Annotated in this window: 53 protein-coding genes, 4 tRNA genes and 1 pseudogene (1 of these 58 cut by a window edge); 35 read left to right on the forward strand and 23 right to left on the reverse strand. The window is 70.0% G+C overall.

What is annotated here, in order from left to right:
* The first annotated feature begins 21 nt into the window (after positions 1-21).
* From ACGFU7_RS20070 to ACGFU7_RS20085, 4 genes are all read left to right on the forward strand, one after another.
* Positions 22-94, forward strand: a tRNA-Glu gene (locus tag ACGFU7_RS20070).
* A 60-nt stretch (positions 95-154) separates the two neighbouring features.
* Positions 155-227 (forward strand) — tRNA-Glu (locus ACGFU7_RS20075).
* Between the two features lie 12 nt (positions 228-239).
* Positions 240-311: transfer RNA gene (locus ACGFU7_RS20080), tRNA-Gln, on the forward strand.
* Positions 312-336: 25 nt separating this feature from the next.
* Positions 337-409 (forward strand) — tRNA-Glu (locus ACGFU7_RS20085).
* 57 nt (positions 410-466) lie between these two features.
* Here ACGFU7_RS20085 and ACGFU7_RS20090 read toward each other — a convergent pair.
* The gene (locus ACGFU7_RS20090) at positions 467-1108 is read right to left on the reverse strand and encodes a MerR family transcriptional regulator (RefSeq protein ID WP_393697352.1); all 642 of its coding nucleotides are present in this window, start codon (positions 1106-1108) and stop codon (positions 467-469) included.
* Positions 1109-1200: 92 nt separating this feature from the next.
* Between ACGFU7_RS20090 and ACGFU7_RS20095 the strand changes: the two genes are divergently transcribed.
* Positions 1201-1698, forward strand: coding sequence for a DUF4188 domain-containing protein (locus ACGFU7_RS20095; RefSeq protein WP_393697353.1), 498 nt, complete (start codon positions 1201-1203; stop codon positions 1696-1698).
* Between the two features lie 55 nt (positions 1699-1753).
* Here the strand turns inward: ACGFU7_RS20095 and ndgR are convergent, their stop codons facing one another.
* The gene (gene ndgR, locus ACGFU7_RS20100) at positions 1754-2470 is read right to left on the reverse strand and encodes an IclR family transcriptional regulator NdgR (protein ID WP_014048551.1); all 717 of its coding nucleotides are present in this window, start codon (positions 2468-2470) and stop codon (positions 1754-1756) included.
* 174 nt (positions 2471-2644) lie between these two features.
* On the opposite strand from ndgR, the gene leuC reads away from it, so the two are divergent.
* The 4 genes from leuC (at position 2645) to ACGFU7_RS20120 (ending at position 5815) form a co-directional block, all read left to right on the forward strand.
* The gene (leuC, locus tag ACGFU7_RS20105) at positions 2645-4069 is read left to right on the forward strand and encodes a 3-isopropylmalate dehydratase large subunit (RefSeq protein WP_393697354.1); all 1425 of its coding nucleotides are present in this window, start codon (positions 2645-2647) and stop codon (positions 4067-4069) included.
* Positions 4070-4074: 5 nt separating this feature from the next.
* The gene (leuD, locus tag ACGFU7_RS20110; protein WP_393697355.1) at positions 4075-4668 is read left to right on the forward strand and encodes a 3-isopropylmalate dehydratase small subunit; all 594 of its coding nucleotides are present in this window, start codon (positions 4075-4077) and stop codon (positions 4666-4668) included.
* Between the two features lie 104 nt (positions 4669-4772).
* The gene (locus tag ACGFU7_RS20115) at positions 4773-5000 is read left to right on the forward strand and encodes a hypothetical protein (protein WP_072487271.1); all 228 of its coding nucleotides are present in this window, start codon (positions 4773-4775) and stop codon (positions 4998-5000) included.
* 143 nt (positions 5001-5143) lie between these two features.
* The gene (locus ACGFU7_RS20120) at positions 5144-5815 is read left to right on the forward strand and encodes an HU family DNA-binding protein (protein ID WP_393697356.1); all 672 of its coding nucleotides are present in this window, start codon (positions 5144-5146) and stop codon (positions 5813-5815) included.
* Positions 5816-5910: 95 nt separating this feature from the next.
* Here the strand turns inward: ACGFU7_RS20120 and ACGFU7_RS20125 are convergent, their stop codons facing one another.
* Both ACGFU7_RS20125 and cofC read right to left on the reverse strand, forming a co-directional pair.
* Complete coding sequence (locus tag ACGFU7_RS20125) at positions 5911-6114, reverse strand: hypothetical protein (protein WP_327370078.1); 204 nt, start codon at positions 6112-6114, stop codon at positions 5911-5913.
* Positions 6115-6124: 10 nt separating this feature from the next.
* Positions 6125-6808, reverse strand: a complete 684-nt coding sequence (gene cofC / locus ACGFU7_RS20130) for a 2-phospho-L-lactate guanylyltransferase (RefSeq protein ID WP_393697357.1) — start codon at positions 6806-6808, stop codon at positions 6125-6127.
* Positions 6809-6957: 149 nt separating this feature from the next.
* On the opposite strand from cofC, the gene ACGFU7_RS20135 reads away from it, so the two are divergent.
* The 3 genes from ACGFU7_RS20135 (at position 6958) to ACGFU7_RS20145 (ending at position 9981) form a co-directional block, all read left to right on the forward strand.
* Positions 6958-7710: a lysophospholipid acyltransferase family protein gene (locus ACGFU7_RS20135; protein ID WP_393697358.1), complete on the forward strand. Its 753-nt coding sequence runs from the start codon at positions 6958-6960 to the stop codon at positions 7708-7710.
* Positions 7707-8717 (forward strand): NAD(P)H-dependent glycerol-3-phosphate dehydrogenase, encoded by a 1011-nt coding sequence (locus ACGFU7_RS20140; RefSeq protein ID WP_393697359.1) that lies wholly within the window; start codon positions 7707-7709, stop codon positions 8715-8717. The genes ACGFU7_RS20135 and ACGFU7_RS20140 overlap by 4 nt, the downstream gene beginning before the upstream one ends.
* Before the next feature lie 106 nt (positions 8718-8823).
* On the forward strand, positions 8824-9981 hold the full coding sequence (locus ACGFU7_RS20145; RefSeq protein ID WP_393697360.1) for a D-alanine--D-alanine ligase family protein: 1158 nt from the start codon (positions 8824-8826) through the stop codon (positions 9979-9981).
* Positions 9982-10030: 49 nt separating this feature from the next.
* Here the strand turns inward: ACGFU7_RS20145 and ACGFU7_RS20150 are convergent, their stop codons facing one another.
* Positions 10031-10519, reverse strand: a complete 489-nt coding sequence (locus ACGFU7_RS20150; RefSeq protein ID WP_393697361.1) for a DUF3515 domain-containing protein — start codon at positions 10517-10519, stop codon at positions 10031-10033.
* A gap of 20 nt (positions 10520-10539) precedes the next feature.
* On the reverse strand, positions 10540-10773 hold the full coding sequence (locus ACGFU7_RS20155; RefSeq protein WP_393697362.1) for an Lrp/AsnC family transcriptional regulator: 234 nt from the start codon (positions 10771-10773) through the stop codon (positions 10540-10542).
* A 323-nt stretch (positions 10774-11096) separates the two neighbouring features.
* Between ACGFU7_RS20155 and ACGFU7_RS20160 the strand changes: the two genes are divergently transcribed.
* On the forward strand, positions 11097-12068 hold the full coding sequence (locus tag ACGFU7_RS20160) for a thiamine-phosphate kinase (RefSeq protein ID WP_393697363.1): 972 nt from the start codon (positions 11097-11099) through the stop codon (positions 12066-12068).
* Positions 12069-12078: 10 nt separating this feature from the next.
* On the forward strand, positions 12079-12885 hold the full coding sequence (thiD, locus tag ACGFU7_RS20165; RefSeq protein ID WP_393697364.1) for a bifunctional hydroxymethylpyrimidine kinase/phosphomethylpyrimidine kinase: 807 nt from the start codon (positions 12079-12081) through the stop codon (positions 12883-12885).
* A gap of 85 nt (positions 12886-12970) precedes the next feature.
* Here thiD and rpmB read toward each other — a convergent pair whose 3' ends face one another.
* Positions 12971-13156: a 50S ribosomal protein L28 gene (gene rpmB, locus ACGFU7_RS20170; RefSeq protein ID WP_030928661.1), complete on the reverse strand. Its 186-nt coding sequence runs from the start codon at positions 13154-13156 to the stop codon at positions 12971-12973.
* Positions 13157-13414: 258 nt separating this feature from the next.
* Between rpmB and ACGFU7_RS20175 the strand changes: the two genes are divergently transcribed.
* Positions 13415-15028: a DAK2 domain-containing protein gene (locus ACGFU7_RS20175; RefSeq protein ID WP_393697453.1), complete on the forward strand. Its 1614-nt coding sequence runs from the start codon at positions 13415-13417 to the stop codon at positions 15026-15028.
* 155 nt (positions 15029-15183) lie between these two features.
* Here the strand turns inward: ACGFU7_RS20175 and ACGFU7_RS20180 are convergent, their stop codons facing one another.
* A complete protein-coding gene (locus ACGFU7_RS20180; protein WP_393697460.1) occupies positions 15184-15933 on the reverse strand; it encodes a hypothetical protein in 750 nt (249 codons plus the stop codon).
* Positions 15934-16380: 447 nt separating this feature from the next.
* Positions 16381-16971: pseudogene (locus ACGFU7_RS20185) on the reverse strand (ATP-binding protein); the annotation flags it as partial.
* Positions 16972-17143: 172 nt separating this feature from the next.
* Between ACGFU7_RS20185 and recG the strand changes: the two are divergent.
* From recG to mutM, 8 genes are all read left to right on the forward strand, one after another.
* Positions 17144-19360, forward strand: coding sequence for an ATP-dependent DNA helicase RecG (recG, locus tag ACGFU7_RS20190; protein ID WP_393697365.1), 2217 nt, complete (start codon positions 17144-17146; stop codon positions 19358-19360).
* Between the two features lie 151 nt (positions 19361-19511).
* Entirely contained in the window at positions 19512-20096 is a 585-nt protein-coding gene (rsmD, locus tag ACGFU7_RS20195) for a 16S rRNA (guanine(966)-N(2))-methyltransferase RsmD (protein ID WP_393697366.1), read from the forward strand.
* A gap of 26 nt (positions 20097-20122) precedes the next feature.
* Entirely contained in the window at positions 20123-20602 is a 480-nt protein-coding gene (gene coaD, locus ACGFU7_RS20200; protein WP_393697454.1) for a pantetheine-phosphate adenylyltransferase, read from the forward strand.
* A 98-nt stretch (positions 20603-20700) separates the two neighbouring features.
* Positions 20701-21774, forward strand: a complete 1074-nt coding sequence (locus tag ACGFU7_RS20205; RefSeq protein WP_393697367.1) for a cell division initiation protein — start codon at positions 20701-20703, stop codon at positions 21772-21774.
* 147 nt (positions 21775-21921) lie between these two features.
* Positions 21922-22587 (forward strand): YceD family protein, encoded by a 666-nt coding sequence (locus tag ACGFU7_RS20210; protein ID WP_393697368.1) that lies wholly within the window; start codon positions 21922-21924, stop codon positions 22585-22587.
* A gap of 2 nt (positions 22588-22589) precedes the next feature.
* Positions 22590-22763: a 50S ribosomal protein L32 gene (gene rpmF / locus ACGFU7_RS20215; protein WP_003965982.1), complete on the forward strand. Its 174-nt coding sequence runs from the start codon at positions 22590-22592 to the stop codon at positions 22761-22763.
* A gap of 19 nt (positions 22764-22782) precedes the next feature.
* Positions 22783-23607, forward strand: a complete 825-nt coding sequence (rnc, locus tag ACGFU7_RS20220; RefSeq protein WP_393697369.1) for a ribonuclease III — start codon at positions 22783-22785, stop codon at positions 23605-23607.
* 81 nt (positions 23608-23688) lie between these two features.
* Positions 23689-24570 (forward strand): bifunctional DNA-formamidopyrimidine glycosylase/DNA-(apurinic or apyrimidinic site) lyase, encoded by an 882-nt coding sequence (gene mutM, locus ACGFU7_RS20225; protein WP_393697370.1) that lies wholly within the window; start codon positions 23689-23691, stop codon positions 24568-24570.
* Here mutM and ACGFU7_RS20230 read toward each other — a convergent pair.
* Positions 24522-24935 (reverse strand): winged helix-turn-helix transcriptional regulator, encoded by a 414-nt coding sequence (locus ACGFU7_RS20230; RefSeq protein WP_393697371.1) that lies wholly within the window; start codon positions 24933-24935, stop codon positions 24522-24524. The two genes, mutM and ACGFU7_RS20230, sit on opposite strands and share 49 nt — an antisense overlap.
* 75 nt (positions 24936-25010) lie before the next feature.
* Complete coding sequence (locus tag ACGFU7_RS20235; protein WP_393697372.1) at positions 25011-25958, reverse strand: CAP domain-containing protein; 948 nt, start codon at positions 25956-25958, stop codon at positions 25011-25013.
* Positions 25959-26103: 145 nt separating this feature from the next.
* On the opposite strand from ACGFU7_RS20235, the gene ACGFU7_RS20240 reads away from it, so the two are divergent.
* The 4 genes from ACGFU7_RS20240 to ACGFU7_RS20255 all read left to right on the forward strand — a co-directional run bounded on the left by ACGFU7_RS20240 (position 26104) and on the right by ACGFU7_RS20255 (position 32642).
* Positions 26104-26385, forward strand: a complete 282-nt coding sequence (locus ACGFU7_RS20240; protein WP_393697373.1) for an acylphosphatase — start codon at positions 26104-26106, stop codon at positions 26383-26385.
* 439 nt (positions 26386-26824) lie between these two features.
* Positions 26825-27037 carry a hypothetical protein gene (locus ACGFU7_RS20245; protein ID WP_018551753.1) on the forward strand — a complete coding sequence of 71 codons (213 nt, stop codon included), beginning with the start codon at positions 26825-26827 and terminating at the stop codon, positions 27035-27037.
* Positions 27038-27363: 326 nt separating this feature from the next.
* Entirely contained in the window at positions 27364-30993 is a 3630-nt protein-coding gene (smc, locus tag ACGFU7_RS20250; protein ID WP_393697374.1) for a chromosome segregation protein SMC, read from the forward strand.
* Between the two features lie 230 nt (positions 30994-31223).
* Positions 31224-32642 (forward strand): sugar porter family MFS transporter, encoded by a 1419-nt coding sequence (locus tag ACGFU7_RS20255; RefSeq protein WP_393697375.1) that lies wholly within the window; start codon positions 31224-31226, stop codon positions 32640-32642.
* 76 nt (positions 32643-32718) lie between these two features.
* Here the strand turns inward: ACGFU7_RS20255 and ACGFU7_RS20260 are convergent, their stop codons facing one another.
* Positions 32719-33684, reverse strand: a complete 966-nt coding sequence (locus ACGFU7_RS20260) for an LLM class flavin-dependent oxidoreductase (RefSeq protein WP_393697376.1) — start codon at positions 33682-33684, stop codon at positions 32719-32721.
* 58 nt (positions 33685-33742) lie between these two features.
* Entirely contained in the window at positions 33743-35143 is a 1401-nt protein-coding gene (locus ACGFU7_RS20265) for a purine-cytosine permease family protein (RefSeq protein ID WP_393697377.1), read from the reverse strand.
* 109 nt (positions 35144-35252) lie between these two features.
* On the opposite strand from ACGFU7_RS20265, the gene ftsY reads away from it, so the two are divergent.
* Complete coding sequence (ftsY, locus tag ACGFU7_RS20270) at positions 35253-36464, forward strand: signal recognition particle-docking protein FtsY (RefSeq protein WP_393697378.1); 1212 nt, start codon at positions 35253-35255, stop codon at positions 36462-36464.
* Positions 36465-36645: 181 nt separating this feature from the next.
* Here ftsY and ACGFU7_RS20275 read toward each other — a convergent pair whose 3' ends face one another.
* Positions 36646-37305, reverse strand: a complete 660-nt coding sequence (locus ACGFU7_RS20275) for a bifunctional DNA primase/polymerase (protein ID WP_393697379.1) — start codon at positions 37303-37305, stop codon at positions 36646-36648.
* A 423-nt stretch (positions 37306-37728) separates the two neighbouring features.
* Between ACGFU7_RS20275 and ACGFU7_RS20280 the strand changes: the two genes are divergently transcribed.
* The 5 genes from ACGFU7_RS20280 to ffh all read left to right on the forward strand — a co-directional run bounded on the left by ACGFU7_RS20280 (position 37729) and on the right by ffh (position 45440).
* Positions 37729-39204 (forward strand): hypothetical protein, encoded by a 1476-nt coding sequence (locus ACGFU7_RS20280; RefSeq protein WP_393697380.1) that lies wholly within the window; start codon positions 37729-37731, stop codon positions 39202-39204.
* Between the two features lie 370 nt (positions 39205-39574).
* Positions 39575-40933: an ammonium transporter gene (locus tag ACGFU7_RS20285; protein WP_393697381.1), complete on the forward strand. Its 1359-nt coding sequence runs from the start codon at positions 39575-39577 to the stop codon at positions 40931-40933.
* Complete coding sequence (locus ACGFU7_RS20290) at positions 40930-41268, forward strand: P-II family nitrogen regulator (protein ID WP_351196615.1); 339 nt, start codon at positions 40930-40932, stop codon at positions 41266-41268. The genes ACGFU7_RS20285 and ACGFU7_RS20290 overlap by 4 nt, the downstream gene beginning before the upstream one ends.
* A gap of 29 nt (positions 41269-41297) precedes the next feature.
* Positions 41298-43757: a [protein-PII] uridylyltransferase gene (locus ACGFU7_RS20295; protein WP_393697382.1), complete on the forward strand. Its 2460-nt coding sequence runs from the start codon at positions 41298-41300 to the stop codon at positions 43755-43757.
* 132 nt (positions 43758-43889) lie between these two features.
* Entirely contained in the window at positions 43890-45440 is a 1551-nt protein-coding gene (gene ffh / locus ACGFU7_RS20300; RefSeq protein ID WP_393697383.1) for a signal recognition particle protein, read from the forward strand.
* Between the two features lie 66 nt (positions 45441-45506).
* On the opposite strand, the gene ACGFU7_RS20305 is transcribed toward ffh, so the two are convergent.
* From ACGFU7_RS20305 to yhfZ, 8 genes are all read right to left on the reverse strand, one after another.
* Positions 45507-46748: a phosphopentomutase gene (locus ACGFU7_RS20305; RefSeq protein ID WP_393697384.1), complete on the reverse strand. Its 1242-nt coding sequence runs from the start codon at positions 46746-46748 to the stop codon at positions 45507-45509.
* A 26-nt stretch (positions 46749-46774) separates the two neighbouring features.
* Complete coding sequence (locus ACGFU7_RS20310) at positions 46775-47938, reverse strand: alanine racemase (RefSeq protein WP_393697385.1); 1164 nt, start codon at positions 47936-47938, stop codon at positions 46775-46777.
* Positions 47939-47940: 2 nt separating this feature from the next.
* Positions 47941-49056, reverse strand: coding sequence for an aminotransferase class V-fold PLP-dependent enzyme (locus ACGFU7_RS20315; RefSeq protein WP_393697386.1), 1116 nt, complete (start codon positions 49054-49056; stop codon positions 47941-47943).
* Positions 49053-50015, reverse strand: a complete 963-nt coding sequence (locus tag ACGFU7_RS20320) for a phosphotriesterase (RefSeq protein WP_393697387.1) — start codon at positions 50013-50015, stop codon at positions 49053-49055. Before ACGFU7_RS20320 ends, ACGFU7_RS20315 begins: the two co-directional genes overlap by 4 nt.
* A 35-nt stretch (positions 50016-50050) precedes the next feature.
* Positions 50051-51385, reverse strand: coding sequence for a YhfT family protein (locus tag ACGFU7_RS20325; RefSeq protein ID WP_393697388.1), 1335 nt, complete (start codon positions 51383-51385; stop codon positions 50051-50053).
* A 44-nt stretch (positions 51386-51429) separates the two neighbouring features.
* Positions 51430-51786, reverse strand: a complete 357-nt coding sequence (locus ACGFU7_RS20330; RefSeq protein ID WP_393697389.1) for a DUF2620 domain-containing protein — start codon at positions 51784-51786, stop codon at positions 51430-51432.
* Between the two features lie 71 nt (positions 51787-51857).
* Positions 51858-52244, reverse strand: coding sequence for a PRD domain-containing protein (locus ACGFU7_RS20335; protein ID WP_393697390.1), 387 nt, complete (start codon positions 52242-52244; stop codon positions 51858-51860).
* A gap of 94 nt (positions 52245-52338) precedes the next feature.
* Positions 52339-53277: a GntR family transcriptional regulator YhfZ gene (yhfZ, locus tag ACGFU7_RS20340; protein WP_393697391.1), complete on the reverse strand. Its 939-nt coding sequence runs from the start codon at positions 53275-53277 to the stop codon at positions 52339-52341.
* A 154-nt stretch (positions 53278-53431) separates the two neighbouring features.
* On the opposite strand from yhfZ, the gene ftsH reads away from it, so the two are divergent.
* A complete protein-coding gene (ftsH, locus tag ACGFU7_RS20345) occupies positions 53432-55345 on the forward strand; it encodes an ATP-dependent zinc metalloprotease FtsH (protein WP_393697392.1) in 1914 nt (637 codons plus the stop codon).
* A 21-nt stretch (positions 55346-55366) separates the two neighbouring features.
* Here ftsH and ACGFU7_RS20350 read toward each other — a convergent pair whose 3' ends face one another.
* Positions 55367-56227 (reverse strand): class I SAM-dependent methyltransferase, encoded by an 861-nt coding sequence (locus ACGFU7_RS20350; RefSeq protein ID WP_393697393.1) that lies wholly within the window; start codon positions 56225-56227, stop codon positions 55367-55369.
* Positions 56228-56466: 239 nt separating this feature from the next.
* Here ACGFU7_RS20350 and proS point away from each other — a divergent pair, with 239 nt between their 5' ends.
* Positions 56467-57372, forward strand: partial view of a proline--tRNA ligase gene (proS, locus tag ACGFU7_RS20355; RefSeq protein WP_393697394.1) — the 5' portion only. Its footprint extends 510 nt past the window's final position; 906 of the gene's 1416 nt are visible here — the first part of the coding sequence; its start codon is at positions 56467-56469; the stop codon falls past the right edge of the window.

Consider the following 57372-nt stretch of genomic DNA (forward strand, 5'->3'; position numbering starts at 1 on the left):
GAAATGCAAGAGTAGTAACAAGCCCCCGTTGTGTAGCGGCCTAGCACGCTGCCCTCTCACGGCAGTAGCGCCGGTTCGAATCCGGTCGGGGGTACAGATCCTTCCCGCGAGATCATCTGGGTCGCACCCACGCTCTCGATGCAGGATCGCTAGGGCCCCCGTTGTGTAGCGGCCTAGCACGCTGCCCTCTCACGGCAGTAGCGCCGGTTCGAATCCGGTCGGGGGTACTTGTAACACCATGGGCTATGGTGTAATTGGCAACACTACGGTTTCTGGTACCGTCATTCTAGGTTCGAGTCCTGGTAGCCCAGCGCAGAAATGCAAGAGTAGTAACAAGCCCCCGTTGTGTAGCGGCCTAGCACGCTGCCCTCTCACGGCAGTAGCGCCGGTTCGAATCCGGTCGGGGGTACAACAGAGCGACAGACAAGGGCCCTTCACCTCGGTGAGGGGCCCTTTCTCTTGTCCCTCAGAGCCCGTACCGCCGGGCCGACTCCTCCTCCTGAGCCATCCTGCGCAGCGACATCAGCAGCGGCTCGTAGAGCACGGCCGACGCGACCGCCGTCTCCACCTGTTCCGCCTCCGTGGGGTACGTCTCCATCATGTCCAGGTCCTGGACGGCGACTTGGTGCATGAGGCGGGCCTGCTCGGCCAGATACTCGACATCACAGGGATAGCCGAGCCGGATGAGGGTGGCCACCGACGACACCAGCGCGCGATGGGCGGGGGACAGGGAGCCGAGTTCCTGCGAGGTCGCCCAGCCGAGCCGGTCCAGGAGCCGTTCGACCTCCTCGCGGGCAGCCGCCGTCTCCGGGGCGTCCTCGTCCGGGTCCGGACCGTGCGGGAGCGACCACAGCGCGGCGCCCAGACGAATCGTCCGGCCCAGGGACTCGTCGTCGACATGGGACAGGACCTCGCGGGCCGTGGCCACGGGGAGGCGGCCGACCTGGATCAGGGCCCGCACCAGACGCAGCCGGCGCAGATGGCTCTCGTCGTACTCGGCCTGCGTCGCGCTGACCCGGTGGCCCGGCCGCAGCAGCCCCTCGCGCAGGTAGTACTTGATCGTCGCGGTCTTGACGCCGCTCTGCTCGCTCAGTTCCGAGAGTCGCATGTTCCGTGCCTTCCCTTGCACCACCTCTTGGGCAGTGCCACTATCCAATCATTGGATAGTGGCACTCTCCAAGAGGAGAAGGGGGTACGGCCATGTTCGCGAAGCCGATTCCGGGGCGGACGACCGCCGCAGCCGAGGGGGAGGTGGTCGTCCTGCTCATCGGGATGCGCATCAACCACTTCCGGGGCGTGCACCATTGGCTGCCCGTGCTGGCGGCAATGCCGCGCATGCTGCGGGAGTTGAGCAAGGACAGGAGCCGCGGTCTGCTCGGCTACACGCTGCTGTCCGGCTCGCCGCGGACGTACTACGTCGTCCAGTACTGGGAGTCGAAGGAGAAGCTGTACGCGTACGCGAGCGCTCCCGACATGTTCCACCGCAAGGCCTGGGCGATGATGAACCGTAAGGAGAAGAAGTCCCGGCAGCATGTGGGGCTGTGGCACGAGACGTACATAGTGCCCGAGGGTGGCTACGAATCGATCTACGCCGATATGCCGGCCTACGGACTGGCCGCGGTGACCGGCGTACTGCCGATCGAGGGGCGGGGCCGCCGGGCAGCGGACCGTCTCGCGCACCGCTCGTCCGCGAAGTGAGGTTCTGAGAGGGGCCGCCACGACGCTGGGGCGGCCGGAGTATTTCTTACGTACGTCAGCCCGTGCGGCGCAGGGCCTCGCTGAGCCTGGCCGCCGAGTCGATGACCGCCTGGGCGTGCATCCGGCCCGGGTGCCGGGTCAGCCGCTCGATCGGTCCGGAGACCGAGACGGCGGCGACCACCCGGTTCGAGGGGCCTCGCACCGGCGCCGAGACCGAGGCCACGCCCGGCTCGCGCTCGCCGATCGACTGGGCCCAGCCCCTGCGCCGTACGCCGGAGAGCGCCGTCGCCGTGAAACGGGCGCCCTGGAGGCCGCGGTGCAGACGCTCCGGCTCCTCCCAGGCCATCAGGATCTGGGCCGACGAGCCGGCCTTCATGGTGAGCGTGGAGCCGACCGGCACGGTGTCCCGCAGACCGGACAGCCGCTCCGCCGCCGCCACGCAGATCCGCATGTCGCCCTGTCGCCGGTAGAGCTGCGCGCTCTCGCCGGTGATGTCGCGGAGGTGGGTGAGCACCGGTCCCGCCGTGGCCAGCAGGCGGTCCTCGCCCGCCGCCGCCGCGAGCTCCGCCAGCCGGGGGCCGAGAATGAAACGGCCCTGCATGTCCCTCGCCACCATCCGGTGGTGTTCCAGTGCCACGGCCAGTCGATGAGCCGTGGGTCGTGCGAGCCCGGTCGCCGCGACCAGCCCGGCGAGGGTGGCCGGACCGGACTCCAGGGCGCTCAATACCAGAGCTGCCTTGTCGAGAACGCCGACGCCGCTAGAGTTGTCCATACGACGATACTCCCGTCTCACTCTGTGAAACGCAAGTTCAATTTTCGGCGGAAGTTGCGAACCTGTAGGGGCGGCCACACAACGGCCCGCAGCCACCGCCCCGCACGGGGGTCCGGACGGCGGCGCACCGAATCTCTAGTTGGGCCGGCGAAGACGCCGGCCGGAGGGAAAGCGATGGGTAGGACACTCGCGGAGAAGGTCTGGGACGACCATGTCGTCCGGCGCGCCGAAGGTGAGCCCGACCTCCTCTTCATCGATCTGCACCTGCTGCACGAGGTGACCAGCCCCCAGGCCTTCGACGGCCTCCGGCAGGCCGGACGCCGGGTGCGGCGCCTCGATCTCACCATCGCCACCGAGGATCACAACACCCCGACCCTCGACATCGACAAGCCGATCGCCGACCCGGTCTCCCGCGCCCAGTTGGAGACCCTGCGCAAGAACTGCGCGGAGTTCGGTGTACGGCTGCACCCGCTGGGCGACGTCGAGCAGGGCGTCGTGCATGTGGTCGGCCCGCAACTGGGCCTGACCCAGCCCGGCACCACGGTCGTCTGCGGCGACTCCCACACCTCCACGCACGGCGCTTTCGGCGCGCTGGCGTTCGGCATCGGCACCAGCCAGGTCGAGCACGTCCTGGCCACCCAGACGCTGCCGCTGGCCCGCCCGAAGACCATGGCGATCACCGTCGAGGGCGAACTGCCCGACAGCGTCACCGCCAAGGACCTGATCCTCGCGATCATCGCCAGGATCGGTACCGGCGGCGGCCAGGGCTACATCCTCGAATACCGCGGTTCCGCCATCGAGAAGCTCTCGATGGAAGCCCGGATGACCATCTGCAACATGTCGATCGAGGCCGGCGCCCGGGCGGGCATGATCGCCCCGGACGAGACCACCTTCGACTACCTGAAGGGCCGCGACCACGCCCCGCAGGGCGAGGACTGGGACGCCGCCGTCGCGTACTGGAAGACGCTGCGCACCGACGACGACGCGGTCTTCGACGCCGAGGTCGTCATCGACGCCGCCGTACTGGCGCCGTTCGTCACCTGGGGCACCAACCCCGGCCAGGGCGCGCCCCTGTCGGCCAACGTCCCCGACCCGGCTTCGTACGAGGACGCCTCGGAGCGCAACGCCGCCGAAAAGGCCCTGGAATACATGGGGTTGACCGCCGGCCAGCCGCTGCGCGAGATCAACGTGGACACCGTCTTCGTAGGCTCCTGCACCAACGGCCGGATCGAGGACCTGCGTAACGCGGCCGCGATCCTGGACGGCCGCAAAGTCGCCGAGGGCGTACGGATGCTGGTCGTCCCGGGCTCCGTCCGGGTCGCTCTGCAGGCCGTCGAGGAGGGCCTGGACAAGGTCTTCACCGCCGCAGGCGCCGAATGGCGGCACGCGGGCTGCTCGATGTGCCTCGGCATGAACCCCGACCAGCTGGCCCCCGGCGAGCGCTCCGCCTCCACCTCGAACCGCAACTTCGAGGGCCGGCAGGGCAAGGGCGGCCGTACGCACCTGGTCTCCCCGCAGGTCGCCGCCGCCACCGCCGTGCTGGGCCACCTGGCCTCGCCGGCCGACCTGTCCGACGCCCGTACGCCCGCCGGAGTCTGAGAATCATGGAAGCTTTCACCACACACACCGGCCGGGCCGTCCCGCTGCGCCGCAGCAACGTCGACACCGACCAGATCATCCCCGCCCACTGGCTGAAGAAGGTCACCCGCGACGGCTTCGAGGACGGACTCTTCGAGGCCTGGCGCAAGGACGAGAACTTCGTCCTCAACCGCCCGGAGCGCAGCGGCGCCACGGTGCTGGTGGCCGGTCCCGACTTCGGCACCGGATCGTCCCGCGAGCACGCCGTGTGGGCGCTGCAGAACTACGGTTTCAAGGCCGTCATCTCCTCCCGGTTCGCCGACATCTTCCGCGGCAACTCGCTGAAGAACGGGCTGTTGACCGTCGTCCTCGACCAGAAGGTCGTCGACGCGCTCTGGGAGCTGACCGAGACCGACCCGACGGCCGAGATCACCGTCGACCTGGAGTCCCGCCAGGTCCGTGCCGAGGGCATCACGGCCGATTTCGAGCTTGACGAGAACGCCCGCTGGCGGCTGCTGAACGGGCTGGACGACATCAGCCTCACCCTTCAGAACGAAGCGGACATCGCGACTTATGAGGCGGCAAGGCCGACCTTCAAACCGCGTACAATTAACGCCTGAGCAGCGCGTTTCCGGGACTGCGCCCCCTGCCATCTGGTAGGGGGCGCAGTCGCTTGTTGAGACCCCGTCGGGCGACAACTCGCCCCAGATGGCACAATCGGTGCATGGAACGCGACAGCCAACTCAAGCTTTACGGCCAAGTCGCCGACCGATTGAAGGAAGCGCACACAAGAGTGCGCGCACTGCAAGTCCCGGAGGGCGTAAGGATGGCGCTGTCCCGGAAGCTGTTGGTCATCACGGCCGCGGCTAAGCACGATCTCCCGGATGCGGCAAGGCGTCTGGACCGGTTGATGAAGGACCTCGATGAGGGCCGATTCCCCGAAGGTGACTGACTCTGCGGAACTGCGCAGCGGTCGACTTCGTTGCGGCACTAGGGTGATTAGCCCGTTTCGTGTTTGATTTGCGGTATATATCTGCCTAACGTGCGAAAACGCTTGAACACTTTCGTTCTGGCAATGTCTCCGAAGGGGAAGACGTGAACAAGGCGCAGCTCGTAGAAGCGATTGCCGACAAGGTCGGCGGCCGTCAGCAGGCCGCGGACGCCGTCGACGCGGTGCTCGACGCGATCGTCCGTGCGGTTGTCGCGGGGGACCGTGTCTCGGTCACCGGCTTCGGCTCGTTCGAAAAGGTCGACCGCCCCGCCCGCTACGCCCGCAACCCGCAGACGGGTGAGCGGGTGCGGGTCAAGAAGACCTCGGTGCCCCGTTTCCGTGCGGGACAAGGCTTCAAGGACCTGGTGAGCGGCTCGAAGAAGCTCCCCAAGGGTGAGGTGGCCGTGAAGAAGGCGCCCAAGGGCAGCCTCTCGGGCGGTGCTTCCACCCGTACGACGACCAAGGCAGCCGCCAAGAAGGCCACCGCGAAGAAGGCCGTGGCGAAGAAGGCCACCGCCAAGAAGGCCGTGACCGCTGCGAAGACCACTGCCGCGAAGAAGACCACCGCGAAGAAGACCACCACCGCGGCGGCCAAGAAGACCACGGCAGCGGCCAAGAAGACCACCGCAGCGGCGGCGAAGAAGACGACGGCCGCCAAGAAGGCCGTCGCCAGCAAGACCGCGCCCGCCAAGAAGGCCACGGCGAAGAAGGCGCCCGCGAAGAAGACCACGGCGCGCAAGACCACGGCGAAGAAGGCCACTGCACGGAAGAAGTGAGACCGAGCAGCGCAGGGCTACTCACACGCGCCGGGCCGGGCTCCCCTCGGGGAGCCCGGCCCGCGGGCTGTCGTGGGAAGGGTGCGCGCAGCCGTTCAGAACGTCTGCAGCGTCACCAGCGTGATCCGCAGATCCGCGCCCTCGCCGGTGCCCTCGATCCGCACCCGCTGCCCCGGACGCAGCAGCCGCAGACCGCCGGCGTCGAAGGCCCTGGCATCGAATTCCACCGGGGTGCCGTCGTCGAGCAGCACACTGCCGGTGCGGGTCTCGGGGTCGTACGTGTACGAGGTCGCCTGCATGAACGGCAGCCTATCGGTCCGCCGACGGGGCTCCCGCGGCCCAGCGCCCCGCCGTGTGCGGGCCGACCCCCAGGGCCAGCGCCGCCCGCAGATCGTCGCCGGTGTCCACGTCCTGGCGGACCGAATCGATGCCGGTCAGGCCGATTTCCACCGCTCCGGAGTCCAGATGCCGGGCCCGGGAAGAACCGCCGAAATCCGGTCGCAATTCCACTCCCGGCGCAGCCGACAGAAATGTTGTACCGATTCCTGCCGCATCAGTGACAAATGCCCGGGGAAATGCGGCGGAAAAATCGAGTACCCGGGCCAATTCTGCGGGGCGCAGCGCGGGCAGATCCGCATTGAGAGCGGCGAGGGCCGCCCCGGGCCGCCGGTCCCGCACGGTCCGCTCACCGTGTGCCAGGGCGGCGTTGAGTCCGCGGTCCGGTTCGTCGGGAACGACGTGTGCTCCGAGGGCCGCGAGAGCCGCCCCGGCCTCCGTATCGTCCGTGACGACCACCACATCCCGTACCGCCCGGCAGGACAGGGCGGCGGCCACGGTGTCCCGGGCGAAGGCGAGGGCGAGCCGTGGGCGCAGCGCGGCGCCCGTCGCGGGCGCGAGCCTGCTCTTGGCCCGCGCCAAGGGCTTCAACGGGACGACCAGGGACCAAGGACCGGCCGGGTCGGTGTTCGTGGCGATCTCCCTCTCGATACGCATCGCCGCTTATTCTCGCCTGCCGGTGCGAGAACCCGGAGGGTCGGTCCCGAAAGCGGGGCGTACGGTGTTCTCGACAGAGCAGGGGCCTGGGGCGAGACTTGACCGTCGGTAGCCAGGCAGCAGTCAGGTCCTTAGAGGAAGGTGTCCGAGTGTCCCGCCGCAGAATCGGCTTCTGGTACCGCCTGGCGGCGGCCATCGCAAAACCGCCGTTGGTGGTTCTGTTCAAGCGTGACTGGCGGGGAATGGAACACATTCCGGCCGACGGCGGATTCATCACTGCGGTCAATCACAACTCGTATCTGGACCCGCTTTCCTACGGTCACTTCCAGTACAACACCGGACGGGTGCCGCGGCTTCTCGCGAAGGCGGGCCTCTTCAAGACCCCCTTTGTCGGAATGATGCTGCGCGGCACCGGACAGATCCCCGTGTACCGCGAAACGACCAATGCGCTGGACGCCTTCAGGGCCGCTGTCGGCGCCATCGAGCGCGGTGAATGCGTCGCCTTCTACCCGGAGGGCACCCTCACCCGCGACCCCGACATGTGGCCGATGGCCGGCAAGACCGGTGCGGCCCGCGTCGCGTTGATGACGAAGGCCCCGGTCATCCCGGTCGCCCAGTGGGGCGCCAACCTGGCCATGCCGCCGTACGCCAAGGAGAACAAGTTCCGGCTGTTCCCCCGCAAGACCCTCCAGGTGCAGGCCGGACCGCCCGTCGACCTCTCCCGGTTCTACGACAAGGATCCGACGCCGGACGTCCTGCGCGAGGCGACCGAGGTCATCATGGCCGCGGTGACCGCGCAGCTGGAGATCGTACGGGGCGAGAAGGCGCCCGCCGAACCGTACGACCACCGCAAGGCGCGTGCAGAACAGCGGCGCAAGGCCGAAGGAAAGGGACCCAAGTGACGCACCCCGCAAAGGCAGCCGTCTTCGGAACCGGCTCATGGGGTACAGCCTTCGGCATGGTTCTCGCCGACGCCGGCTGCGAGGTCACCCTCTGGGGCCGTCGCGCCGAAGTCGCCGAGGCGGTCAACACGACCCGTACCAACCCGGACTATCTGCCGGGAATTGAACTCCCCGCGTCGATCCGGGCCACCACCGACGCCGCCGAGGCGCTGCACGGTGCCGACTTCGCCGTGCTCGTGGTGCCCTCGCAGACGCTGCGCGCCAATCTCGCCGACTGGGCCCCGCACCTCGGCTCCGACACCGTTCTCGTCTCGCTGATGAAGGGCGTCGAACTCGGCACCGCGAAGCGGATGAGTGAGGTCATCGAGGACGTCACCAAGGTCTCCGCGGACCGCGTCGCCGTCATCACCGGCCCCAACCTGGCCAAGGAGATCGCCGAACGCCGCCCCGCCGCAGCCGTTGTCGCCTGCCAGGACGAGTCCGTGGCCCGGCGCCTCCAGACCGCCTGCCACACCTCGTACTTCCGCCCGTACACCAACACCGATGTGGTCGGCTGCGAACTCGGCGGCGCGGTCAAGAACGTCATCGGTCTCGCCGTGGGCATCGCCGACGGCATGGGCCTCGGGGACAACGCCAAGGGCTCGCTCATCACCCGCGGCCTCGCCGAGACGACCCGTCTCGGCCTCGCCATGGGCGCCGACCCGCTGACCTTCTCCGGACTCGCGGGCCTCGGCGACCTGGTGGCGACCTGCTCCTCGCCGCTCTCGCGCAATCACACCTTCGGCACCAACCTCGGCCGCGGAATGACGCTCCAGGAGACGATCGCGGTCACCAAGCAGACCGCCGAGGGCGTCAAGTCCTGTGAATCGGTGCTCGATCTGGCGCGCAGGCACGGCGTCGACATGCCCATCACCGAGACGGTCGTCGGCATCGTCCACGAGGGCAAGCCGCCGATGGTCGCGCTGGGCGAGCTGATGTCGCGCAGCGCGAAGCCCGAGCGACGCTGACGACAGGCCCCTGGGGGCGCGCAGGGTGGTGAACGTTCGCGGTCACCGCTCCAGCGGCCCCGGCCACGCTGACGCGAGTGGTACCAGCAGGTACGCTCAACGCGATATGAGCAGCGAGAACCTCCCCCAGAGCCCGGAGCAGCAGCTCCGCAAGCCGCGCGTGGCCGTCGTGTTCGGCGGCCGCAGCTCCGAACACGGCATCTCGGTCGTCACGGCCGGCGCCGTCCTGAACGCCATCGACCGGACGAAGTACGACGTCCTGCCGATCGGCATCACGACGGACGGCCGCTGGGCGCTCACCGCCGACGAGCCCGCACGCATGGCCATCACGGACCGGAAGATGCCGGACGTGGCCCAGCTGGCCGAGTCCACCGAGGGCGCCGTGGTGCTCTCCGTCGACCCCGGCAGCCGCGAAGTGGTGTACAGCGAGCCCGGCTCGGTCCCCAAGGCACTCGGCGAGGTCGATGTCGTCTTCCCCGTGCTGCACGGCCCGTACGGCGAGGACGGCACCCTTCAGGGGCTCCTGGAGCTCTCCGGTGTGCCGTACGTCGGCGCCGGGGTGCTCGCCTCGGCGGTCGGCCAGGACAAGGAGTACATGAAGCGGGTCTTCACCTCGTTCGGGCTGCCGGTCGGCCCCTACGTCGTGGTACGCCCCCGCGAATGGGACACGGACCCCTCCGCTGCCCGCAAGCGCATCGTGGACTTCGCCGGTGACCACGGCTGGCCGCTCTTCATCAAGCCCGCCCGGGCCGGCTCGTCGATCGGCATCACCAAGGTCGACGACCTCTCCGGTCTCGACGAGGCGATCGAGGAAGCCCGCCGCCACGACCCCAAGTTCCTGGTCGAGTCGCTGCTGCGCGGCCGCGAGATCGAGTGCGGGGTGCTGGAGTTCGAGGACGGACCGCGCGCCAGCGTGCCCGCCGAGATCCCCCCTGTGACCTCGCACGATTTCTACGACTTCGAGGCCAAGTACATCGACTCGGCCTCCGGGATCGTGCCCGCCCCGCTCACCGAGGAGCAGACGGCCGAGGTCCAGCGACTGGCGGTCGACGCCTTCGAAGCCACGTCCTGCGAGGGCCTGGTACGCGCCGACTTCTTCCTCACCGAGGACGGCGGCTTCGTGATCAACGAGATCAATACGCTGCCGGGCTTCACCCCGATCTCCATGTACCCGCGGATGTGGCAGGAGAGCGGCGTGAGCTACCAGGAGCTGGTGGACCGGCTGATCCAGGCCGCGTTGAACCGGCCGACCGGCCTGCGCTGAGAAGAGTCCCGCACCGTAGGGCGTGCGCTCCCGTCGCGGAGCACACGCCCTACGGGCTGCTGGGAACCGTCTTCCTGACGGCCGGGCCGAACGCGGCCAACGGGGTCGCGTCATGCGCGTACGCCGTCGACAGACTCACCTCGACGTACGCCTTGCGGTAGGTCGTCGTAAAGCGCGGACCGGCGTCTTCCGGCTGCTCCAGCAGCCAGTTGACGCCGTCCGCCTCGGTCCCCTTCGCCATGGGATCGTCCATCTTCGCGGGCCGGGGGACACCGCAGCGCAGTACGATCGCTCCGTCCCCCCACTCGGCGGTCAGCTCGGACTTCGTCCCGGTGTCACCGCGGTCGAGTCCGGCAACGGTCTTCGGCAGCTCCTTGTGCAGTGCACGGCAGTAGGCTGCGGCTTCCGGTGACGGTGTGGGAACCGTGATCGACGCCGCGGCGTCCGTTGAGGAGCAGCCCGTCGCGGCCAGCAGCAGTGCGGCAACGGACGGACCGAGAAATACGGGGTGGCAGAGCCGGCGGCGCGATGATGTCACCGGCCCAGCGTAGACGGGGACTACAGATGAACGACCGGGCAGGTCAGGGTTCTGGTGATGCCTTCCACTTGCTGGACCTTGGCGACCACCATGTGGCCGAGTTCATCGACCGTGTCGGCCTGGGCGCGCACGATCACGTCATAGGGGCCGGTTACGTCCTCTGCCTGGATCACTCCCGGAACTTTGGCGATGGTCTCGGCGACGGTCGACGCCTTGCCCACCTCGGTCTGAATAAGGATGTACGCCTGTACCACGGAACCTCCAGGGCGGCCACGAGGATCATGTGGGGGAAAGGGACGCCACGGTATCGCGTTGCCGCGGGCCGCGGGGAGACCTACGGGGTGGTTGACGTCCACAGCGTGGCGTACACAAGACACAAGTTGACGTATCTCTTGACAGTACCGACAGCAGTGACGGCCCGCGACCGCAAGTGCAGCGGTGCGAAAGGGGGACAGACATGCCGATGAGAACCGGTGCAGACTGCTCCCTGCGGCGGCGGCCGGTCCACGATCCGGACCCCCGGCCGCTGAAGCAGCCCGGACGATCGTCCGGCGCGATAGATGAGAGGTGAGACTCGGTGAAGGGAACCGTGGGCGAGTTGGGGGAGTTCGGGCTCATCAGGGAGCTCACTTCCCGGCTCACCACCACTCCGGCGGTACGGCTCGGCCCCGGCGACGACGCCGCGGTCGTGTCCGCTCCCGACCGCAGGGTCGTGGCCAGTACGGACATCCTGTTGGAGGGACGGCACTTCCGTCGCGACTGGTCGACGGCGTACGACGTCGGCCGCAAGGCCGCCGCCCAGAACCTCGCCGACATCGCCGCCATGGGCGCCGTGCCCACCGCGCTGCTGCTCGGCCTGGTCGTCCCCGCCGAACTCCCGGTCACCTGGGCCGGTGAGCTGATGGACGGCATCCGTGACGAGTGCCAGGTCGCCGGTGCGGCTGTGGTCGGCGGCGATGTGGTGCGCGGTGAGACGATCACCGTCTCGATCACCGCACTCGGCGATCTGCGCAACCACGAACCGGTCCTGCGGTCCGGCGCCCAGCCCGGCGATGTCGTCGCCGTCACCGGCTGGCTCGGCTGGTCCGCCGCCGGATACGCCGTGCTCTCCCGCGGCTTCCGCTCGCCCCGCGCCTTCGTCGAGGCTCACCGGCGCCCCGAACCGCCGTACCACGCAGGCCCCGCGGCCGCAGGGCTCGGCGCCACCGCGATGACGGACGTGAGCGACGGACTCGTCGCCGACCTCGGGCACATCGCCGAGGCCAGCAAGGTCCGGATCGATCTGCGCTCCGGACTCATCGACATCCCCTCGCAGATGTCCGACATCGGTCAGGCCGTCGGCGTGGACCCGCTGCAGTGGGTGCTGACCGGGGGAGAGGACCACGCGATCGTCGCCACCTTCCCGCCGGACGTGAAGCTGCCCGCCCGCTGGAAAGTGATCGGCGAGGTCCTCAACCCCTCGGCGCTGCCGCAGGTGACGGTCGACGGGGCGCCCTGGACCAGCAAGGGCGGCTGGGACCATTTCGGGGACATCGAGGATGCCCAGTAGATTTCGGCCCATGCCCATATCTGCTGCTGTACCCGCCCGTGTGCTCACCGTCGCCGGATCCGATTCCGGCGGCGGTGCGGGCATTCAGGCCGATCTGAAGACGATGCTGGCGCTCGGTGTGCACGGAATGAGCGTGCTGACCGCCGTCACGGCCCAGAACTCGCTGGGGGTGCAGGGCGCCTGGGAGCTGCCCGTCGAGGCCGTACGCGCCCAGTACCGCAGTGTGGTGGACGACATCGGTGTGCAGGCGGTGAAGACCGGCATGCTCTCGTCGGCCGCCCTCGTGGAGACCGTGGCCGAACTCCTCGCGGGCACCGACGCCCCGGTCGTCGTGGATCCGGTCGGGGTCTCCAAGCACGGAGATCCGCTGCTGGCCGCCGAGGCGCTCGATTCCGTACGGACGAAACTGCTGCCGGTCGCCACGGTCGCCACCCCGAACCTGGACGAGGTGGCGCAGCTCACCGGCGTGAGCGTCACGGACGAGGCCGGAATGCGGCAGGCCGCCACCGAGGTACTGGCTTTCGGGCCGCGCTGGGTCGTCATCAAGGGTGGCCATCTGCCCGGCGAGCCCGTCGATCTGCTGACGGACGGCACCGAGGAGCACTGGCTGCGCGCACCGAGGCACGACAACCGCCACACCCACGGCACCGGCTGCACGCTCGCCTCGGCGATCGCCTGCTCACTGGCCCGGGGCCAGGACGTACCCACGGCGGTACGGGGCGCGAAGGCGTACGTCACCGGGGCGATCGCGGCGGGCTTCCCGCTGGGCGCCGGAATCGGCCCCGTCGACCACGGCTGGCGCACGCGCGCCGTGTGAGGGCCCCAGGAGCACAGCAAAAAGCCGGTCCACCGAGGTGGACCGGCTTTTTGGGCAACCGGAAGGCTGCGCTACGACGGGAACGTCAGCGCGCGACCTTGCCGGCCTTGATGCACGAGGTGCAGACGTTGAGCCGCTTCGGCGTCCGACCGACCACGGCACGCACGCGCTGGATGTTGGGATTCCAGCGACGGGACGTACGGCGGTGCGAGTGCGAAATGTTGTTGCCGAAGCCCGGCCCCTTGCCGCAGACGTCGCAGTTGGCAGCCACGGGTCACTCCAAAGACTTCAGGTGCACTTACAGTGAATTCCGGCGCGCCGGAATCATTTGACTGAAGTGGCGGCACCGGAGGGATGGCCCGACTTTCATCGGGCAACCGAAGCAGCATACAACGGCTGCGTCGGTGGAACGAAACTACCATGGGTTCAGCTGCCTCCCGTCCCGCCCCTGTCCCCGCCGGATCCGGCGCACGGGACTACTCTGCGGTGCAGCCGGCCACCCATGGCCGATTTCGAGGAGGACCGACAGGTGCCGCAGACCGCCGACGACATGGACGCCGTCGCGGTGCGTACCTGGTGCTCACTGGCCCTTGAGGCGCTGGGCCGGGAGCGCGAGGCGATCGACGCGATCAACGTGTACCCCGTCGCCGACGGGGACACCGGTACGAACCTCTATCTGACCGTCGAATCCGCCACCCAGGCCGTCGAAGCGGTCTTCGCCGCCCACGAGACCGGTACGACCGTGCCCGCCGCCGCCGACGCGGTACGGGCCATGGCGCACGGAGCACTGATTGGTGCCCGCGGAAACTCCGGCACGATCCTGGCCCAGCTGCTGCGCGGGATGGCGGGGGTGCTGGCCGACGGGCACGACACGGACCATCTGCGCCGGGCGCTCACCGAGGCCGCCGCCGCCGCCCGGCAGGCCGTCGCCCACCCCGTCGAGGGCACCGTGCTCACCGTGGCCACCGCAGCCGCCGAGGCCGCCGGGCGCACGGCGGGCGACGCCGGAACCACGGCGGTCGCACGGGCGGCGTACGAGGGAGCGCGGACGGCCCTGGAGGCGACCCCCGGACAGCTTGCCGTCCTCGGGCGGGCAGGCGTGGTGGACGCCGGGGGACGGGGCCTGGTGACGGTGCTCGGGGCACTCGTCGAAGCGGTCTCCGGGCGGGCGCCCGAGCGCACATACGTGGCCGTGCCCGCGCACCTCGTAGCTGTGCCGGAGGACTGCGCGGAGGGCGGACCGGCCTTTGAGGTCATCTACCTGCTGGAGGCCACGGACGACGCCGTGGACCGGCTGCGGACCCGGCTCGACGGGCTCGGTGACTCGCTCGTGGTGGTGGGCGGCGACGGGCTGTGGAACGTCCATGTGCATGTCGACGACGCGGGTGCGGCGGTGGAGGCCGGTGTCGAGGCGGGGCGGCCGTACCGCATCCGGATCACCCACTTCGGAGCCGACCGGGTGCACCCCCACACCGAACCCGTGCAGCGTGCGGTCGTCGTGGTGGTCCCCGGCGACGGGCTCCGCGGCCTGTGCAAGGAGGCCGGGGCCACGACGGTCCTGGCGCGCCCCGGGGAACCGCCTGCCAGCGGCGAACTGGTCGACGCGATCCGCCGGGCGCACGCCCGCGAGGTGGTTCTGCTGCCCAACGACGCGGAGCTGCGCCACACCGCCGCTGCCGCGGCCGAACAGGCCCGCACGGAGGGCGTCCGGGTCGCCCTGATCCCGACCCGGGCCGCCGTCCAGGGCATCGCGGCCCTCGCCGTCCACGAACCCGGCCGCAGCTTCGACGAGGACGTGGTGGCGATGACCGCCGCGGCCGGCGCCACCCGCTACGCCGAACTGGCCGTCGCCGAGCGGCAGTCCTGGACCATGGCGGGCATCTGCCAGGCCGGCGACATCCTGGGCCTGATCGACGGTGATGTCGCGGTCATCGGCGAGGACGTACCGGAAACGGCCCGGAACGTGCTGGACCGCATGCTGGCGGCGGGCGGCGAACTGGTCACCCTGGTCCTGGGCGAGGACGTCCCCGACAGCCTGGCCGACGCGCTGGAGGAGCACGTACGCGAGGGCTATCTGGCGGTCGACACGGTGGTGTACCGGGGCGGCCACCAGTGCGCTCCGCTGCTGATCGGGGTGGAGTAGGGCGGCGCGCGGCCGGCGCGGGTGTCCTCAAGCGTCGGACGGGCGGGTCAGGGACTTCCTCAAGCGTCGGACGGGCGGGTCAGGGACTGTCCTCAAGTGCCGGACGGGATTGATTTCTGTACCTGTGCGTCGGACGCGCGGGTCGGAGACTGTTCTCAAGTGCCGGACGGGCTCGAATTCTTGGTCACGTACTTCAGCAGCGCCTCCGCCTCCGCCCGCCGTGCCCGGCCCGTCTCGTCCGGTTCCCCGTCCCCGTACACATCGAGGACGCTGCGGGCCCGTGCCCGGGCCGCGTCCGGGCGGTTCAGGTCGGCCTCCAGCCAGGCGGCCATCAGATCGGCGGCCGTGCGCAGGCCGAGGAAGCCGGGCCCGGCCTCCGCGAAGCCGGCGACCGCCCGGTGCACGTACGCGAGCGCCTCCTCGAACTCCGGCGCCTCACCCGGCTCGCCCTGGCAGACATGGGCGATCAGCTCGCCGGTCTGGCGGTGGGTGTCCGCGAGCTCCGCCAGCAGCGTGGGCGCCCCTTCTGCCGGGCCACCCGCCAGCGCCGCCTCGCACTCCCGCTCGGCCGCCGCCATGAACGCCCGTGCCGCGTCCGGGCCCGGCTGCCCGTCCCGGATCGCGATCCATGCCCGCACCCGCAGCGTCCGTACCAGCGCAGGGACGTCGCCCAGCTCGCGCCACAGCTCCCCGGCCCGGGTGTACGCCTGCTCGGCCTGGGAGTCGAGATCGGCCCGGTAGAGCGCCTGCGCGGCAAGATTGGCGAGCATCGCGTGGTCGTGCTGCTCGGGCCAGTGGCGGGCGATGTCCGCCGCCTCCAGCCAGTGCTGCGCCGCCTCCCGCGGCTCGCCGAGCGCGGTGAGGGAGTCCCCGAGCCACCACAACGTCTGGGACCGCGCTGTCACCGTGGTCCTCGGCCGTGATGTCGGGCAGTACGGCCTCCAGCACGGCAGCAGCCTCCGCGGCCCGGCCCAGCTGAAGCAGCCAGCCGCCGAGCTGATGGCGGGCGTGGACCCCGAGCGTCGCGCTCTCGCCCGACTCGTCCGCCCAGTGCGAGGCATCCAGCGCATGCTCGGTCGCCTCGTCGAACTGCCCGGTGCCACCGAGGATTTCGGCGAGCCGGAGATGCAGCCGGGCCCGTCCGGGCGCCGTGACGAACTCCGCCCCCTGCTCCAGGGCGGCCCGGGCGGCGCGCTCCGCCCGCTCGTACTCGCCGAGTTGGGCGGCGACCCCGGCCGTCTTGGCCTCGTACTCGACTGCGTACCACGGCAGTCCGGCGTCATTGGTCCCGGCGGCGGCCCGCTCGTACAGCTCCAGTGCGCCCCGCACATCGCCCCGGTACGCCGCGACGTCACCGTGGTGCCGGGCTCCGGGCGTGCGCTGTCGGGCAGGGTACGGACGGTGTACGAACCGTCGTCGCGGGCGCACCACTCCACGGGCGGCGAACCGGGCGTACGCGCCGAGCGGCTGACCACCCGGATCTCGGCCGCGACGACGAAGCACGCCAGCAGCCCGATACCGAACTGGCCGAGGAACTCGGCACGCGCCGAGGCCGGCCCCTCGGCCCCGTCGCGTTTGGAACTGCGGCCGATCGTCGCGAGCAGGCTGTGCACATCGGTCTCGGTCAGGCCGATCCCGCTGTCCTCGACCCGCAGCCGCCCGCCGTCCGCGTACAGCCGCACCAGGGCGGGCGCGTCCGGCTGCTCGACGCGGCGGGCCGTGATGGCGTCCACGGCGTTCTGCAGCAGCTCACGGAGGTAGACACGAGGGGAGGAGTAGAGAGGGTGGGAGAGGGGATCGACCAGTCCGCGCAGATCCACCTGGAAGCAGTCCGCGCAGATCCACCTGGAAGGTGTGCGGCGACCGATCGGAGAAGGACTCGGAGTATTCGAAGGACTCGGAGTATTCGGGGACGCGGAATTCGCTGGGGTCTCAGATGTCATCGTCGCAGCGCCGGTGGGGGACTGGCGACGGCGCGGGTCGGGCGATCCTGTGAAAGGTGATCGCGAGCCGGAAGCGTGGGAGCCGATCCTGGGGGCGTGGCGACAAATCTGACCAGGGGATTCCGGTGTCCGCGTGGTGCCCGCCGGACATCTGTCAGTGGTGTGGTGTGCAATGGATCGCGTGTCTGCGTTCGATGAACCCCTCAAGAAGCTGCTCGGCGGAGCCACCGCGAAGGTGATGGCCGACCACCTCGACCTGCACACGGTCGGTGATCTGCTGCACCACTACCCGCGGCGGTACGAGGAGCGCGGCCGGCTCACGGCGCTGACCGACCTCCCGCTGGACGAGCATGTGACGGTCGTCGCCCAGGTCGCCGACGCCCGCATCATGATGTTCAACCAAGGCCGCGGCAAGCGCCTCGAAGTGACCCTCACCGATGGCAACGGCCGCCTCCAGCTGGTCTTCTTCGGCCATGGCGTCCACAAGCCGCACAAGGAGCTGCTGCCCGGCCGGCGCGCGATGTTCGCGGGCAAGGTCTCCGTCTTCGCCCGGAAGATGCAGCTGGCCCACCCCACGTACCAGCTGCTGGACGCCGAGTCCATCGACGGGGCCGAGGCCACGGAAGCGGTGGACGCCTTCGCCGGGCGGCTGCTGCCGATCTACCCGGCCTGCAAACAGCTGGACTCGTGGCGGATCGCCAAGGCCGTCGACACCGTGCTGCCCAGCGCGCGGGAGGCCGTCGACCCGCTGCCGGCCGGTCTGCGCGAGGGCCGCGGGTTCACCTCGCTCCCGGAAGCGCTGCTGAAGGTCCACCGACCGCAGACCAAGGCGGACATCGCACAGGCCAGGGACCGGCTGAAGTGGGACGAGGCCTTCGTCCTCCAGGTCGCGCTGGCCCGCCGCAGATACGCCGACACCCAGCTCCCGGCAGTGGCCCGCAGGCCCAGGCCCGGCGGACTGCTCGACGCCTTCGACGCCAAGCTGCCCTTCACCCTCACCGAAGGACAGCAGAAGGTCTCCAAGGAGATCTTCGACGACCTGGCGACCGAGCACCCGATGCACCGGCTCCTCCAGGGCGAAGTCGGGTCCGGAAAGACCATGGTCGCGCTGCGCGCCATGCTCGGCGTCGTCGACGCGGGCGGGCAGGCCGCCATGCTCGCGCCCACCGAAGTGCTCGCCCAGCAGCACCACCGCTCCATCACCGAGATGATGGGCGAGCTGGCCGAGGGCGGCATGCTCGGCGGCTCCGAGCAGGGCACGAAGGTGGTGCTGCTCACCGGCTCCATGGGCGTCGCGGCCCGCCGCCAGGCGCTGCTCGACCTCGTCACCGGCGAGGCCGGGATCGTGATCGGCACACACGCGCTGATCGAGGACAAGGTGCAGTTCCACGACCTGGGCCTGGTCGTCGTCGACGAACAGCACCGCTTCGGGGTGGAACAGCGCGACGCGCTGCGCTCGAAGGGGAAGCAGCCGCCGCACCTGCTGGTCATGACGGCGACCCCCATTCCCCGTACGGTCGCCATGACCGTCTTCGGCGATCTGGAGACGTCCGTACTGGACCAGCTCCCGGCCGGCCGCTCGCCGATCGCCAGCCATGTCGTACCCGCCAAGGACAAGCCGCACTTCCTCAGCCGCGCCTGGGAACGGGTCCGCGAAGAAGTGGAGAACGGGCACCAGGCCTATGTGGTCTGCCCCCGCATCGGCGACGACGCCGAGGACGAGGCGGCGGGCAAGAAGGGGAAGAAGAAGGCGGCCGAGGACGACGGCGAGAAGCGCCCGCCGCTCGCCGTCCTGGAGATCGCCGATCAGCTCGCCAAGGGCCCGCTCGCCGGTCTGCGCATCGAGGTGCTGCACGGCAGGATGAACCCCGACGACAAGGACGACGTGATGCGCCGCTTCGCCGCGGGCCAGGTCGACGTCCTCGTCGCTACCACCGTCATCGAGGTCGGGGTCAACGTCCCCAACGCCACCGCCATGGTGATCATGGACGCCGACCGGTTCGGGGTCTCCCAGCTCCACCAGTTGCGCGGCCGGGTCGGCCGCGGCTCCGCCGCCGGACTCTGTCTGCTGGTCAGCGAGGCCCATGAGGCGAGCCCCGCCCGCGCCCGGCTCTCCGCCGTCGCCGCCACCCTCGACGGCTTCGAGCTGTCCCGGATCGACCTCGAACAGCGCCGCGAGGGCGATGTCCTCGGCCAGGCCCAGTCCGGGGTCCGCTCCTCGCTGCGGATGCTCACGGTCATCGACGACGAGGAGGTCATCGCCGCCGCCCGCGAGGAGGCAGTCGCGGTCGTCGCCGCCGACCCGGAGCTGGAACACCTGCCCGAGTTGCGGATCGCGCTGGACGCACTGCTCGACAAGGAGCGCGAGGAGTACCTCGACAAGGGGTGACAAGGGTTAGTAAGGGGTGACAGAGGAGTACCTGGACAAGGGGCGACAAGGGGGAATGGGTGCGCAAGCCCGATCCGCCACGACGCCATATCGTGGTGGCACGGCGCCGCAGCACCCTGTGGGCCACCCACGAACCGAGGACCAGACACCCATGACCCGCGTGATCGCCGGCTCGGCCGGCGGACGCCGCCTGGCCGTCCCGCCCGGCACCGGCACCCGCCCCACCTCCGACCGTGCACGCGAGGGGCTCTTCTCCACCTGGGAAGCGCTCCTGGGCAGCCTCCACGGCACCCGTATCGCGGATCTGTACGCGGGCTCCGGCGCCGTCGGCCTGGAGGCGCTCTCCCGAGGCGCGGTCCACGCCCTGCTCGTCGAGGCCGACCCCAAGGCCGTCCGTATCGTCCGGGACAACGTCCGCACACTCGGCCTGCCCGGCGCCGAAGTCCGTACCGGCAAAGCCGAACAGATCGTGACGGGACCGGCGCCCGCGGAGCCGTACGACGTGGTGTTCCTGGATCCGCCGTACGCCGTGACCGACGGCGATCTTGGCGAGATACTCCTCACACTCCGTGCCCAGGGGTGGCTCACAGCCGACGCCCTCGTCACCGTGGAACGCAGCACCAGAGGCGGAGAATTCAGCTGGCCCAAGGGATTCGAGCCACTGCGGGCCCGTCGCTACGGCGAGGGAACGCTTTGGTACGGTCGCGCCGCCTCTACGTGCGAAGACGCACGATGACCGGACCGGAGAGCGAGGGAATCAAGTTGCGCCGCGCCGTCTGTCCGGGGTCATTCGACCCCATCACCAATGGACACCTCGACATCATTGGCCGCGCCTCGAAGCTGTACGACGTCGTACATGTCGCGGTGATGATCAACCAGTCCAAGAAGGGCCTGTTCACGGTCGAGGAGCGGATCGACCTGATCCGTCAGGTCACCGCGGACTTCGGCAACGTCGAGGTCGAGTCCTTCCACGGCCTCCTGGTCGACTTCTGCAAGCAGCGCGACATCCCGGCGATCGTGAAGGGCCTGCGGGCCGTCAGCGACTTCGACTACGAGCTGCAGATGGCCCAGATGAACAACGGCCTCTCCGGCGTCGAAACGCTCTTCGTGCCGACCAATCCCACCTACAGCTTCCTGTCGTCCTCCCTGGTCAAGGAGGTCGCGACCTGGGGCGGCGACGTCTCCCACCTGCTGCCCCCGATCGTGCACGAGGCCCTCACCGAGCGCCTCGCCCAGCGCTGAACAACTGACGAACCGTCACCAGGTGTCGGGCGGGCGCCGGCTGGCCGTACAGTCGTCCCGTCCGTCTCCAATCGGCTGTAGAGAGTGGCGAGCACACGGTGGACGTGCAGAAGAAGCTCGACGAGATCGTCGAGGCGGTCGGGAACGCCCGGTCCATGCCCATGTCGGCTTCGTGCGTGGTCAACCGCGCCGAGCTGCTCGCGATGCTCGAAGAGGTGCGCGAGGCACTGCCCGGCTCGCTCGCCCATGCCCAGGAGCTCATCGGCGGCCGGGAGCAGATGGTCGAGCAGGCCCGTCAGGAGGCCGAGCGGATCATCGGGACCGCACACGCCGAACGCACCTCGCTGATCTCCGGGACCGAGGTCGCCATGCAGTCCCGCAGCGAGGCCGACCGCATCCTCGGCGAGGCCCGCCGGGAGGCCGAGGAGGTCCGCGCCGAGGCCGATGAGTACGTCGACAGCAAGCTCGCCAACTTCGAGGTCGTCCTCACCAAGACCATCGGCTCCGTCGACCGGGGCCGCGAGAAGCTCCTCGGCCGCGGCCAGGCCTTCGACGAGCAGGGATACGAGGACCCGGACTTCGCCGAGGCCCCCGAGCGCAGCACCGACCCGGCCACGCTCCAGCGCCGCGCGGACGAGTACGTCGACACCAAGCTCGGCGCCTTCGAGGCCGTGCTCGCCAAGACCCTGGAGGCGGTCGGCCGCGGCCGGCAGAAGCTGCACGGCCGGGTCGCCACCGACGAACTCGGCGCGCATGTGGCCGCCCAGGACGCGGCGGGCAACCAGGGACACATGAGCGACGAGGACCACTGGGCCGGCCTCGCCGAGCTCTCCACCCCGGAGCCGCAGCCGGTGCACCAGCAGGCCCAGCCGCACTTCCCCGCCCAGGCCCAGCCGAGCTACGCGGAGACGTACGCGTACCAGGAGCAGCCGCAGCAGGACGTCTACGGGTACCAGCAGCAGCCGGACCCGTACGCCGCCTATCAGCAGCAGGGCTACGACCAGAGCCAGGCCCAGGTCCCGGTCCAGGGGTACGACGGCTGGCAACAGCAGCCCATGCAGCCCCAGCAGGCGCTCCAGCCGCAGGGTGAGAGCGCCCTCGACGAGACCAGCCTGTTCGACACCGGCATGATCGACCTGGACCAGCTCCGCCGGTACGAACAGGAGCGCTGACCGGGCGCGAAAGGGGCCCGGCGGACCGGATTGGGAGCTGGGCGGCGCGTCCAGTATCCTGGCTCTTCGGTCGCGCGTATGTCCGCGATCCCGGCTGCCCGTTTCGAATTCGAATCCGGTCGGCCCTCCCCACGATGCGCGATGCACATGATTTCGAAAGCAGGAAAAGCCCTGAACGGCCACCTCGACCACCGAAACCCCCTCGTGTTCGATACGCACGAGCTGGGTCGGCGTCCCGGTGCCCTCCAGCGGCTGACCCGCTCGGTGGACGCCCCCGCCGACCTCGGCATCGACGGGGTCATCGGTGTGCCGGAAGGCGCACCCGTGGAGCTGGACCTCCGTCTCGAATCGGTCATGGAAGGGGTGCTTGTCACAGGCACCGCCCGTGCGTCGGTCGAGGGGGAGTGCGTAAGGTGTCTGGAGCCGCTGCGCCAAGAGGTTGCGGCGGACTTCCAGGAGATGTTCTCGTACCCTGACGCCGATGACCGGGGCCGCAGCAGCAAGGCGGAACCGGCCGACGACGCCGAGGACGACGAGGACAGGCTCTTCATCGAGGACGGCCTGTTCGACCTCGAATCAGTGCTGCGCGATGCGGTGGTGCTCGCACTGCCGATGCAGCCGGTGTGCCGGGAGTCCTGTGCCGGTCTGTGTTCCGAATGCGGAATCAGGCTGGACGAGAACCCCGGTCACCACCACGATGCCGTCGACATCCGTTGGGCGGCATTGCAAGGACTCGCCGACACCGTTCAGGACGGCGAGAAGGACAACATGGGCGGCGCCGAAGCGGGCGTCGACGAGAAGCAGGAGAAGTAGCCGTGGCTGTTCCGAAGCGGAAGATGTCGCGCAGCAACACGCGCCACCGCCGGTCGCAGTGGAAGGCTGCGGTCCCCACCCTGGTTTCGTGTGAGCGTTGCCAGGAGCCGAAGCTGCAGCACATCGCGTGCCCCAGCTGCGGCACGTACAACAAGCGCCAGGTCCTCGAGGTCTGAGCGGCTGGTGAGAGGCCCGATGTCTGAGTTGTCCAACGCCAAGAAGCAGGCAGACAACGTCAACACAGCCTCGTCCCACACGCTTCTGGAAGGGCGGCTCGGGTATCACCTCGAGTCCGCCCTTCTGGTGCGTGCGCTGACCCATCGTTCGTACGCATACGAGAACGGCGGTCTGCCCACCAACGAGCGGCTCGAATTCCTCGGGGATTCGGTGCTCGGCCTGGTGGTCACGGACACGCTGTACCGCACCCACCCCGACCTGCCTGAAGGCCAGCTGGCCAAATTGCGGGCCGCGGTGGTCAACTCGCGTGCACTTGCGGAAGTGGGCCGCGGCCTCGAACTCGGCTCCTTCATCCGGCTCGGCCGCGGTGAAGAGGGCACGGGTGGCAGGGACAAGGCGTCCATCCTCGCCGACACCCTTGAAGCGGTGATCGGCGCGGTCTACCTCGACCAGGGTCTCAGCGCGGCCTCGGAGCTGGTTCACCGGCTCTTCGACCCGCTGATCGACAGGTCCTCGAACCTCGGCGCCGGCCTGGACTGGAAGACCAGCCTCCAGGAACTCACCGCGAGCGAGAGCCTCGGAGTCCCCGAGTACCTCGTCACGGAGACCGGCCCGGACCACGAGAAGACCTTTACTGCTGCTGCTCGCGTCGGTGGTGTCTCGTACGGCACCGGCACCGGCCGTAGCAAGAAGGAAGCGGAGCAACAGGCGGCGGAGTCCGCCTGGCGCGAGATCAGCGCCGCCGCGGAAGCGCGGGAGGCTGCGGCGAAGGCCGCTGCCGACGGAGGGGCCGCCGACACCCCTACCGACCCGTCGCCGTCCACGGACGTCGCTCCGGCCTGACCCGAGAACCCCTCGGTGCCCTGCGCACCGAGGGGTTTTTCCTGCCCGGATACCCTGGAAAGATCCCTGAGGAGACACACCGTGCCCGAGCTGCCCGAGGTCGAAGTCGTACGACGCGGTCTTGAGCGCTGGGTCACCGGCCGCACGGTCGGCGACGTCGAGGTGCTGCACCCGCGCGCGGTCCGCCGGCATTTCGCGGGCGGCGTGGACTTCGCGGCCAGGCTCGGCGGCGCCCGCTTCGGAACGGCCATGCGACGCGGCAAGTACCTCTGGGTACCGCTGAACGACGCGTCCAGCTCACTGCTGGGCCACCTCGGCATGAGCGGCCAGCTGCTCGTACAGCCGCAGGACACCCCCGACGAGAAGCATCTGCGCATCCGGATCCGCTTCGACGACTCCCTCGGCACCGAGCTGCGCTTCGTCGACCAGCGGACTTTCGGCGGGCTCTCGCTCCACGAGAACACTCCCGACGGGCTGCCCGACACCATCGCGCACATCGCCCGCGACCCCTTGGACCCGGCCTTCGACGACGCGGCGTTCCACACGGCCCTGCGGCTGCGCCGTACGACGGTCAAGCGTGCCCTGCTCGACCAGTCGCTGATCAGCGGAGTCGGCAACATCTACGCGGACGAGGCGCTCTGGCGCACCAAGCTGCACTACGACCGGCCGACCGCGACCCTGACCCGCCCCAAGTCGGCCGAGCTGCTGGGCCATGTCCGCGACGTGATGAACGCGGCGCTCGACCAGGGCGGCACCAGCTTCGACAGCCTCTACGTCAATGTGAACGGCGAGTCCGGCTATTTCGACCGCTCGCTCGACGCGTACGGACGGGAGGGCGAGCCCTGCAACCGCTGCGGTACGCCGATGCGCCGCCGCCCGTGGATGAACCGCTCCAGCTACTTCTGCCCGCGCTGTCAGCGACCGCCGCGCGCGGCGGTCCAGCTCTTGCGGGCCTCGTCGTAACGGCTGCGGGCCCGGAGCACCTCGGGCATCCGGCCCTCGACGAGCTCGATCAGTCCGAGCAGCCGCTCGGCGACCTGCCGGCCCAGGGGCGTCAGCTCGTAGTCGACGCGCGGTGGATTGGTCGGCTGGGCCTCGCGGTGGACCAGACCGTCCCGCTCCAGGGCGTGGAGTGTCTGCGAGAGCATCTTCTCGCTCACCCCGTCGACCCGGCGACGGAGCTCGTTGAAGCGGAAGCCGCCCTCGTACAGCGCTCCCAGCGTCAGACTGCCCCAGCGCCCGGTGACATGCTCCAGGGTGCCGCGTGAGGGGCACTGCCTGGAGAACACATCAAAAGCGAGCGCGTCCAGACGGGTGTTCTCGTCCATGCGGACCAGCGTACGCCCGCACAGCGCTCACCGCTGGGGTGCGCTTTCTCCAGGTGAGTGGTGAGCCGGTGGTACTCAGAAGCCGAAGTCCTGGGTCCACCAGGGGCCGCCCGTACCGAAGTGCACGCCGACGCCGAGCGTCTTGTAGTCGCAGTTGAGAATGTTTGCCCGGTGGCCGTCGCTGCTCATCCAGGCGTCCATCACGGCCTGTGCGTCGGCCTGGCCGCGGGCGATGTTCTCGCCGCCGAGCCCCTGCACACCGGCCTTCGACGCGCGGTCCCAGGGGGACTGGCCATTGGGGTCGGTGTGGTCGAAGAAGCCGCGGGCAGCCATGTCGTCGCTGAAGTTCTGGGCGAGCGAGGCCAGTGGGGCGCTGGCCGTCACCGGGCTGCAGCCGACCTTCGCGCGCTCCTGGTTGACCAGGGCGAGCACAGCGGCCTGCGCGGAGGTGGCGGCGGGCGTCGGCGCCGCGGACTTGCGGGCGGCCGGAGTGGAGGCCGCGGACGTCGGTGCGGCCGACGACTTCTCGGCCGTAGCCGGGGCGGTGCTCTTCCCGGCTTCCGTCGCAGCGGACTCGGACGACGTCGGAGACTGGGACGGCTTCGCCTGCCCGGTCGGCTCGGACGTCCTCGACGGGGAGGCGGACGACGGCGCTCCGGTGGGGGACTCCGCCTTCGTCGGGCCGTCGGCGCGACCGACGCCGCGGCTGGCCGAGGCGGACGCCGTGGCGCGGTCGGCAGGCGCGGTGGTGGAGCCGCCCTGGGTCAGCAGATCCGGGGCCCCCTTGGTACGCACCTGGTCGGCAGCCGTGCCACCGCCGACCGTGTAGGTGCCGCCGCCGGGCAGCAGACCGGAGGCGACCGCCACGGCTCCCACGGCAAGGGCCGCGGACACGCCGATCAGTCCCGTACGAACAGGTATCCCGGACCGCTTCCTGCGGCGCGCACCCCGGTGCCGGCCCGCGTCCCCCGCCGCATGGTTCTCAGCGGGAGGAACTGCGGCGGAGCGTCGATGGCGTCCCATCTGCTGAGCCCTTCTGACGGTCTGGACGCCGCTCTCGGCGTCAACATGACTCACCCGATGGGGTGAGGCTATTGCGACGGGACTGTAGCCGATGCCCTATCGGCAGGAAGTGTTCCGAGAGCAATTGGCCGGTTAGCGTTCGGGCATGAACGAAGAGGTACGGCTCACCGCCTGGGTACGCGGCCGAGTACAGCAAGTAGGGTTCCGCTGGTTCACCAGGGCAAACGCCTTGGAGATCGGTGGCCTCACCGGATTCGCCCTCAATCTCGACGACGGCAGGGTGCAGATCGTCGCCGAGGGACGACGTGAGAATTGCCACCGTCTGCTGGAGTGGCTGCGCTCGGACGACACACCCGGCCGCGTTGACGGAGTCACTGAGATCTGGGACACCCCGCGCGGTGGCTATGAGGGCTTCGCGATCCGCTGATCCGGGCTCGGTCAGGGGGCGTCGCGGGAGCCTGTGTTCGGACTGTGTTCGACGCGCGGCGTGGGGTGACGGGGCGGGCGCTCATCTGCGTACACATGAAATGACCTGCGCAATGACCGGGTGGTTGCCAAGATTCGGCCGACATGCCAGGCTGCGGCAGTAAGGATGATCTCCACGCCCCTCAGGGCCCCGCAGGAGAGTCGCGCCGCATGATCGCCAAGCCGCGCACCCCCGGGCCGCCCGTCTCTACAGGGTGTGATCGTGTTGACCGTCAAACTTTTTGGTGAGACGCTGAAATCCCCGCGCACCTTAGCTGTTTGGCAGAGCTGTTTGGCAGCAGAACAGCAGTGAATACAGAGCACTGCCGAGCACCGCGGGTGCGATTCCCTCACGACCCACACCGCATCGGTCGGTCACTCAGTGTGGAGGACCATCCATCATGGCAAAGGCGCTTCTCGGTTACGTCGGCGGTTCCGACCCGCGACTCCTCGCCGAGATGCGACGGCTCCAGCAGCGCGTCCAGGATCTCGAATCCGAGCTCGTACGGATTCAGGACGAGAACGACGCACTCAACGCCGCCGCCCAGCACCAAGAGTCGCTGCTCGACAGCATCGACATCGACGTACCTCAGGCGGAGCCGGCGCTGACCTGACCGATGGCCCCCAGGGGCCGGTCAGCTGTCCGCGTCAGCCGTCCGAGATCATCACCCGGATCGTCGCCGGATCATTGAAGATCACTGCTCTTGATCTGTCACCTTCGTGACATGCCCTTGATCCGTCATGGGCTGCACCAGCAACACCGCACACGCAACACCGCACAAGAATTACAAGGGGCGCCTCGGCGTCCCTTCTTTCTTTTCCGCTCGGAATGCTCGGACCTGTGCGGGACCCGCCCCGGACGTACACCCCTTCCCTTACCGTCTGATGTGCCCTGCACCTTCATCAGCGAAACCGAGAGCGAAAGGTAGAGTCCGGCGGCGTGCACCTCAAGGCCCTGACCCTGCGTGGTTTCAAATCGTTCGCCTCCGCCACGACGCTGCGGTTCGAACCCGGCATCACGTGCGTCGTCGGTCCCAATGGGTCCGGCAAGTCCAATGTGGTGGACGCGCTCTCCTGGGTCATGGGGGAGCAGGGTGCCAAATCCCTGCGCGGCGGCAAGATGGAAGACGTGATCTTCGCCGGCACCACCGGGCGGCCGCCGCTCGGTCGGGCGGAAGTATCGCTGACCATCGACAATTCCGATGGCGCACTGCCCATCGAGTACGCCGAAGTGACGATCACTCGGATCATGTTCCGCAACGGCGGCAGTGAATACCAGATCAATGGCGACACCTGCCGGCTCCTGGACATCCAGGAACTCCTCTCGGACTCCGGTATCGGCCGCGAGATGCATGTCATCGTCGGCCAGGGGCAGCTGGACTCCGTACTCCACGCCGATCCGATGGGGCGTCGCGCATTCATCGAGGAAGCCGCGGGCGTGCTCAAGCACCGCAAGCGGAAAGAGAAGGCGCTGCGGAAACTGGATGCGATGGGGGCCAATCTGGCCCGCGTCCAGGACCTGACCGACGAGCTGCGACGCCAGCTGAAACCTCTGGGCCGGCAGGCGGCCGTGGCGCGCCGGGCCGCCGTCATCCAGGCCGATCTGCGCGACGCCAGGCTGCGGCTGCTCGCCGACGACCTGGTGCGGCTGCACACCGCGCTGAGCAGTGAGATCGCCGACGAAGCGGCGCTCAAGCAGCGCAGGGAGGCCGCGGAGGCGGAGCTCAAGGCCGCCCTGGCGCGCGAGGCGGAGCTGGAGGACGAGGTACGGCGGCTGGCGCCGCGGCTCCAGCGGGCCCAGCAGACCTGGTACGAGCTGTCGCAGCTGGCCGAGCGGGTGCGCGGCACGATCTCGCTGGCCGACGCCCGGGTGAAGAGTGCCACCGCCGCACCCGAAGAGGAGCGGCGCGGCACGGGATTCAGGGACCCTGAAAGCATGGAGCGCGAGGCCGCCCGGATCCGTGAGCAGGAGGCGGAGCTGGAGGCCGCGCTGGAGGCGGCGGAACACGCACTGGAGGACACCGCCGCCCACCGGGCCGAACTGGAAAGGGAGTTGGCGGCCGAGGAGCGCAGGCTCAAGGATGCCGCCCGTGCCATCGCGGACCGCCGTGAAGGACTCGCCCGGTTGAACGGACAGGTCAACGCGGCCCGCAGCCGGGCCGGTTCGGCACAGGCCGAGATCGACCGGCTGGCCGCTTCCCGCGACGAGGCGCAGGAGCGGGCGGTCGCCGCCCAGGAGGAGTACGAACAGCTCAAGGCCGAGGTCGAGGGCCTGGACGCGGGCGACGCGGAGCTGGGTGAGCGGCACGATGCCGCCAAGCGGGAACTCGCGGAGGCGGAGGCGGCGCTCTCCGCGGCCCGGGAGGCCGCCACCGCCGCCGAACGGAAGCGGGCGGCGGTCGCGGCCCGTCATGAGGCACTGGCCCTCGGCCTGCGCCGCAAGGACGGCACGGGTGTGCTGCTCGGCGCGCGGGACCGCCTGTCGGGCCTGCTCGGCCCGGCCGCGGAACTTCTGACGGTGGCGCCGGGGCACGAGGTGGCGGTGGCGGCGGCACTGGGCGCGGCGGCGGACGCGGTCGCGGTGACGGATCCGGCCACGGCAGCGGAAGCGATCCGGCTGCTGCGCAAGCAGGACGCGGGGCGGGCGGCGCTGCTGTTGGGCGGGGTGCGGGGCGGGGTGCCTGATCAGGGTGGTGTTGGTAGTGCTGGTGGGGCCGGTGGTGTCTCTGGTGCTGAGGGGGTCGATGTGGCCGGAGTGTCCGCCGGAGGTCCGCCCGCAGTGGCCGACCTCGTCCGCGGGCCCGCCGAACTGGTGGGCGCCGTAGGGAGGCTGGTGCGGGACATGGTGGTCGTCGGCACCCTGGAGGATGCCGAGGACCTCGTCGCCGTACACCCGGAGCTGACGGCCGTGACCGCCGAGGGAGACATCCTCTCGGCCCACTTCGCGCATGGCGGTTCCGCCGGGGCGCCGAGCCTCCTCGAAGTGCAGGCGTCGGTCGACGAGGCCGCCGCTCAGCTGGAGGAACTGGCCGTGCGGTGCGCGGAGTTGACCGAGGCCCAGCGGCTCGCGGGGGAGCGGCGCAGCGCGAGCGCCGGGCTGGTCGAGGAGTTGGGGGAGCGGCGCCGGGCCGCCGAGCGGGAGAAGTCCGGGGTGGCCCAGCAGCTCGGGCGGCTCGCCGGGCAGGCCCGTGGCGCCGCGGGCGAGGCCGAGCGGATGACCGCGTCCGCCGCCCGTGCCCAGGAGGCGCTGGAGCGGGCTACCGAGGAGGCCGAGGAGCTGGCCGAGCGACTGCTCGTCGCCGAGGAGATGCCGGTCGAGGAGGAGCCGGACACCGCCGTACGCGACCGGCTCGCCGCCGACGGTGCCAACGCCCGCCAGACCGAGATGGAGGCCCGCCTCCAAGTACGTACCCATGAGGAGCGGGTCAAGGGACTCGCGGGCCGCGCGGACTCCCTCGACCGGGGCGCCCGCGCCGAACGCGAGGCCCGCGCCCGCGCCGAGCAGCGCCGCGCCAGGCTGCGGCACGAGGCGGCGGTGGCCTCCGCCGTCGCGCCCGGCGCCCGTCAGCTGCTGGCCCATGTCGAGGTGTCCGTCGTACGGGCCGAGCAGGAGCGGGTCGCGGCCGAGGCGGCGAAGGCGGAGCGGGAGCAGGAACTGGCGGCCGAGCGCAACCAGGGCCGCGAGCTGAAGAACGAGCTGGACAAGCTCACCGACTCCGTCCATCGCGGCGAGGTGCTCGGTGCCGAGAAGCGGCTGCGGATAGAGCAGCTGGAGGCGAAGGCGCTGGAGGAGCTGGGCGTCGAGCCGGCCGGGCTGGCCGCCGAGTACGGCCCCGACCAGCTCGTACCGCCGTCACCGGCCGCCGAGGGCGAGGAGCTGCCGGAGGATCCGGAGCACCCGCGCAACCAGCCGAAGCCGTTCGTCAGGGCCGAGCAGGAGAAGCGGCTGAAGTCGGCCGAACGGGCGTATCAGCAACTCGGGAAGGTGAATCCGCTCGCCCTTGAGGAGTTCTCGGCGCTGGAGGAGCGGCACAAGTTCCTCTCCGAGCAGCTCGAAGACCTGAAGAAGACCCGGGCCGACCTGATACAGGTCATCAAGGAGGTCGACGAGCGGGTCGAGCAGGTGTTCACCGAGGCGTACCGGGACACGGCCCGTGAGTTCGAGGGCGTCTTCTCACGGCTCTTCCCGGGCGGCGAAGGGCGGCTCATCCTGACCGACCCGGGCAACATGCTCGCCACCGGTGTGGATGTCGAGGCCCGGCCGCCCGGCAAGAAGGTCAAGCGGCTCTCGCTGCTGTCCGGCGGGGAACGCTCGCTCACGGCGGTGGCATTGCTGGTCTCGATCTTCAAGGCCCGGCCGAGCCCGTTCTATGTGATGGACGAGGTCGAGGCGGCGCTCGACGACACCAATCTGCAGCGGCTGATCCGGATCATGGAGGAGCTCCAGGAGAGCTCCCAGCTGATCGTGATCACGCACCAGAAGCGGACGATGGAGGTCGCCGACGCGCTGTACGGCGTCTCGATGCAGGGCGACGGAGTCTCCAAGGTCATCAGCCAGCGGCTGCGCTGAGCCTTTACTCAATCTTCAAGACTTCAACGTACCTTTTGGGCGTTCTTGGGTAGATGTGCGTCAATACGCCAATCTTGACTTCGAAACTTGAACGAATAGTCTCTGCAACGTCGTCTTTACGTTCAAGTGGTGGCAGTCGTGAAGTTATGTGCCACTTGGAAGAGCTCGCTCCCCCACCAGAGCTCGCCCCCCCCCACACCTGACGACGCGGCCAGGCATCAGGAGTACATGTGACCAGCACATCGCAGGGACCGGCGTCCGGAGCCCGAGAGGCCCATCCGGACCACCTCGGCCATGTCATCTTCATCACGGCAGCCGCTGCGATGGGTGGCTTCCTGTTCGGCTACGACAGCTCCGTCATCAACGGCGCCGTCGAGGCGATCCGCAGCCGGTACGACATCGGCTCGGGGACGCTCGCCCAGGTCATCGCCATCGCCCTGATCGGCTGTGCGATCGGCGCGGCCACGGCGGGGCGCATCGCCGACCGCATCGGCCGTATCCGCTGCATGCAGATCGCCTCCGTACTCTTCGCCATCAGCGCCGTCGGCTCCGCGCTCCCGTTCGCGCTCTGGGACCTGGCGATGTGGCGCGTCATCGGCGGCTTCGCCATCGGTATGGCATCGGTGATCGGCCCGGCGTACATCGCCGAGGTCTCGCCGCCCGCCTACCGCGGCAGGCTCGGCTCCTTCCAGCAGGCGGCGATCGTCATCGGCATCGCCATCTCCCAGCTGGTCAACTACGGCATCCTGCAGCTCGCCGACGGTGATCAGCGCGGCAAGATCGGCGGCATCGAGGCCTGGCAGTGGATGCTCGGCGTGATGGTCGTCCCCGCCGTCCTGTACGGGCTCCTGTCGTTCGCGATCCCCGAGTCGCCGCGGTTCCTGATCTCGGTCGGCAAGAAGGACCGGGCCCGGCGGATCCTTGAGGAGGTCGAAGGCGAGAACATCGACCTCGATGCCCGGGTGGCCGAGATCGAGACCGCCATGCACCGCGAGCACAAGTCCACGTTCAAGGACCTGCTCGGCGGGCGCTTCGGCTTCCTGCCGATCGTCTGGGTCGGTATCGGCCTGTCGGTCTTCCAGCAACTCGTCGGCATCAACGTGGCGTTCTACTACTCGGCGACGCTGTGGCAGTCCGTCGGCATCGACCCGTCGACCTCGTTCCTCTACTCGTTCACCACGTCGATCATCAACATCGTCGGTACCGTGATCGCGATGGTGCTGGTGGACCGGGTGGGCCGCAAGCCGCTCGCGCTGGTCGGCTCCACCGGTATGGCCGTCGCCCTCGCCTTCGAGGCCTGGGCCTTCTCCGCCCACCTGGTCGACGGCAAACTGCCCCACGCCCAGGGCATCGTGGCGCTCGTCGCGGCCCATGTGTTCGTGCTCTTCTTCGCCCTGTCGTGGGGTGTCGTGGTCTGGGTCTTCCTCGGCGAGATGTTCCCGAACAAGATCCGCGCCGCCGCGCTCGGTGTCGCCGCGTCCGCGCAGTGGATCGCCAACTGGGCGATCACCGCGAGCTTCCCGAGCCTGTCCGACTGGAACCTGTCGGGCACGTACATCATCTACGCATGCTTCGCCACGCTCTCGATCCCCTTCGTGCTCAAGTTCGTGAAGGAGACCAAGGGCAAGGCGTTGGAGGAGATGGGCTAATCCCCGCTGCCCCTCTCCTCGAATACGGAATGCCCTGGCCCGCACCCGCGGGCCGGGGCAGTTCCGGTGGGGCTGGTCAGCGCGCGACCGTCTCGCAGAACAGCCGCAGACTGCGCCACCCCTCCTCGACCGGCATCCCGCCGCACAGCGGATGCAGCACCAGACTGTCCAGTTCCCCGGCCACTCCGGCGCACTGGTCCGGGGTGATGACCCGGTAGACCCCTTCGTCCCGCAGCTCCGCCACCGTTGTCGCCGCGGAACGCACGGCCGAGCGGATGTCCTTGGACTGCCAGGAGGCGTACGTACGCGCCTCGTGCAGGAAGTGCTCGCCGTACTCCGCCCAGGTCCGGTCCGGGTCCTCGGACACATGCAGCAGCGGCGTCCGGGCGGACGGCATCATGCAGAAGCCGTCCGTCCCGAATTCCGCACGCTGCTGGTGGTAGTACGCCTCCAGCTCCGGCAGATGCGCGCTCGGGAAGAACGGCAGCCCGAACCGGGCCGCCCGCCGCGCCGCTGCCCGCGAGCTGCCGCCCACCAGCAGCAACGGATGCGGCTGGGTGTACGGACGTGGCGTGATCCGGACCGTACGGCCCCGGTACGGGAACGGCTCCCCGGTCCACGCCTGCAACAAGGTCTCCAGGAGCTCGTCCTGGAGCCGGCCGCGCCTGCCCCATTCGACGCCCGCCTGTTCGTACTCCTCGGGCCGGTAGCCGATTCCCGCCACCGTGACCAGCCGGCCCGCGCTCAGCAGGTCCAGGACCGCGATGTCCTCGGCCAGCCGCAGCGGGTCGTGCAGCGGACCGATGATCGCCGAGACGGTGACCGCGATGCGACGGGTGGCGCCGAAGACCGAACCCGCGAAGACGAAGGGTGAGGGCAGCCAGGAGTTGACGGCGCCGTGGTGCTCCTCGGTCTGTACGGTGTCGACGCCGTGCTCGTCGGCGTACGCGGCCATCTCCAGCGCGGCGCGGTACCGGGCCGAGAGCGACTCGGGGGTGGCATCGGGATCGACGAGATTGAACCGGACCACTGTGAAGGCCATGACACTTGTCCCGTTCGTCGGGCGGACTCGGCGAGCCGGGACAGTAGCTGATGAAGCGTCAGAAGTGTAGAGGTGCGTCGCCTCCGGGCCGTCCCCGTCCGGCGGGACGCGGCAGGATCGCGTACAGCGCGGCGGAGACGGCGATCGTGGCCGCCCAGCCCAGCCCGTGGCGCCCGATCCAGGTGGCGGCGAGCGGGCCGGAGAACCACTCCACGCCGGTGAAGAGCAGGCCCACCACCAGGCCCGCGGCCCACGCGGTCACGGCGGTCACGGCGAAACCGCCGGTGTACCAGTAGGCGCTGGCCGGTGTGGTGTCCAGGAGCGCCTCCGGATCGTATGTACGCCCCCGCAGCTGATCCACACAGAAGACTCCGATCCACGCCGAGAACGTCACCGCGAGCAGCGTCAGAAAGGAGACGAAGGAATCCAGGAAGCCCGCCGCCGTCATCATCAGCAATGAGCCCAGAAACAGACTGATGGCGGCATTCACCCCGACCGCCCAGGCGCGGGGGATCATGAATCCCAGTGTCTGCGCGGTGAATCCGGCCGAATACATTGACATCGCATTGATCAGCACCATGCCGACCACGGCGATCAGCAGATACGGCACCGAGAGCCGGTCCGGCAGCAGGGGGCCGATGAACGAGACCGGATCCTGGGTGACGGCCAGGCCGGGCGTGGCGACCGCCATCACGGAGCCCATCAGCACCATCGGCAGAAACACGATCCCGGCGCCGCCCACGGTCGCCACGACCATGGCCCGGCCGGACGCGGTGCGGGGCAGATAGCGGGCGAAGTCGGGGCCGGTCGGAACCCAGCTGATCCCGCCGGCCGCCAGTGTGCCGACCCCGGCGATCATCATCGCCGTGGGCCCGGCGGGCCTGTCCAGGACGTCCCGCCATTCGGTCCGGCCGAAGAGATGGATCAGTACGAGGACGCTGAAGCCGCCGAACAGATACGCCGACCAGGTGCAGCACACCCGCAGGGCGCGCACCCCCAGCCCCGACACCAGGAAGCTGCTCCCCACGAAGGCGAGCAGGGTCACCATGATCAGGGTGTTGCTGCTCTCGACGGAGAAGAGCAGATGCAGTACGGCGAGCAGGGCGTAGGCGCCGGTGACCGCGTTCACCGTCTCCCAGCCCCAGCGGGCGATCCAGATCAGCGAGCCGGGCAGCAGATTGCCGCGCTGGCCGAAGACGGCCCGGGAGAGCGCCATGCCGGGAGCCCCGCCCTGCTTGCCCGCGATCGAGACCAGGCCGACCAGCCCGAAGCTGACGACCGGTGCCACGATCGCCACGGCCAGCACCTGCCAGAAGTTCAGCCCGTTGAAGACGACGAGCCCCGCGCCCATGGTGAGGAGCAACACGGTCAGATTCGCGCCGGCCCAGGTGGGGAAGAGGGTCCGGACCCGGCCGGTGCGCTCTCTGTCGGGGACGGGTTCCAGGCCACGGGTCTCCACGGGCAAGATCGTACCTTTACCGCCAAAAGGTGCATAACACCCAAGGGGATACAGGGGTGATCCTTCGGGGAGGCCCCCGTGGGCGGACGTGACTGATACTGGGTGGGTTATGGAATTCGTCATCCTTGCTGTAGTCATCGCCCTGGTCGCGGTCGGCGTGATCAGCGGGCTCGTGGTCAGCAGCCGCAAGAAGAAGCAGCTGCCCCCGGCACCGTCGAGCACGCCGACCATCACTCCTCCCGCCGAGCCCCATGTCGGCGAGGAAGCCGAGACGCCGCGCGAGGAACCGCGCCGCACCATCGAGGAGGTCGGTCCCCCCTCGGCCGAGGCTCCCGCCGAGGAAGTCCCCGAGGCCGTCGAGCCGGAGGCGCCCGCCGCCCCCGCCCTCGAAGTGCCCGAGCCCACCGCGGGCCGTCTGGTACGGCTGCGTGCACGGCTCGCCCGCTCGCAGAACACCCTCGGCAAGGGGCTGCTCACGCTCCTGTCCCGCGACAATCTCGACGAGGACACCTGGGAGGAGATCGAGGACACCCTCCTCACCGCCGACGTCGGCGTCGCCCCCACCCAGGAATTGGTGGAGCGGCTCCGTGAACGCGTCCGCGTTCTCGGCACCCGTACCCCCGAAGGGCTGCGCGCGCTGCTGCGCGAGGAGCTCCTCACCCTGCTCGGCACCGACTTCGACCGCGTGGTCAAGACGGAGAGCGGCGTCGACACCCCCGGCGTCGTGATGGTCGTCGGCGTCAACGGAACCGGCAAGACCACCACCACCGGCAAGCTGGCCCGGGTGCTCGTCGCCGACGGCCGCAGCGTCGTGCTCGGCGCGGCCGACACCTTCCGGGCCGCCGCCGCCGACCAGCTGCAGACCTGGGGCGAGCGCGTCGGCGCCCGCACCGTGCGCGGACCCGAGGGTGGCGACCCGGCGTCGATCGCCTTCGACGCGGTGAAGGAAGGGATCGCCGAGGGCGCCGATGTCGTCCTCATCGACACCGCGGGACGGCTGCACACCAAGACCGGGCTCATGGACGAGCTCGGCAAGGTCAAGCGCGTCGTCGAGAAGCACGGACCGCTCGACGAGATCCTGCTCGTCCTCGACGCCACGACCGGGCAGAACGGCCTGGTGCAGGCCCGGGTGTTCGCCGAGGTCGTCGACATCACCGGCATCGTGCTCACCAAGCTGGACGGCACCGCCAAGGGCGGCATCGTCATCGCCGTCCAGCGTGAACTGGGCGTACCGGTGAAGCTGATCGGTCTCGGCGAGGGACCGGACGATCTGGCTCCGTTCGAGCCGGAGGCGTTCGTGGACGCCCTGATCGGAGACTGACGCCCCGCGCGCACGCAACAGAGCCCGACCGCATGATGCACCTGCGGTCGGGCTCTTCGGTGCTCCGGGCCCTGCGTCGTTGGCGGGCTCTGCGCCTGCGGCAGCAACCATCGATTGAGCAACCCCGACGGCGGGATCCCACCTCCGCGAAAGCGGCGGCGGCTCAGCCGCAAAGGGGCGCTCAGCCGCAAAGAGGCGCGCGATGGCAGCTGTACGCCAGCGTGCCCAGCAGCAGTCGCGCCTGCGGCGGCGCGGCCGCCGTGCCCAGCACCGGCGGGCGCAGCCACCGGACCGGGCCGAGGCCGCCCTCGTCGGACGGCGGGGCGGTGATGTGGCAGCCGGGCCCCAGCGCCCGCAGATCCAGACCCGCGTCGTCCCAGCCCATCCGGTACAGCAGTTGCGGGAGCTCGGCGGCGGCCCCAGGGGCCACGAAGAACTCCGCCCGCCCGGCCGGTGTCACCGCGACCGGGCCGAGCGGCAGCCCCATCCGCTCCATGCGTACCAGGGCCCGGCGCCCGGCCGCTTCGGCGACGTCGAGGACGTCGAAGGTGCGGCCCACCGGAAGCAGCATCGAGGCGCCCGGCGCCTGGGCCCACGCGTCCGCCGCCGCGTCGAGCGTGGCGCCCGCGGGGACCTCGGGGGCGAAGTCCAGCGGATGGGCGCCGGGGGAGGGGCACTTCGCCTCCCCGCACGAGCAGCGGCCGGCCGCTGCCCGCGCTCCCGGCGTGACGGCCCAGCCCCACAGCCCTGTGTACTCGGCCACTGCCGTGCACTCGGCCGCACGGCCGCGGCGCCGTGAGCCTGTGCGCATCTCGCGGATGCCGCCGATCGTGAAGCCCATGCCCCCTCCAACGGGTCCGACGCGTCGGTGGTTACGACGCGGAGCGTGGTCGTGACGCTCCGTCGTCACCGTCGATCCGTGGTGCGCCGGTGCACTCGGGGTCGTGTGACATGGTTCGCGCGCCCCGACGTGCCTCACTGCGCCCACTGCTGATCGCCGTGTGTCAAGTGAATCGCGCTCGACGGCGATGGCGTTCATTCGAAGGGGTGGCGAATGGTGGCGTTTCTGTAAGCGCCCTCGCGGAGCGGGTGATCGTAGGATTACCGTCGGTACACGAACCATGGAAGTATGTGCGCCCATGGGTATGCCGGAGGCAACTCGATTTCCTGTTCGATGGTGCGCAACCTCCGTATGGGCAGCATCGGATCAGGGCATTCTGATAGTGGTTCGCGCAACAGTATTCAGCGGGATGGGGGCGTTCCAGTGAGTGGCAGCGGCGCAGGCGATACGAATGCCGGTAAGCGCCCCAACGGGCAATTGAGCTCATGGTTCGTGCGCAGCGGCTGGTCGAAGGGCGAGCTGGCGCGGCAGGTGAACCGGCGGGCGCGCCAGATGGGCGCCCACCACATCAGCACCGACACCTCCCGGGTGCGGCGCTGGCTCGACGGTGAACAGCCGCGAGAGCCGATCCCGCGCATCCTCGCTGAGCTCTTCTCGGAGCGCTTCGGCTCCGTCGTCGCCATCGAGGACCTCGGACTGCGCTCCGCGCACCAGTCACCATCCGTGTCCGGTGTCGACCTGCCCTGGGCGGGCCCGCAGACCGTCGCCCTGCTCAGTGAGTTCTCCCGCAGCGATCTCATGCTCGCCCGCCGCGGATTCCTCGGCTCCTCGCTCGCGCTCGCCGCAGGACCCGCCCTGATCGAGCCCATGCAGCGCTGGCTGGTGCCCGTCGCCGCCACCGGACCCGCACACCCGGAGTCGGCCGCCACGGCCCGCCGCCCCTCCCGGCTCTCCAACCCCGAGCTCGACCTGCTGGAGTCCACCACCGCGATGTTCCGCCAGTGGGACGCGCAGTGCGGTGGCGGACTGCGCCGCAAGGCCGTCGTCGGACAACTCCACGAGGTCACCGACCTGCTGCAGGAACCGCAGCCGGCGGCCACCGCCAAGCGGCTCTTCCGCTGCGCGGCCGAACTGGCGGAGCTGGCGGGCTGGATGAGCTACGACGTCGGCCTCCAGCCCACCGCCCAGAAGTACTTCGTGCTCGCGCTCCACGCCTCGAAAGAGGCCGGAGACAAACCGCTCGGTTCGTATGTTCTGTCCAGCATGAGCCGCCAGATGATCCACCTCGGACGGCCCGACGACGCCCTCGAACTGATCCACCTCGCGCAGTACGGCAGCCGGGACTGCGCCACCCCGCGCACCCAGGCCATGCTGTATGCGATGGAGGCCCGCGCGTACGCCAACATGGGCCAGCCCAGCAAGTGCAAGCGAGCCGTCCGGATGGCCGAGGACACCTTCCTCGACGTCGGGATCGACGGCGAGCCCGAGCCCGACTGGATCCGCTTCTTCTCGGAGGCCGAGCTCAACGGCGAGAACTCCCACTCGTACCGTGACCTCGCCTATGTGGCGGGCCGCAGCCCCACGTACGCCACGCTCGCCGAACCCCTCATGAAGAAGGCCGTCCATCTCTTCGGCGAGGACGACGAGCACCAGCGGTCGTACGCACTCAACCTGATCGGCCTCGCCACCGTCCACCTCCTCCAGCGCGAGCCCGAGCAGTCCACGGTGCTGGCCGAGAAGGCGCTGCGCGTCGCCAAGAAGATCCGCTCGGAGCGCGTCAACACCCGGCTCCGCAAGACAGTCGACACCGCTGCCAGGGACTTCGGGGACATTCCCGAGGTTGCCGGGCTCACCGATCTCCTCACCGAGCAGCTGACCGAGACCGCAGAAGCGGTCTGAGCCGCACCCCAGGCCCCGGCCACGGCGACCACCCCCCACAGACCGACTTCGGCTCCCCCGATTGCCAGGTCAGCGGGTGGTCGGCGTGGCCGGTTCGCGTTGCCGTTCCCGTACGGGAGAGTCGTAACCGCACCGTATGCGGCTCCGGCCGCAGAGTAGGCGCGGCCCCGGATACGCCATGGCCGGTTCATGGGGACGTAACACACCGGATCTCTTCGTCACTCCTGCGAAACACCGTGCGGCATCGGCGGAAACCGCGCTGGGCGAATCTCATGGCGCATAACCGGCCCGCACCTTTTCCCCAGTGGTCCCGCACGTGGTCCCGCTCTTATCGCCCGCACGCGGCCGCACCGACGACGAGGAGACGCCGATGCCCCCAGGCATCACGACGCTAGCCGCAGACGCCCCGACGCTGTCTGCCGCCAACACCGGGTTCATGCTCATCTGCTCGGCACTGGTGATGCTCATGACCCCGGGCCTGGCCTTCTTCTACGGAGGCATGGTCCGCGTCAAGAGCACCCTCAACATGCTGATGATGAGCTTCATCAGCCTCGGGATCGTCACGATCCTGTGGGTGCTCTACGGATTCAGCCTCGCCTTCGGCACCGACGTCGGCTCCGTCATCGGCTGGAGCTCGGACTATGTCGGCCTCAGCGGGATCGGAATCACCCAGCTCTGGGACGGCTACACGATCCCCGTCTACGTCTTCGCCGTCTTCCAGCTGATGTTCGCCATCATCACCCCCGCACTGATAAGTGGCGCTCTTGCCGACCGGGTCAAGTTCACCTCCTGGGCCCTGTTCATCACGCTCTGGGTCACCGTCGTCTACTTCCCCGTCGCCCACTGGGTCTGGGGCGCGGGCGGCTGGCTCTTCGAGCTCGGCGTCATCGACTTCGCCGGTGGTACGGCCGTCCACATCAACGCAGGTGCCGCGGCGCTCGGCGTGATCCTCGTCATCGGCAAGCGCGTCGGCTTCAAGAAGGACCCGATGCGGCCGCACAGCCTGCCGCTCGTCATGCTCGGTGCCGGACTGCTCTGGTTCGGCTGGTTCGGCTTCAACGCCGGCTCGTGGCTCGGCAACGACGACGGCGTCGGCGCGGTCATGTTCGTCAACACCCAGGTCGCCACCGCTGCCGCGATGCTCGCCTGGCTCGGTTACGAGAAGCTCCGCCACGGCTCCTTCACCACCCTCGGTGCGGCCTCCGGCGCGGTGGCGGGCCTCGTCGCCATCACCCCGTCCGGCGGCGCGGTCAGTCCGCTCGGCGCCATCGCGGTCGGCGCCATCGCCGGTGTCCTGTGCGCCATGGCCGTCGGCCTGAAGTACAGGTTCGGCTACGACGACTCCCTGGACGTCGTCGGCGTCCACCTCGTCGGCGGTGTCGCGGGCTCCCTCCTGATCGGCTTCTTCGCCACCGGCGGTGTCCAGTCCGACGCCAAGGGCCTCTTCTACGGCGGTGGCCTCGACCAGCTCGGCAAGCAGGCCGTCGGTGTCTTCGCCGTCCTCGCGTACTCTCTGGTCGCCTCCGCGATCCTCGCCTTCCTCCTGGACAAGACGATCGGGATGCGGGTCGACGAGGACGACGAGGTCTCCGGCATCGACCAGGTCGAGCACGCCGAGACCGCGTACGACTTCAGCGGAGCGGGCGGCGGCGCGGCCCCGCGCACCCAGGCCTCCGCAACGGCACCGGGCACGACGGCAGCACCGAAGACGAAGAAGGTGGACGCATGAAGCTCATCACCGCAGTCGTGAAGCCACACCGGCTCGACGAGATCAAGGAGGCCCTCCAGGCCTTCGGCATCCAGGGCCTCACGGTCACGGAAGCCAGCGGATACGGGCGTCAGCGCGGCCACACCGAGGTCTACCGGGGCGCCGAGTACACCGTCGACCTCGTCCCCAAGATCCGCATCGAGGTCCTCGTCGAGGACGAGGACTCCGAACAGCTCATCGACGTTGTCGTGAAGGCCGCCCGAACCGGCAAGATCGGTGATGGCAAGGTCTGGAGCGTGCCGGTCGAAACCGCGATTCGCGTACGGACGGGCGAACGCGGCCCGGACGCACTCTGACCGACGGTCCCGAAACGAAAGGCAGCCGGGTGACGAGCACCGAAGTGTCCACCGAATCCGAAGACTCGGAACCCAGCGGCTACGCGGCGGCCCGGCTGCGCCTCCTCCAGGAGAAGGCGCAGTCCGGGCCGCCGCGCCGTGCGGCCCTCGCCTCGCTCACCGACGACTGGCTCACCGCGCTGTTCACCGCCGCGGCCGAACAGACCGGCGTCCGCGGCGCCGCCCTCGTCGCCGTCGGCGGCTACGGCCGCGGCGAACTCTCCCCGCGCAGCGACCTCGACCTCCTGCTCCTGCACGACGGCAACGCCGACACCGGAGCCATCGCCTCCCTTGCCGACCGCATCTGGTACCCCGTCTGGGACCTCGGCCTCGCCCTCGACCACTCCGTACGCACCCCCGCCGAAGCCCGTAAAACCGCGGGCGAGGACCTCAAGGTGCAGCTCGGACTGCTCGATGCCCGGCCCGTCGCCGGAGACCTCGGCCTCGTCGCCGCGATGCGCACCGCGATCCTCGCCGACTGGCGCAACCAGGCCCCCAAACGCCTCCCCGCCCTCGATGAACTCTGCCGCGAACGCGCCGAACGCCAGGGCGAGCTCCAGTTCCTCCTCGAACCCGACCTCAAGGAGGCCCGCGGCGGACTGCGCGACGCCACCGCCCTGCGCGCCGTCGCCGCCTCCTGGGTCGCCGACGCCCCCCGCGAAGGCCTCGCCGAAGCCCGCCGCATCCTCCTCGACACCCGCGACGCCCTCCACCTCACCACCGGCCGCGCCACCGACCGCCTCACCCTCCAGGAACAGGACCAGGTCGCCACCGAACTCGGCCTCCTCGACGCGGACGCCCTGCTCCGCCAGGTGTACGAGGCCGCCCGCACCGTCTCGTACGCCACCGACGTCACCTGGCGCGAGGTGAACCGCGTCCTGCGCGCCCGCTCGGCGCGCCCCCGGCTCCGCGCGATCCTCGGTGGCGGCAAGACCGCCGCCACCGAACGCACCCCGCTCGCCGAGGGCGTCGTCGAGGCCGACGGCGAAGTCGTCCTCGCCCGCTCCGCCCGCCCCGAACGTGACCCCGTGCTCGTACTGCGCGCCGCCGCGGCGGCCGCCCAGTCCGAGCTCCCGCTCTCCCGCCACGTCGTGCGCCACCTCGCCACCGCCGCACGCCCGCTGCCGGTGCCCTGGCCCGCCGAGGCCCGTGAGGAACTCGTCACCCTCCTCGGCGCGGGCGAGGCCACCGTCCCCGTCTGGGAAGCACTCGAAGCCGAAGGACTGATCACCCGGCTGCTCCCCGACTGGGAACGCGTCCACTGCCGCCCCCAGCGCAACCCCGTCCACACCTGGACCGTCGACCGCCACCTCGTCGAAGCGGCCGTCCGCGCCTCCTCCCTCACCCGCCGCGTCGGCCGCCCCGACCTCCTCCTCGTCGCCGCACTCCTGCACGACATCGGCAAGGGCTGGCCCGGCGACCACTCCGTCGCAGGGGAGGTCATCGCCCGCGACATGGCCGCCCGGATCGGCTTCGACCAGCACGACGTGGGCGTCATCGCCACCCTCGTACGCCACCATCTGCTGCTCATCGAGACCGCCACCCGCCGCGACCTCGACGACCCGGCGACGGTCCGCTCCGTCGCCACCGCCGTCTCCACCACCTCCACCCTGGAACTCCTGCACGCCCTGACCGAGGCCGACGCACTCGCCACCGGGCCCGCCGCCTGGTCCGCCTGGCGCGCCTCCCTCGTCACCGACCTCGTCAAACGCGTCGCCGCCGTGCTCGCCGGCCAGGCCCCGGAGGAACCGGAACCCGCCGCACCCAGCGCCGAACAGGAACGCCTCGCCATCGAGGCCCTGCGCACCGGCGAACCCGTCCTCGCCCTGCACGCCCAGGCCGAGACCCCGAACGAGGACGGCGAACCGGAACCCGTCGGCGTCGAACTCCTCATCGCTCTGCCCGACCGCCCCGGCGTGCTGCCGGCGGCGGCGGGCGTCCTCGCCCTGCACCGCCTCACCGTGCGAGCGGCCGATCTGCGAGCCGTGGAACTCCCCACCGAGCTCGGCGAGGGCGAATCCGCCGACCTGCTGCTGCTCAGCTGGCGGGTCGCGGCCGAGTACGGCTCCCTGCCGCAGGCCACCCGCCTCCGCGCCGATCTCGTACGCGCCCTGGACGGCTCCCTGGACATCCGGGCCCGCCTCGCCGAACGCGAGGCCGCCTACCCGAGGCGGCGCGGGGTGAAGGCCCCACCGCCGAGGGTGACGGTCGCGGCGGCCGGCTCACAACTGGCGACGGTGATCGAGGTACGGGCCCAGGACGCCCCGGGACTGCTGCACCGGATCGGCCGGGCACTGGAGCAGTGCGAGGTACGGGTGCGCAGCGCGCATGTGTCGACGCTGGGGGCGAACGCGGTGGACGCTTTCTACGTCACGGATACGGATGGTGAGCCGCTGCCCGAAGTACGGGCCGCGGAGGTGGCCCGCGAGGTCGAGAAGGCGCTCGGCTGAGCACCGCTGTGCCGTCCACAGGCCCTCGTCCGCCCATGAGAACCGGGCAAGGGCTTTGCGTTTCCCGGGGTCCGGATACCCTTGGGGACGACTGACCTGCCCCGCCCCCGACCCTGAGGACCGACGAGCGCCGTGTTCGATACTCTCTCCGACCGCCTTAGCGCGACTTTCAAGAACCTCCGGGGCAAGGGCCGCTTGTCCGAGGCGGACATCGACGCCACGGCCCGCGAGATCCGTATCGCCCTGCTCGAAGCGGATGTCGCGCTGCCCGTCGTCCGCGCCTTCATCGCCAACGTCAAGGAGCGGGCGCGCGGCGTCGAGGTCTCCCAGGCGCTGAATCCCGCCCAGCAGGTCGTCAAGATCGTCAACGAGGAGCTCGTAGGCATCCTCGGTGGCGAGACCCGGCGACTGCGGTTCGCCAAGAACCCGCCCACCGTGATCATGCTCGCGGGTCTCCAGGGTGCCGGTAAGACCACCCTCGCCGGAAAGCTCGGCCTCTGGCTCAAGGGCCAGGGCCACTCCCCGCTGCTCGTCGCCTGTGACCTCCAGCGCCCCAACGCCGTCAACCAGCTCAGCGTCGTCGCCGACCGCGCCGGTGTCGCGGTGTACGCGCCGCAGCCGGGCAACGGCGTCGGTGACCCGGTCCAGGTCGCCAAGGACTCGATCGAGCACGCCCGGTCCAAGCAGTACGACGTCGTCGTCGTCGACACCGCCGGCCGCCTCGGCATCGACCAGGAGCTGATGCAGCAGGCCGCGGACATCCGCGACGCCGTCAGCCCCGACGAGATCCTCTTCGTCGTCGACGCGATGATCGGCCAGGACGCGGTCAACACCGCCGAGGCCTTCCGTGACGGCGTCGGCTTCGACGGCGTGGTGCTCTCCAAGCTCGACGGTGACGCCCGCGGCGGTGCGGCCCTGTCGATCGCCCACGTCACGGGCAAGCAGGTCATGTTCGCGTCGAACGGTGAGAAGCTCGAGGACTTCGACGCCTTCCACCCCGACCGCATGGCGTCCCGCATTCTCGACATGGGTGACCTGCTCACCCTGATCGAGCAGGCGGAGAAGACCTTCAGCCAGGAAGAGGCCGCCAAAATGGCCTCCAAGCTGGCGTCCAGCAAGGGCAAGGACTTCACGCTCGACGACTTCCTGGCCCAGATGGAGCAGGTCCGGAAGATGGGCTCCATCTCCAAGCTGCTCGGGATGCTGCCCGGCATGGGGCAGATCAAGGACCAGATCAACAACATCGACGAGCGGGACGTGGACCGTACCGCCGCGATCATCAAGTCGATGACGCCGCACGAGCGTCAGGAGCCGACGATCATCAACGGCTCGCGCCGCGCCCGTATCGCCAAGGGCTCCGGTGTCGACGTGTCCGCCGTGAAGAACCTCGTGGAGCGGTTCTTCGAGGCGCGCAAGATGATGTCGAAGATGGCGCAGGGCGGTGGCATGCCGGGGATGCCCGGGATGCCGGGCATGGGCGGTGGCCCCGGCCGGCAGAAGAAGCAGATCAAGCAGGCCAAGGGCAAGCGCAAGAGCGGCAACCCGATGAAGCGCAAGGCCGAGGAGCAGGCCGCGGCGGCCCGTCGCGAGCAGGCGGCGGCGCAGGGCGGTGCGTTCGGTCTGCCGGCGCAGGAGGACAAGAACTTCGAGCTGCCGGACGAGTTCAAGAAGTTCATGGGCTGATCGCCCGACGACATGCCAAGGGGCGCCCGCCGGTGGTGGGCGCCCCTTGGCATGTTCCGCATGTTCCTAAGCGGCGTGCCGTCCCGGCCGCAGCGTTGTGCCGTTGGCCAGCTCCGCCGGGTCCAGGGACAGCGATGCGGCCGCGGTGGCGCCCACATCCGCGAGGCTGCCCGCGTCCGGCAGCAGTTCCACGCCGTCCGTTCCTGGCCGGTGGATCAGCACCGGCACGTACTCGCGGGTGTGGTGAGCGTGCCCGATCGTGGGGTCGTTGCCGTGGTCGCCGGTGACGATCAGCCGGTCGCCGGGGCTGTCGAGCAGCGCCACGAGCCCGGCGAGCCCGGCGTCCACCTGTTCCAGGAGGTGTCCGTAGCGCCCGGTGTCCTGCTGGTGCCCCGCCAGGTCGGTCTCCTGGACGTTGGCGACGACGAGCGCGTCGCCGGGGGCGCGTACCGCTTCGAGGGTGTACGAGAGCACGTCGGCGGTCTTCACGGCCGGGTGCCGCCGCGCCGCATCGCACGCCAGGATGTCGGCGGCCTTCCCCACCAGGGTGACCGGGATGCTGGCGCGGGCGGCCAGATCGGGGAGCTGGCGGGTGTGGTCGAGCCCGGCGCCCAGGTGCTGAACTTCCAGGCCGCCGTTGCGGTAGAAGCCGGTGGCGGGGGTGTCGAGGCCGACGGTTCCCGCATCGCCGGGGCGCACGAACTGCCTCAGTGGACCGTCCGCGTGGCCGCCGACCGCGATGACCCGGGCGACGGGCGCGACCGCGCGGACGGTACGGGCGATGGAGAGGATCCCGCCCGGCCCGTCGAAGGACAGGTCCTCCAGGCGGCCGGAGGCGTTCCAGTTGATCCCGGGGTCGGCCTCCAGGTTGTCGTGGACGAGGACCGTGCCGTCGACGACGAGGAGGGGTTTGCCGTCCAGCGGTTCGACGCGGTGGCCGGCCGCTTCGAGGGCTGCGGCCACCTCGGCCAGATGGCCGGCGAGCCGGGCCACGGTGACCCGGCTGAAGTCGGCGCCCATCATCGTCTGGTGGCCCGCGAAGGTGTCGGCGCCGGGGTAGCCGAGCGCGGCGCGGCCGGCGGAGACGGGCAGATGGGTACGACGGGCGAGGTCCGGGTGCGGGTGGACCAGGCCGAGACCCAGCGCGCCGAGCACCGGCAGGCGCAGCGGCCGGCCGAGGGCCGCGCGGCAGTGGTCGAGGACGTGTCCGCAGGTGTCGGCGGTGAGATCGCCGGGGCGCAGGGTGCCCGCGTCGGGCATGGCGCCGATGCCGAATCCGTCGATGACGACGATGACGGTCTTGGCCATGGGTGCCTCCTATTCAGGGGTCGGCCTTACAGGGCCCGGCCCTGGGCGTCGTACAGCCCGTTCAGCCGGGGAGAGCCGGAGGCGAGTCCGGAGACGACGGCGACGGTCGAGCGGGTGACGAAGATCTGGGTACGGAAGGCGAGCAGCGCGGTGTCGCCGAGCCGGACGTCCCGGCTGTCGGCGGGAGCGTCGAGCAGCCGGTAGTAGTCGATGTTCTCGGCGGGCGCGTCCTGCACGCCGAGGCGTGCGCCGGTGCGCGGCAGCAGGGCGCTGCGGATGTGGGACCGGGCGTAGAAGCCGCCGCCGCGGATCGCCGGGCGGCCGTCGTCGAGGGTGTGGGCGATCTCGCTGACGTACACGTACGCGGGCTTCTCGGGCTGCTGCGGGTCGAGGGCGTGCAGCGGGGTGGTGCCGGTGAGGGCGTGGCCGGGTTCGCCGTGGGTGGCGCCGAGTTCGGCGAGCAGGGGGAGGGAGGCCATCGAGGTGGCGCTGGGGGCGCTCAGTTTGAGGTGCTCGTGGCCCCGGGCGGCCAGGACTTCGCAGGCCTTGAGGGCGAGCGCGAAGCTGGGGGTGGCGCGGGGGATGCCGGTCGCCGGGTCGCACAGGACGCAGGGGAAGGCGGTGACGCCCGCGATCCGGATGCCGGGCAGCTGTTCGGCGGCCTCGGCGAAGGCGTCGAGACTGCTCAGCGGGACGCCGCCCTCCTGGCCGGGGTAGACGGTGCCCTCGGCGCCTTCGAGACGTACGAGAACGTCCTGGACGAAGCCGAGCCGCCGGGCGGTCTCGGACACGGCCCGGGCGTTGGCGAGATCGAACACGGTGACGGTCTCGGGGCGCCAGGCCAGCATTTCGGGCAGTGCGCGGCGGGGGATCTGTACCAGGTGGCCGAGGTTGCCGGCCTGTGCGCCCGTGGCGTGCAGCGTGCGGGCCTCGGGCGGGTCGATCGCGGCGAACCTGGGGATGTGCCGGGCGATGGCCCTGATCAGCTCGGGGTTGCGGCCCAGCTGTTTGACGACGAACCAGAGGCCGATGCCGACCCGTTCGGCCTCGGCCGCCAGCAGCGCGGCGTTGGCCTCCACGGCATCGAGGTCCATCACATAGGTGTCGGGCGGGATCTCGCCGCGCCGGTGAAGGGTGGCCGCGGCGTCGACGAGCTCGGGGTTGCGGGTGAGCACGGTGTCGAGAAACACGGTCAGTCGTCCTTCGGGTCGTTCAGCGCGTCGAGCGAGCGGCGCAGGATGTCGATGACGAGATCCGCGCCCGCCCGCATCGGGTTGATGCGTACGGTCCAGTCGGCCAGCTCGGGGGAGTCGTCCAGGGCGGAGCTGGACATCCGGTAGAAGAGCGGCGCGATCTCGTAGCGTGAGTTGGAGCCGACGGGGTAGGGAGCGGCTCCGAAGCGGGCGGCGACGGCGGGCAGTTCCTTCGCGACCGGCCGGTCGAGGCGGACGAGCAGGCAGCGGTCCTGGGCGTTGGCGATCCGTACCTCCGAGACGCCGTCCACTTCGCCCGCGGCCAGCCGCTCGGCGACCTCGGCGCCGACCCGGGACTGCACGGCCCACATGACCGGTACGTGGGTGAGGGCGCGCAGCGCGTCGAGCGCCTGATGGCCCTGGACCTGACCGCCGCCGGAGTAGTTGTCGCGGCGGATGTGCCCGACCAGATCGCGGGCGCCGACCACGATGCCGACGCCTTCGGGGCCGTGCAGTTTGAACAGGGAGAAGCAGGAGGCGTCGGCGCCGAGCTCCACTCCCGCGGCGGGGGTGCGCATGACGGCGTAGTTGTCGTCGACGAGGGTGCGGACTCCGGCGGCCCGGCAGGCGGCGAGGACCTCCGCGGGGTCGTACGAGTCGGCGAGCCGCTGCCGGGTGTGCTGGACGTAGGCCCATCGGAACCGGCCGGACTCCAGGGCCTCGCGCAGCGCCCGCGCGTCGTTGAAGTCGACCTCCACGGTCCGCACACCGATGCCGCGCAACGTGACCTCGGTGGTGCGGTAGACGGGGGCCCGATGGATGAGCAGCGGGTCGCCCGCCCGCACGGCGGCGCCCAGGGCCGCGCGGATCGCGCCGGTGCCCGCGCCCTGGACGAAGGCGGCGTCCTGCGCGCCGAAGAAGTCCGCGAGTACGGCTTCGACACGGGCGGTGGTACGGGGGCGGCCGAGACCGGGGACGACTCCGGCGTCCGCTTCGAAGAGCTGGGGGCCTTCGAAGTGCGCGGCGGTGGCCTCCAGGAGCCGGAACTGTCTGGCGATCGCGTCGTCCAGCTCCACCGTCGCGAGCGGGAAGGTCTGCGGAAGTGCGGGGCTCATGCTCGGATCTCCTCCACGCTTGCGCCGGTCAGGAAGCGCAGCGGATTACGGCGGGTCATCAGGTCGATCAGGTCGTCGTCGACACCGGCCGCACGGGCCTTGGGAAGGAAGCTCCGGAAGAGATGTCCGTACCCCTGGCCGCCCTCGCCGAGCAGGTAGCCGTGGCGGGAGATGTCGCAGCTGAGGAGCACCCGGTCGGCGTGCCCGGCCTCGACGAGGGCGAGCAGCAGTCGCAGCCGGGTGTCGTCGCTCCGGTAGCCGTCCTTGCCGACGGTGTCGAACGCGACGTACGCCCCGCTCGCCGCCAGCTCCTTGTGGACGGCGGGGTCGTCGAGCAGATCCTGGTGGCCGATGCTGATGCGGTGGGCCGGCAGGCCCTCGCCGGTCAGCAGCTCCAGCTGGACGATTCCGCCACGGCCGAGCTGGGCGTGGGTGGCGACGGAGAGGCCGGTGGCGAGCGCGGCCCGCGCACTGGCGCGCAGCACCTTGGCCTCGGGCGCGGTCGGGGTGTCGCCGTGGCTGCCGATCTCGCCGAGGACACCGGGGCGGATGCCGGTGGCGCCGATACCGCCGTCGATCTCCCGGACGAGGGTGCCGGTGAGCTCTTCGATGCTGCTGTCGTCGATCTCGGGGGTGTGGAACGGTTCGTAGTACCAGCCGGTCGCGGCGACGACGGCGATCTGTGCGTCCCGGGCGATGCGGGCCAGGGCGCGGACGTCGCGGCCCATACCGCGGCAGGTCAGTTCCACGACGAGGGAGAGACCGAACTCGGCGCGCAGGGCGGCGAGCTCCGCGGTGACGGCCGCGGAGTGGCGGCCCGGGTCGAGGACGGCCGCGCCGTCGCCCCTGTGGTCCAGGTCGAGGACCAGGTGCTCATGGGCGAGGGCGGGGCCGGCCACGGAATCGGCCGCGAGGTCGCCGACGACGGTGCGCAGGTTGTGCGGTGCGGGGTGGTTCATCGTGGGGGGTTCCTTCTTCGTGTACGTACCCGGCCTCAGCCCTTGATCGGGGTGAACAGGTCGAGCCAGTACAGGACGTTGAGGAGGATGCCGCCGACGATCACCGCGGCGGGAGCGGCGGCCATCTTCACGACCGGCCGGCCCATCGCCTCGTTCAGCAGGTAGAGCCCGCCGACGACGAGGATGCCGAGCCCGCCGCCCATGGCGTTGGCGGCCATCAGCGAGCCGAAGAGGATCGCGAGCTGCAGGGTGTCGCCGATCGCGCTGCGCAGGTGCTCCGAGGAGTCACGGACGCTGGGAAGCTTGCCGAGGACCTTGCCGATGTACGAGAGGGCCAGAACCTCGGCGGCGAAGACGACGGCGCCGACGACCGCTGCCAGGAACGGGTTCGGCATCAGATAGCCGATCGGGTACACCAGCGTGAATCCCGCGATGCCGTACGCGCCGGAGGCCAGCGCGGTCGTCGCGATCAGCGGGATGAAGCCGAAGACCCGGTAGAAGTCGACCTGGGCGGCCTCGGAGTACTGCCCCTTGGCGATCAGGAAGCTGGTCGCTTCGCCGCCGCCGAATATGTGCATCTGGGCCAGCACGCAGACTCCGGCGCCGAGCACCATGAACAGCGGGAGGTACTTGCGCAGGCGGGCCGCGCTGGCGCTGAAGAGCGAGGCCATCGGGTCGTCCTCGAGGACGACCTCGGTGACGCCCGCGGCCCGGTCGGCCTTGCGCTGCTTCATGTCCTTGGCGATGGCCAGGGCGATCAGCATCAGCACGCCGACGGCCATGGCCAGCGCCCCGGCGAACATCTTCGGCCAGACCTTCATGGTGAGGACGACCAGCGCGAGTTCGAGACCCCCCGCGGTGCCACCCCACTTGCGGCCGAACTGCTTGGTGATGGCGAGCACCGGGAACAGCGTGAAGAGGAAGAGGATCGGCGTCGACATCTGCTGCATGGCGGTGATGAAGTCGACGGGCAGGTCGTGTGCGACGTTGTTGGCACCCTTCAGTCCGAAGACGACGACCGCGCCCCAGGCGCCGCCGAGGATCGGCGCGAGCCACTTCTTCGGCGCCAGCATGCCGAGGATGTCGGTGGGCAGGAAGACGAGCCACGGGTTGAGCACACCGGTGGAGAGTGCCATCGGGGCGCCGAGTCCGAAGATGAACCCGGCGGAGAGGCCGAAGGAGACCGCCGTCGTCGCGCTGCGGGTGGTGCGCCCCTGGACGAAGTCCAGCAGGAACGGACGTACACCGTCGTTGAAGACGGCCAGAGCCATGTGCGAGATGTACGCCGTCAGCGCACAGAGGGCTATCACGGTCAGCTGCTGGGCCAGCGTGAAATCAAGGCTGGTACCTGCGGCGAGTGTGGTGCTCACGAATCACTCCTTCGTGCCCGGGATGAGGGAGAGAGGCGGCCGGATCAGCCGCGGGCGGCGATGGCGCGCGCCATGAGTGGGGCGATGGCGTCGATCTGGTCCATCGAGAAGCCGAAGACCTTCTTGCCGTCGGCGATCAGGGCGGTGATCTCCTCCTCGGTGGGCACGCTGCGGCCGAAGGTGTGGCAGGCGGCGCTGCCCATGAGGCCGACGAGGACGCCGAGGGAGGCACCGGCGCCGGTGCGGCACGTACCGAGGTAGTAGTCGGCCTGTCCGACACGGAGCTTCATCGCGGCGTCCATGTCGCTGGAGGTGACGACGTCGAGGGAGTCGATCCCGAGCTTGCCGATGGTCTGGGTGACCTCGACCTTGCCGACTCCACCGGTGAGGATCTTCGTCATGGCTGTCTCTTCTCTCTCTGTGTGTCTGTCTCTGCGCGCCGGGAGGTGTCTGTTCCGCGTGCCGGGAGCGGTCAGGAAGCGGGGGTGGCCGGTGACTGCCGGCCCAGTACGGCGAGGTGCATGCCGAGGAAGTTGATCTCCGAGTCGGGGAGCGCGGCGCCCAGCTCCCGCTCGGCCCGCGCGGATACGGCGCGGGCGCGTTCGACGGCGTCGGGGTGTCCGGCCAGTTCGGCGGCGACCTGGTCGTCGGTGAGGAACTGTTCGATCGGTTCGCCGTCGAGGAGCCGGGTGAGCGCCATCATCAGATGGCTGGTCAGCATGCCCGCAGTCGCTTCGGTGACGGTGCGGCCGTCGGCTTCGAGGGCGGTCAGCTCGGCGGTGACGAAGTCGGCCACCTCGGGCCGGACCTGACCGCCTTCGCGGAAGAGCTGGATCCGCAGTGCGAGCTGGTCGTCCATGACGGTTCTCCTAAAATCAACAGTAACCAGGATTCTGTATTTTGATATCGACGGCGTCCCGCGCGGGCGAGATCTCCGTCACCGGACCCGCCGGTCAGTACGAGGGCACGCGCTCGCCCCGCAGTACTTCGCTCTGCAGCCGGGTCACCAGGGACAGATCGAGTGAGTCCCGGACCGCAGCGAGGGCCTTCGCCCCGTCGGTACGGCCGATGACGGCAGCGCTGGAGTTGCGCAGTGACAGCTCCCGGGTGACCTCGTCGCCGAGCGGGAGCACATCGACGCCCAGCCCGATCCGGTCCTGCACCTCGTCCAGGTTCCAGACGGTGGCGTCGACCTCTTCGCGGGCGAAGAGATCGCGCAGCTGCATGTACGAGACCTCCAGCCACTCGATGTCCTTCCGGCCGGCGAAGACCCGTTCCACGAGCATCCGCAGATCCTCGGATGCGTGGTCGACCGCGACCCGCAGCCCGGGGGAGTCCGGGTCGACGCCGTGCCGCAGCAGCATGCCGTGCGCGCCGACGTAGGTGGCGGGGCCGAGGTCGGCGACGAGCTCCACCGGGTGCTCGGCGATCAGCTGGTCGGCCGCGAAGCGGGACAGGACGACGAGGTCGACCTTGCCCTCCAGCAGGGCGGCCGTACGGGCTCCGGCGCCCCGCATGAAGGTGATCGCGAACGGGGCGCCCGCCTCCTCGAAGGCGCTGCGCAGCCCGGTCGCCAGACCTTCGTACCTGCGTGAGTACGGGAGCGGCATCGCGGCGAGCAGTGTGCCGAGTCCGGACAGCCGCCAGAGGATGGAGCGGTCCGAGCGGACAAGGAATGTGCCGAGATGGCCGCGGGCGGTCGTCTCGATCGCCCCGGAATCCTCCAGCAGCTGCAGGGCCGCCTGAACGGTCCCGTTTCCGCAGCCCAGCTCCTCGGCGAAGTCGCGCACGCGGGGCAGGCGGGTGTCCGGCTCATGGTTGAGCAGCAGGACGGCGAGCTGCCGGGCGGCGAGGCCGTTTCGAGTGAGGAAACGGTCATCGAAATCGTTCACGAATCAAACAGTAAACAGGATTCTGGATATTGACAAGAAGCTGATCCGCCGGGTTCCGCTTCCCTCCGTGGGCCCACTGGATGGGCCCACGGGGGGCTTTGGGTCGATTTCTCATCTAATGTCACATTCACTGGTTGTCGGCAGAGGAGCGCGCGTGACCAACCCCGTACCTCCCCGCGATCGAACCGATCAGCCGTGGCGTTCCGAGGGCGCCCCGCCGCCTCCGCCGCCGGGCCGGAAGATGCCGGGAGGCTGGGGCGGTCTGCTGCTGACCGCGCTCGCCGTCTATCTGATCGCCAATCTGGTGCTGTCCTTCTTCAACGGGGAGGAGGAGCGGACGATCGCGTACACGGAGTTCAGCAAGCAGGTCACCGCGGGCAATGTCTCCAAGATCTACTCCAAGGGCGATGCCATCCAGGGGCAGCTCAAGAAGGAGGCGAAGGTCCCGGGGAGCGACGACAAATACGCCAAGTTCGTCACTCAGCGGCCCGCCTTCGCGGACGACAACCTCTGGGCCGAACTGGTCAAGGACGATGTCACGGTCACCGCGGAGCCGGTCGTCCAGCAGCGCAGTTTCCTCGCCAATCTGCTGATCTCGCTGGCCCCGATGCTGCTGCTCGTCCTGCTCTGGGTGTTCATCGCCCGGCGGATGTCCAGGGGCATGGGCGGCGGGATGGGCGGCTTCGGGCGCAAGGCCCCGCCCAAACCCGTCGAGCTGGAGGGCGGAAAGCGCACCACCTTCCAGGATGTGGCCGGGATCGACGAGGTCGAGGGCGAGCTGAACGACGTCGTGGACTTCCTGAAGAACCCGCAGGCGTACCGGAAGATGGGCGCCCGGATGCCCGGGGGAGTGCTCCTCGCGGGACCGCCCGGCACCGGCAAGACGCTGCTCGCACGGGCCGTCGCGGGTGAGGCCGGGGTGCCGTTCTTCTCGGCCTCGGCCTCCGAGTTCATCGAGATGATCGTCGGCGTCGGCGCGAGCCGGGTGCGGGAACTCTTCGCGGAGGCGCGCAAGGTCGCCCCCGCCATCGTCTTCATCGACGAGATCGACACCATCGGCCGGGCCCGCGGCGGCGGCTCCGGTATGGGCGGCCACGACGAGCGCGAGCAGACGCTCAACCAGATCCTCACCGAGATGGACGGCTTCTCCGGTTCGGAGGGCGTCGTCGTCCTCGCTGCCACCAACCGCGCCGACGTCCTCGACCCCGCCCTCACCCGGCCCGGCCGCTTCGACCGGATCGTTCAGGTCAGCCCGCCGGACAGGGGCGGCCGGGAGGCGATCCTGGAGATCCACACCCGGCAGATCCCGCTCGCCCAGGATGTGAACCTGGCCCAGGTCGCCGGTACGACCCCCGGAATGACCGGCGCCGATCTCGCCAACCTGGCCAATGAGGCCGCGCTGCTCGCCGTCAAACGCCGGCAGTCCGAGGTGAGTCAGTCCGATCTCTCGGACGCACTGGAGAAGGTCCAGCTGGGGGCGGAACGCTCGCTGGTCATGTCCGACGAGGAGCGCCGCAGGACCGCGTACCACGAGAGCGGGCACGCCCTGCTCGGCATGCTCCAGCCGGGCGCCGACCCGGTCCGCAAGGTCACCATCGTGCCGCGCGGCCGGGCCCTGGGCGTCACCCTCTCGACGCCGGACGCCGACAAGTACGCGTACACCGAGGAGTATCTGCGCGGCCGCATCATCGGTGCGCTCGGCGGCATGGCCGCCGAGCAGGTGGTCTTCGGCGTGGTCACCACCGGCGCGGAGAGCGACCTGGAACAGGTCACCAACCTGGCCCGCGGCATGGTCGGCCGCTGGGGCATGAGTCACAAGGTGGGCAGGCTGACGGCGATCCCGAGCGATGCCCAGCAGGCGTACGGACTCTCTGCGGCCCCCGCGACGCTCGACGCGGTGGACGGCGAGATGCGGCGCATCGTCGACGAGTGCTACGAGGTGGCGTGCCGGCTCCTGCGCGAGAACCGGGACAGGCTGGACTCGCTGGCCGCGGCACTGCTGGAGAACGAGACGCTGGAGGAGGCCGCGGCCTACCGGGCGGCCGGCATCACCCGCCCGGGCAAGTAGCGGCTGCCTGTCACACCGGACTCAGATGGTGCACACGAGATAACGGAAGACGTTCGGCATCCAGATCGTGCCGTCCCGGCGCCGGTGCGGATGCAGGGCCTCCGCAACCTCCTTCTCCACCTGGTTCCGGTCCGTCTCCCGTACCGCCGTATCGAAGAGCTGCGTCGACAGCAGCCCCCGTACCGCACTGTCCATGTCCGCGTACCCGAACGGGCACGCCACCCGGCCCGAGCCGTCCGGCTTCAGACCGGCCCGGAACGCCACCTCTTCGAGGTCGTCCCGGCTCGACGGTCGCCAGCCTCCCGTGCGCGGCGTCCGCGCCCCGTCGGAGAGCCGGCCTGCCACCCGCAGCACCGGCGCCGTCGCACACCGCTCCGGCGGACCCCACCCGGTCAGTACGACCGTGCTGCCCCGGGCGGCCAGCGGTACGGCCGACCGCAGCGCGTCCACGAGCCCCTCCCCGTCGCCGGACGAGCAGCCGATCGGGGTGAACGCGGTGAGCAGGTTGTACGGCGTGCCGTCGGCCGGAGCGGCCGCGGACGGATCGCCGTCGAGGAGCCGCGGAGGCCCGGCCGACGGTCCGGTGCCGCTCCCCGGATCGGGCAGCAGCCGGGTCCGGGCGAGCGCCAGCCGTTCGGGGTCGGTGTCGACGCCGGTGACGCGCGCCCCGCGCGCGGCCGCGATCAGCAGCGCGAGGCCGGAGCCGCAGCCGAGGGAGAGCAGCCGGGTGCCGGTTCCCACTTCGAGCCGCTCGTACACCGCTTCGTACAGCGGTGCGAGCATCCGCTCCTGGATCTCGGCCCAGTCCCGGGCACGGTTACCGGATTCCACCGGGGTGGTCGTGTCCGCGTAGCTGTGGTGCCGGACGAGCGTTGGTGTCATGGAAGCGCCCCAATCCGCCGAGAGGTCGGTCGTGTCCGATCGGTCGTGCCCGAGTGGATGCTCCCCCCTGCGCGTATGCGCCCGCTCCCCCCGTATGTCAGAGAACTCCGCATCCGCGCCCGCGTCCAGGGGTCTGATGGCAATGCTTGCGTGCTCCGGTGGTGCGCCCGTGGGGACGGCCCGTGGAAGCAGGGCCCGTCGCCCTGTGTGGTGGGCGGTGTCGCCGTACGATGCGCGCCATGGCAAAGGCACCCGTTCTCACGCCCCAGGCCGAGGACTTTCCCCGCTGGTACCAGGATCTGATCAACAAGGCCGAACTCGCGGACAACGGTCCGGTGCGCGGCACCATGGTCATCCGGCCGTACGGATACGGCCTGTGGGAGCGGATGCAGCAGGAGATGGATGCCCGTATCAAACAGGCGGGCGCCCGGAACGCCTACTTCCCGCTCTTCATCCCCCAGTCTTACCTGACACGCGAAGCCGAGCACGTCGAGGGCTTCGCGCCGGAGCTCGCGATCGTGACCCACGCCGGCGGAAAAGAGCTCGAAGAGCCCGTGGTGGTGCGGCCGACGTCCGAAACGATCATCAACGAGTACTTCTCGAAGTGGGTGCAGAGCTACCGGGATCTGCCGCTGCTGATCAACCAGTGGGCGAACGTCGTGCGCTGGGAGATGCGCCCGCGGATCTTTCTCCGTACGACGGAATTCCTCTGGCAGGAGGGCCACACCGCCCACGCCACCTACGAGGAGGCCCGGGAGTACGCCGCGTACATCCACCGGGACGTCTACGCCGACTTCATGGTCAACGTGCTGGGCATCGATGTGGTCCTCGGCCGCAAGAGCCCCGCCGAGCGGTTCGCCGGGGCCGTCAACACCCTGACGCTCGAAGGGATGATGCGGGACGGCAAGGCCCTGCAGATGGGTACGAGCCATGAGCTCGGTACCAACTTCGCCAAGGCCTTCCACACCCGCTTCCTGTCCAGGGAAGGCAGGCAGGAGCTCGTCTGGCAGACCTCGTGGGGCTCGTCGACCCGCATGGTCGGCGGTCTGATCATGGCGCACGGCGACGATCACGGACTCCGGGTGCCGCCCCGGCTCGCACCCGTCCAGGCGGTCGTCCTCGCGGTCAAGGGGGACGAAGCGGTG

The organism is Streptomyces sp. NPDC048473 (genome assembly GCF_043200155.1).
Lineage (GTDB): Bacteria > Actinomycetota > Actinomycetes > Streptomycetales > Streptomycetaceae > Streptomyces.

Bases quoted from the DNA above. Each gene is read 5' to 3' on its own strand.
- ACGFU7_RS20090 (WP_393697352.1), bottom strand. From the start codon at position 1,108: ATGCGACTCTCGGAACTGAGCGAGCAGAGCGGCGTCAAGACCGCGACG.
- ACGFU7_RS20095 (WP_393697353.1), top strand. From the start codon at position 1,201: ATGTTCGCGAAGCCGATTCCGGGGCGGACGACCGCCGCAGCCGAGGGG.
- ndgR (WP_014048551.1), bottom strand. From the start codon at position 2,470: ATGGACAACTCTAGCGGCGTCGGCGTTCTCGACAAGGCAGCTCTGGTA.
- leuC (WP_393697354.1), top strand. From the start codon at position 2,645: ATGGGTAGGACACTCGCGGAGAAGGTCTGGGACGACCATGTCGTCCGG.
- leuD (WP_393697355.1), top strand. From the start codon at position 4,075: ATGGAAGCTTTCACCACACACACCGGCCGGGCCGTCCCGCTGCGCCGC.
- ACGFU7_RS20115 (WP_072487271.1), top strand. From the start codon at position 4,773: ATGGAACGCGACAGCCAACTCAAGCTTTACGGCCAAGTCGCCGACCGA.
- ACGFU7_RS20125 (WP_327370078.1), bottom strand. From the start codon at position 6,114: ATGCAGGCGACCTCGTACACGTACGACCCCGAGACCCGCACCGGCAGT.
- cofC (WP_393697357.1), bottom strand. From the start codon at position 6,808: ATGCGTATCGAGAGGGAGATCGCCACGAACACCGACCCGGCCGGTCCT.
- ACGFU7_RS20145 (WP_393697360.1), top strand. From the start codon at position 8,824: ATGAGCAGCGAGAACCTCCCCCAGAGCCCGGAGCAGCAGCTCCGCAAG.
- thiD (WP_393697364.1), top strand. From the start codon at position 12,079: ATGCCCATATCTGCTGCTGTACCCGCCCGTGTGCTCACCGTCGCCGGA.
- recG (WP_393697365.1), top strand. From the start codon at position 17,144: ATGGATCGCGTGTCTGCGTTCGATGAACCCCTCAAGAAGCTGCTCGGC.
- rsmD (WP_393697366.1), top strand. From the start codon at position 19,512: ATGACCCGCGTGATCGCCGGCTCGGCCGGCGGACGCCGCCTGGCCGTC.
- ACGFU7_RS20210 (WP_393697368.1), top strand. From the start codon at position 21,922: ATGATTTCGAAAGCAGGAAAAGCCCTGAACGGCCACCTCGACCACCGA.
- rnc (WP_393697369.1), top strand. From the start codon at position 22,783: ATGTCTGAGTTGTCCAACGCCAAGAAGCAGGCAGACAACGTCAACACA.
- ACGFU7_RS20230 (WP_393697371.1), bottom strand. From the start codon at position 24,935: ATGGACGAGAACACCCGTCTGGACGCGCTCGCTTTTGATGTGTTCTCC.
- ACGFU7_RS20235 (WP_393697372.1), bottom strand. From the start codon at position 25,958: ATGGGACGCCATCGACGCTCCGCCGCAGTTCCTCCCGCTGAGAACCAT.
- ACGFU7_RS20240 (WP_393697373.1), top strand. From the start codon at position 26,104: ATGAACGAAGAGGTACGGCTCACCGCCTGGGTACGCGGCCGAGTACAG.
- ACGFU7_RS20245 (WP_018551753.1), top strand. From the start codon at position 26,825: ATGGCAAAGGCGCTTCTCGGTTACGTCGGCGGTTCCGACCCGCGACTC.
- ACGFU7_RS20260 (WP_393697376.1), bottom strand. From the start codon at position 33,684: ATGGCCTTCACAGTGGTCCGGTTCAATCTCGTCGATCCCGATGCCACC.
- ftsY (WP_393697378.1), top strand. From the start codon at position 35,253: ATGGAATTCGTCATCCTTGCTGTAGTCATCGCCCTGGTCGCGGTCGGC.
- ACGFU7_RS20275 (WP_393697379.1), bottom strand. From the start codon at position 37,305: ATGGGCTTCACGATCGGCGGCATCCGCGAGATGCGCACAGGCTCACGG.
- ACGFU7_RS20285 (WP_393697381.1), top strand. From the start codon at position 39,575: ATGCCCCCAGGCATCACGACGCTAGCCGCAGACGCCCCGACGCTGTCT.
- ACGFU7_RS20290 (WP_351196615.1), top strand. From the start codon at position 40,930: ATGAAGCTCATCACCGCAGTCGTGAAGCCACACCGGCTCGACGAGATC.
- ACGFU7_RS20305 (WP_393697384.1), bottom strand. From the start codon at position 46,748: ATGGCCAAGACCGTCATCGTCGTCATCGACGGATTCGGCATCGGCGCC.
- ACGFU7_RS20315 (WP_393697386.1), bottom strand. From the start codon at position 49,056: ATGAGCCCCGCACTTCCGCAGACCTTCCCGCTCGCGACGGTGGAGCTG.
- ACGFU7_RS20320 (WP_393697387.1), bottom strand. From the start codon at position 50,015: ATGAACCACCCCGCACCGCACAACCTGCGCACCGTCGTCGGCGACCTC.
- ACGFU7_RS20330 (WP_393697389.1), bottom strand. From the start codon at position 51,786: ATGACGAAGATCCTCACCGGTGGAGTCGGCAAGGTCGAGGTCACCCAG.
- ACGFU7_RS20335 (WP_393697390.1), bottom strand. From the start codon at position 52,244: ATGGACGACCAGCTCGCACTGCGGATCCAGCTCTTCCGCGAAGGCGGT.
- ACGFU7_RS20350 (WP_393697393.1), bottom strand. From the start codon at position 56,227: ATGACACCAACGCTCGTCCGGCACCACAGCTACGCGGACACGACCACC.